Origin of the sequence: Streptococcus sp. 17.1 (genome assembly GCF_016648655.1) — a bacterium.
GTDB lineage: Bacteria > Bacillota > Bacilli > Lactobacillales > Streptococcaceae > Streptococcus > Streptococcus salivarius_E.
In genome coordinates, this window is the sequence record NZ_JACLQM010000006.1 from 1 (window position 1) to 57,671 (window position 57,671).

The following is a 57,671-nucleotide window of genomic DNA, read 5'->3' on the forward strand; positions in this document are numbered from 1 at the left end:
TCTCTCTTAAGACAACTCCTATATTCTAGCAAATCTAGAATAGCTTGTCAACACTTTTTTGAAGTTTTTTTACTTCTTGTGTTCGCCGCCCCTTCCGAAGCAGCTTATTTATAATATCATCTCTGACTTGTCTTGTCAATAACTTGCAGTGATTTTAATTTTCTTTTTTTATAATGCTTTTAAATGGTATTTTTTCTCTCGATTTTACTTTAAAAAAAAGAAGAGTAGAACTCCTTACTCTTCTTCATCTTTATTTTTATTTTCAATTCTTTCTTTGACTTCATCGTAAGATAGGGCATGGTTATCTTCTTCTGAGTCTTCAAGGGAATCCACCGGCATCTTACCAGTCTCATAAATTGACTTGATTTGTGCAGCATCGAGTGTTTCATACTTAAGCAAAGCTTCTGCAATGAGAGCATGTGTTTCTCGGTTTGCATTGATAATTTCAGCTGCTTTGTCATGTGCCTCAACTAAAAGTGATCGAATTTCTTCGTCAATAAGTTGAGCTGTATGAGCTGAGTAAGACTTATCTGTAGTAAATTGTCCTGGATTCATCGCATGATTACCTTCATATTGGACTGGTCCAAGTTTTTCGCTCATACCATATTCAGTAACCATTGCACGTGCCAACTGTGTCGCTTGCTCAAAGTCATTTGAAGCACCTGATGTTTGAACGTTGAAAATAATTTCTTCTGCAACACGTCCACCCATAAGACCTGCCAATTGTTCTTTTAGCTCATCTTTAGATGACAACATCTGATCCTCTTTTGGTAGAGAAATCATATAACCACCTGCGCGACCTCGTGGAACAATAGTAACCTTGTGAACATCACGAGCGCTAGAAAGTGTTAAACCAACAATTGTATGACCCGCTTCATGGTAAGCCACAACTTTACGTTCGTGTTCTGAAACTTGGCGGTCTTTCTTAGATGGTCCAGCAATAACACGATCCTCTGCTTCGTCGATATCACTAGCATCAATTCTAGTCTTACTACGTCGTGCAGCAACTAGAGCTGCTTCATTCAAGACATTCTCCAAGTCTGCTCCAACAAAACCTGGAGTTTGTTGAGCAACAACTTTAAGGTCAACATCTTCAGCCAATGGTTTATTCTTAGCATGGACTTTCAAGATAGCCTCTCGGCCTTTTACATCTGGGCGACCAACAAGAACTTTACGGTCAAAACGGCCTGGACGCAGGAGGGCTGGATCAAGAACATCACTACGGTTGGTTGCAGCAATGACAATGATATTCTCATTTCCATCAAAACCATCCATTTCAATCAACAGTTGGTTAAGGGTTTGTTCGCGTTCGTCGTTACCACCGCCCATTCCAGTACCACGACGACGCCCAACCGCATCGATTTCATCAATAAAGATAATAGCACGTTCAGCCTTTTTAGCGTCTTCAAAAAGACTACGAACACGACTTGCTCCGACACCGACAAACATCTCTACAAAGTCAGAACCTGAGATACTAAAGAAAGGAACATCTGCTTCACCAGCTACAGCTTTAGCAAGAAGAGTTTTACCTGTCCCTGGAGGACCTTCAAGGAGGACACCTTTAGGAATACGTGCACCCAGTGCCTTATATTTACGTGGATTTTTGAGGAAATCTACGACTTCTACAAGTTCTTCTTTTTCTTCTTCAGCACCAGCCACATCTGTGAAACGAACTTTAATATTCTCTTTTGATTGAGTCTTAGCACGGTTGCGGCCAAAATTCATTGCACCGCGGTTACCGCCTTGATTCATCATGAAAAGGAAGAAAATAGCAATCCCAATCAAAGGTAGGTAACTAAAAAGATATGAAATCCAAGCACCACTTGAACTTTCACGTATCATTTTAACATTAACATCAGCTGCTTCTGATGCTGATTGCAATTTCTGCATGGTTGTTTCATTCTGCAGCACAGTCGATGTAAAGCTACGTGTCTCTGATGATGCACTACCTAAAAATGGTAGACTAAGGTCAGTATCAACCTTTTCAGCCTTTTTGTAGCTACCTTTAACTTCAATGATACTACCGTCTGGCTGATAAGTGATAGATTTTACCTTACCATCTTCAATTTTCTTAAGCAACTGTGTGTAAGACAATTGTTGACTTGGGCTTTGGCTTCCTCCTGCAAAGTATTGTACTCCAGTTACAACCGCAATAATAACTATGATGTAGAGAAAAGCATTCCGTAAGAAGCCATTATTATTTTTATTATTCATAAATTAATTAGACCTTTACTTATTTTGTATAAATTTCTTCTTTTAGGACACCGACATAAGGGAGGTTACGGTATTTTTCATCATAGTCTAGTCCGAAACCAACGATAAATTCATTAGGCACATCGTAACATACGTAATCTGCCTCAATATCAACAACACGACCTTCTGGTTTATCAAAAAGAGTTGCGATTTTGACTGAATTGGCTTTACGGTACTTGAACATATCTCGAAGATAGAGGAGCGTACGACCTGTATCAATGATATCTTCAATAAAGATGATGTCTCGTCCTTCAACATTAGTGTCAACATCTTTAAGAATCTTTACTTCACCACTGCTGACAGTTCCGCCACCATAACTTGAAACGACCATAAAGTCCATCTCAATATGGGTGTCGATATGTTTGATAAGTTCTGCCATAAATGGAACAGCACCTTTCAAAACACAGACTAGAAGAGGATTTTTCCCCGCATAATCCTCTGTCAATTGTTGTCCTAGTTCTTTAGTTTTAGCTACGATATCCTCTTGGGAAAAGAGGACTTTTTTAATGTCTTTTTCTAACATTTGGGTTCCCTTTCTCGAAGTCAATATTCTGTTATTATACCACTTTTACTTCAATCATCGTTATTTGAACATGGTATTTGATTAGAAATTCTTATAAATGACTACAGTGCCATAAAGTATAGCATTTTCAGGTCTTTTTTTCAAATAGAGACGCCCAGCAACATAAAGAAAAATAATATGACCATCTTGTTCTCCTACAATGGCTTTTTGACGATCCTTCTCTAAAATCTTATTGTCTATAAACAGTCGTCTTAATTTTTTATGGTGACTACCAAGGTCAATCTTATCGCCTTCTTTTCTATGACGAATCACTATTGGGGCATCTGACCAAATACTAATAGCATCTGTGTTAGAAACGTCATTGAATTCTGAAAAAGTCAAGGTATAATCCTCAAACTCAACAGATTTTCCAAATTCTAAGAGACAAGGAGGCGATAAAGAAATAGACGCTTCTTTCCTTATCAAGAAATATGTCTGTGTTTTTACTAGTTCATAACCATTTTTTAGGGGCATCTTTCCTGAAGCGTTTTTCCTTAGATAACTTATCAATTGATTAAATTGGCCTTTAGAAAGCTGTAAATCAGGAAAGGAGTCTAAATAATTCTGAAGAAGAAAGAGCTGGACAGCATCTGACTGTTGCTGAAAAACAGATAAATCAGTGATACTAATATCCTTTGTTAACTCTCCTAGAGCTTGCTCCATAAGACCAATCTCCTCGGCTAAAAGACAAAGGTGCTCCTTAATTTTAGGATTTTCCTGAGATAAAGTAGGAAGATAGGACAGTCTGATGCGATTCCTAAGGTAGGCTAGTGAAGTATTACTCCTATCTTCAAAATGGAAAGTTACGGGAAGCTGAGCTTTCGTAAGATGCAAAAAGGGACGAATAATCTGACCAGTGCCAAATGGTCTGATAGCTGAAATTCCTGTCAGGTGTCTTAAACGACTTCCTCTCAACAGTCTCATAAAAATTGTCTCTGCCTGATCATCCGCATGATGGGCTGTTACAAGAGCAGAGTAATCATAATCTTTCATGACCTGCTTAAAAAACTCATAGCGAAAGGTACGGGCAGCATTTTCTGAAAACTTTCCTGAGAATGCACTATAGTGAAAAGGTACCTTGTGTTCCACTGCCCAATGACGTAAATACGCTTCTTCATGCTCCGACTCTTGTCGTTGTTTATGATTAACGTGAGCAATCCCCAACTGAATATCCAAATCTTTTTGATGGCTATACAAAAAGTGCAGCAAACTCATAGAGTCTGCTCCACCTGATACTGCTACTAAAATTTTCTTGTGCCGGTTAAAATAACCCTTGGCTTGCATCATTTGCAACAATTTTTGTGTCATTATTTCAAAATTCCATAAACATCATCTGCAATTGAGGTGATTTTGTCATAGCCTTCTTTATCCGTAAAAATCGATAAAATAAAGGGAGAATCTGCATAAACAATAGCGACGTCATGTTTAAAGTCGTAGGCATCCCCTATTTTATGTGCAACAGGGACATCAATGTTTTTGGAAATACGTTCGCCATCATAGTCCGTGCTTGAAAGATAATTGATAATATCTCCATTTTGTCTATAAACAGCCTCCATCAAAGTACCTGCGGCTCTAGCAGTCAACTCCTTTTTATCCATATTCCACGAGGTCGCTGCGGCTTTATCTACTGATTTTTGGAAGGCTTTATCATACTGATTGGCTACATAATAACCTAATATATTTGTCGCTACATTATCTGAGTTTTGGGCTACAGCCTTCAACAGATTTTCTAAGCTATAATTTTTATCATCAGGCATCTTACTAATCTTTCCAGAACCATCTGGATCATAAGCACCTGGAAAACCATTCACAGCAGAGGTATATTGATACTCATCTGATAATGCTAATTTCTCTTGAGACAGACGTTCCTGTGCATAGTAGAGTAGACCAAGCTTCGCTACGCTAGCTGCATACATGCTTTTTTCGTCATTGATAGCAGCTACTCGGTTCGTATCAAGCTGTTTAACATAAACTGAAATGCGCTCTTGATTGTTATACTTCTCATTAAGGACTTTTTGAACAGACTCGATGCGATTATCAGTCGTTGATAAATCAGAAGCGTTAATCCACCCCTCTCCGTCTACCAAATAGTAGGTCCCTGCATGCGTCTGAGCTACTTGGCTAACCTTAATAGGTTTGAAACTAGCGAGTTTAGAGTCAGCTTTTTCGGTTCCTAACACGTAAGGTTCTTTGTATACCGTTAAACCATCTTTAGTCCAGAAGGTCATATCTACTGGTTTTTGATTATAGATACTATCATCCACAATTGATTTCTGACTAGCGGCTACATAATCACCATCTTGAAGTTGGAAAACAGGTTCACCTTTAGCATTCCAAAAAATAGCAGAAATCGATAGTTTGGTATCCGCTTGGATACTGGTTTTAAATTCTGTTAAATCCTTGTTCTTATAAGTTAGGATATTTGTTATCGTTCTTGGATTTTTAGGAATCTGTTTAAATTGACTCAAGCTAGCTGTAGTATTTTGAGTCAATTTTTGAACCTGTTTTGGGGTCAGAGCTAGCTCCTTCTCCATAGGAAGTAGGACTAGAGGGCTAGAAGATACAAGCACAACAGTTGCAGCTATTAAGAGCTTTTTCATGCTTGTTTCTTCACCTCCTCTTTCCTCGGTAATTCCGTTTTAAGTTGCTGATTTTTTTCTGATAGTTCCTCTAACTTGGCTTCTGAATAGGTTAAAAAAGTTTCTACAGTTTTAAGTAAATCTTTCATTAGGGTAATAAGCTTGGTACAGGATAGATAGACTCTCCTTCACGTGAATAATAGTACTTAGCACGCGCATATTTCTCGGCGAAAGCATCATCCTTAAGTTTCTTAGCCAAATCCTTTCGTTCCTTTGTCTGATCTGACAATTTATCATAGTCTTTCTGAAGCGACAAGACTTCCTTCTCTTGCTGTTTGATGTTCATATAGGTCTCAACCAGATTGTAGGTTGGCAAGATAAAGAGTAAAACAACCACAAAGAGAATCCACCCCATAAAGCGATTCCTTTGTTCGTGTTCGGCACGCTCTAATCGTTGCTCTTGATTGGCACTATCAATGTAATCATTCGTAAGCTGTACAATATTAGGCTTCTTGCTCATCTGCTTCAATCCTTGTTTCACTTATAATCTCGTACATTTTTGCCGCATCTTCTTTTTTCGTACTATCTTTCATTTCTAGAACACGGACAGTCAAGAGTTTATTTCCAAAACGAACTTCCACTTGGTCACCAATTTTTAAATCTGTAGATGACTTAGCGAGTACACCATTTACTTTTATACGCCCTTTATCAGCCACTTCTTTAGCAACTGGACGGCGTTTGATAATTCGTGATACTTTTAAATATTTGTCTAATCTCAATGTTACTGTTTCCTTTTCGTTAGGATATCTCTTCTATGATAGCATTTTTTTTAGAAAATAGGGGACTAAAGCCTTTTCAATACAAAAATAAGAGGATCGACACTAGTCGACCCTCTCAGGAGATTTATGAAAAAGAAAAGTTTTAGGATATTTTATAGTATAGAGAGACTTACTTAAACTTTCCTTAAGCTTCTTTTTTTTCTTTACGTTCTTTGATTTCCATAAATGTCAGTCCAAAAATCTTTAATTCTTCAAGAATTTCATAGTCTTTCTTGTTATGAACATCAAAAGTAATCTCTACTTTCCCCTGGTTATCACTGATTTTTGCTTTTAAATGCGTTTTAGAGATGGCTTCGAAATAATCTTGAGTCAAGAAGAATTTGAGAGAGGCTTTTTCGAAACGAACAGTGATAGTATCGTTCTTACGCTCAACTAATTCTGCAAAGGCAGCATTCAAATAGGCCTTAACCAGACCAATCTCAATGAGATAGGCAACTTGGTCTGGATATTCTCCAAAGCGGTCAATAAGCTCATCTTGAAGGTCTTGATAATCTTTCTGATTCTCAATTTCTCGAATACGCTTATAAATTTCAATTTTTTGGCGCTCGTCAGAAATATAGTCAGAAGGGAGGTAAGCATCAATCTGAAGATTGAACTCTGCATTTCCTTTACGTCGAACTTGAGTTTTACCTTGACGTTTATTGATAGCCTCTTCCAAGAGTTGCGAGTACATTTCGAATCCGACTGAGTCGATGAAACCACTTTGAGAAGCGCCAAGAATATTCCCTGCACCACGAATTGATAAATCACGCATGGCAATTTTGAAACCTGATCCCAGTTCTGTAAAGCCCTTAATAGCATCCAATCGCTTCTCAGAGACTTCCGTCAACACTTTGTCAGGACGATACATGAGATAGGCGTAAGCAATTCGATTACTACGTCCCACACGACCTCTCAACTGATAAAGGGTAGATAAGCCCATATGATCTGCATTCTCAATGAAGAGAGTATTAACGTTGGAGATATCAATCCCTGTCTCGATAATGGTTGTTGCTACCAATACATCGTAATCACCATTCAAGAAATCCAAGAGGGTATTCTCCAACATAACCTCACTCATCTGACCATGAACAAATCCGATACGTGCTTCAGGGACTAGCTCATGTAATTCAGAAACTTTTTGATCAATGGTTTCAACACGATTATAAACATAAAAAATCTGACCACCTCGGTCCATCTCTCTTAATATCGCTTCTCGAATAAGACCAGGATTGGTTTCCATAACATAAGTTTGAACTGGATAACGGTTGGTAGGTGCTGTCTCAATAATCGACAAATCACGAATACCTAACATAGACATATGAAGCGTACGAGGAATAGGTGTCGCAGTTAGAGTAAGGACATCAACCTTAGCTTTCAACTCCTTAAGTTTCTCTTTATGCTTCACGCCAAAACGTTGTTCTTCATCAATTACTAGCAAGCCTAAGTCAGAAAACTTAACATCTTTAGACAGTAGGCGGTGAGTACCAATAATAATATCAATACGCCCTTTAGCTAGATTTTCAATAGTCTCATTCTGCTCTTTTTTACTTCTAAAACGACTGAGTTCATCTACTTCAACGGCATGATTTTCAAAACGCTCTTTAAAATTCAAATAGTGCTGATGGGCAAGAACCGTTGTAGGAACTAAGATAGCAACTTGCTTTCCATCATTGACTGCCTTGAAGGCGGCACGCATAGCTACCTCTGTCTTACCAAAACCAACATCACCAACCAAGAGACGATCCATGGGTTTGTCTGACTCCATGTCTGCCTTAATTTCCTTGATAGAACGCAATTGATCCTCTGTCTCAGCATAGGCGAAATCATCTTCGAAATCTCTTTGATTATCATCATCTGGTGAAAAAGCAAAACCTTTAAGTTGACTACGCTCAGCGTAAAGTTTTAAGAGATCATCAGCAATATCCTCTACTTGCTTACTTACTTTTTGTTTAGTCTTTTGGAAACGCCCATCATTGAGTTTATTAATTTTAGGCTCTTTTCCGTCCGCTGACACATACTTAGAGAGACTCTCAATCTGCTCAACAGGTAGAGAAATTGTTGCAGCATCCTGATATTGGATGGTCAAGTAGTCACGATGCACCCCTTTAATCTCAATAGTCTCAATACCTTTAAATTGTCCGATACCATGAGTCTGGTGTACAACATAATCACCTTTTTCAAGCTCATTGTAATCTTTTAGACGCTCAGCATTGGAAACGTGACTGGCACGCGCACGACGTTTTACTTTTTTATGGAAAATCTCACGTTCAGTGACCAGAACAAGCTTTTCATCAGCAAAGTAAAAACCATTGGATAAGTTTCCTAGAACTAATTGAGGCTTATAAGGAATCAAATCTCCAAAACTACTAAGTGGTAAATCTAAATCATATTCTTCCAAGGTTTCCTTCAAAGATTTGAGTTGCTTTTCAGACCCCACTTGTAAAATAACTGTAGCCTTATTCTTGGTATAGCGATGTATTTCATCAACTAGAAGTGGAAACTGGTTAAAGAACTCCTGCATAGGGTATTGCGTGAATTGATACAACTTATCAAATTTAAGATTTCCCAAGCCCTTATGAAAATTCGAAAAGAAACTAGCTGGCTGATAGTTACGTAAAGTCTTAAATGAATCCACTAAGTAGTTTAGATGACTCAGAGACTTGCCTTGGTGAAGATCCTCAGTTAAAAGATTAGCCACCTCCAATTCAAGACGTCCATGGCGGTCCACTATCTTTTGAAAATCATCAATGAATACAGGAGTTCCTTTGGGAAGGTAGTCAAATAAGGTATAAGCCTTATCATAAAAGAGAGACAAAAACTTACGTAAATCTTTATGACGGTAACCATCAATCGTAACCGACAGAACTTCCTCAAGGTAAGCCTTATGAGGACCTTCTGCCTTCGAGACCGCACTTTCTAGGGCCTTCTCAGCACGTTGGTAATCCTCTCTTGTTAAGATAATATCATCTGCTGGTGATACGATAACATGCTCTAAATTGTCTAAAGATTTCTGACTATCGCTATCAAACTGACGAATGCCATCAATCTCGTCTCCAAAAAATTCTAAACGGTAGGGGAGCTCTGAAGTCATTTCATAAATATCTAAAATGTCGCCCCTACGACTATACTCACCAGGTGAGAGAACTTGCTCCACTCTTTGGTATCCAATATGAGTCAGATGCTTACTTAGAGCCTCTAAATCATGTTCCTCCCCTAGTGTTAAGTCAATGCGAGAGTCTTTATAAACCTTAGGGTTAGGCAAATGTAACTTAGTACCAACTAAACTCGTGACCAAAACCCCACTGGCCTCTTTATCCATTAAAAAATTAAGACTTTCAAGACGAGAATGGGTCTTTTCTGGTGAAGCGAAGATAAACTCTGCAGCTACTACATCATCTGCAAAAAAAGAATAAACCTTATCCTCTCCTAAGATAGCTGACAAATCTCCTGTCAGTTGCTCAGCTTCATTTTGTGTTGAAGTAACTATTAAAATCTTAGGAACTTGCTCAGAAAGAGCGGATGCCATGACAACTGCCTTGCTGGAACCAGAAAATCCCATGACCAACTGCCTACTCAATAGGGTTACTTTATCACGCCACTCAAGCAATTGATGATTCTTCTCAAAAAGATCTAATAGAGTATTAGCCATTATAACGCCTCATAGTATCTTCGAAATCATTGGTTTTCAGGTAATGATTGAGGGCTGTCTCTACCTTGTCTAAAGTCAGTAAAATTGTGGCATAGTCGTCTTCACTAAATTTTCCAAGGACATGATTAACGACCGACATTCCTTTCTGTGGGCGTCCAATACCAATTTTTATACGGTCAAATTCTTGAGTGCCAGTTTCAGCAATGATAGATTTAATACCATTATGACCACCCGCTGAACCTTTTTGACGAAAGCGCAATTTCCCAACTTCCATATCTAAGTCATCGTAAATGACGATAAAATCCTCCATGGGAATATTGTAATAAGCTAGTAATGCTCTAACAGCTAGACCTGATAGATTCATAAAGGTTGTTGGTTTCACAAAATAAACCTTCTCACCATTTAAAAAGGTCGAAGCCACTTCAGCCTTAAAGGTCCTTTCTTCAGAAAAGGTTAATCCCAGTTCCTTAGCCATTAGGTCAATAGCCATAAAACCAACATTGTGACGTGTCTCACGGTATTTTGAACCAGGATTTCCCAAGCCAACTACTAATTTTGTCATTATTTCTCCTCTTTGATAAACAGCAAAAGGACTGAAAAATACTTTTTCAGCCTTGTGCACTATTTTTTATTTTCTAAACGTTGAAACGGAATTCCATGATGTCGCCATCTTGGACAACGTATTCTTTTCCTTCTTCACGAAGGCGACCAGCTTCCTTAACAGCTTTCTCAGAACCATATTTAATGAGATCATCGTAAGACATGGTTACAGCACGGATAAAGCCTTTCTCGAAGTCAGAGTGGATAATTCCAGCTGCTTGTGGAGCCTTGATACCTCGTTTAAAGGTCCAAGCACGCACCTCTTTTTCACCAGCAGTGAAGTAAGTTCCAAGACCAAGCAAGTGATAGGCTGCGCGTGTCAGTTTATCAACTCCTGATTCTGTCAAACCAAGGTCTTCTAGGAACATCTCCTTATCTTCATCATCCAACTCAGAAATTTCTTCCTCAACACGTGCCGAGATAACAACTACTTCTGCATTTTCAGTCGCTGCAAACTCACGAATTTGCTTCACATAATCAATATCATCAGGATTTGCGACCTGATCTTCATCAACGTTAGCCACGTAAAGCACTGGTTTTGTTGTCAAGAGGAAGAGTCCCTTAACAATTTTTTGCTCTTCCTCAGTAAAATCAATCGTACGTGCAGACTTACCATCTTCTAGAACGGGTTTAATCTTTTGAAGAATGTTAAACTCTGCTACAGAATCTTTATCTTTTTGTGTACGCGCAATTTTTTCGACACGCGCATAACGTTTGTTAATTGATTCAAGGTCAGCCAAAATCAATTCTAGATTGATTGTATCAATATCAGCCATCGGATCTACAAAGGCATCCTCACGCCCTTGTTCACGCATAACGTTTTCATCATCGAAAGCACGAACCACATGGACAATCGCATCTACTTCACGAATGTTCGCCAAGAACTTATTTCCAAGACCTTCACCCTTTGATGCTCCTTTTACGATACCCGCAATATCTGTGAACTCAAATGTAGTTGGAACTGTCTTTTTAGGGGTAATAAGTTCAGTCAGTTTCGTCAAACGCTCATCTGGTACCTCAACCATACCGACGTTTGGATCAATTGTCGCGAAAGGATAGTTAGCAGCTTCCGCACCCGCTTTTGTAATTGCATTGAAAAGAGTTGATTTACCAACGTTTGGCAAACCGACGATACCTGCTGTTAAAGCCATTAATTTATTTCTCCATAAAAAAGTAATTCAGTTAATTATAACACAAAAATTGTTAAAAATAGGCAACTTCCCTTTGAGAATCATAAAAAGGAAAGCAAGGCAAAGAATGCTATAAAGAAGATGATTAGGGACTTTAAAAAGTCTTTATATTGCTAGTGAAGTAATTTTCTTAACATAAAACTCTCGTTATATAGTCTCTCCAACACCTGTTATAAAACCTTCTTAAGTTTCTTCTCGAAATCATGACGACTCATCATGACCACATGATCACAATTCGTACAACGAATCTTAATGTCAGCTCCAAGACGGATTACTTCCCATTCATTAGCTTTTTTTCCTGTTGCTTTGATAGTACAAGCATGTGGTTTTTTCATTTCAACTAAACTTCCAATTTGGTACATAAATTCCCTTTCTAGTAAAAAAGTTATCCACAGTGGATAACTTTTTCGATTTTAGTTTGTTCTTACAGGTGTAATCAATTGAATAAAATTCTCACTGTCATCTGCTGGCGTCAATGTAAATGGACGTACTGGTGAAATGAAACGTACACGGACAGTCTCACTCTTAAGAGCTTTCAAAGCATCTATTAGGTAGGTTGGATTGAAACTAATGACCAAATCACTACCTGAAACATCTTGCACGTCAATATCCTCATTCACCTTTCCGACTTCTGGCGAATTAACATGGGCACTGACACTACCATTAATGATTTCGAGTTTAACGGTACCACTTTGACTAGCATTAGAAATCAAATATGAACGTTCCATAGCAGAACGAAGGCTAGCAGTCTCAAAAACAACTTCTGTTTCAAATGAATCGGACAAGAGACGATTAGTGTCTGGATAATTTCCTTCAAGTAAACGTGTATAGAAAGAAATTGTTTCACTACGGAATAGAATTTGATTTGCTGAGAAGAAGACCTCTAAGTTTTCAATATCATCGCTAAAAACTGCCGACAATTCTTTAAGTGAGCGACTTGGGATTACGACATCAAAGTTATCTGCAGAATGCTCCAAAACAAGTTGACGTTGGCTCATTCGGTGAGAGTCAGTTGCTACAGCTTTGAGATCTTTATGATTTGAAAGAACAAAGTGAACTCCGGTTAAAATTGGACGACTTTCTTGAGTGCTTGCTGCAAATGAAGTTTCAGCAATGATAGATTTTAACACTTTTGTGTCCATGAGCAATGGTGTCAAGCTATCAACTTCCTGAATACGGGGATATTGTTCAACATCTTTCCCTTTTAAAGTAATCTCTGATTTACCACTCTTCAGTAAAACTTGGTATTGTTCGATTTCTTCAAAAGTAAGGGTAACATCAGGCAAGCTTGAGACAACATTAATGAAAAAGTTTGCTTCCAAAAGGATACTACCTGGCTGTGTAATTAATAGACCTGCATTTTCTTCCGAAACTGAGATACTATTTTCAATTGAGATTTGCCCATTTGATCCTGTCAAATAGATACCATCACTGGTAACTTCGATTTTAATCGTCGATAGAATTGGGATAGCATTTTTAGAAGAAATAGCACGGCGAGTCGTATGAAGTGCTTGTAAGAAATAAGCTTTATTAATCGCAAATTGAATCATGATGCTCCTTTATTTTTATTAGTATTATTTTAGTAGTAGTAGTAGGTCTTGTGGACACTGTGCATAAGTCTACAAAACATAGTTTTATCAAGACTTTGAACTTGTGCACAGCCTGTGGAAAAGTTTGAATGATTTTTAATAGTTATCCACAAGTGTCATTTTATCTTGTTTTTGATGGTATCAATTTCAATGCGTAAACTGTCATCTTGGGCAATCATATTTTTGATTTTATTGTATGCATGTAAGACAGTTGAGTGGTCTCTTCCGCCAAATTCTTTTCCAATTTTTGGAAGGGAGTTATCAGTCATTTCACGGGCAAGATACATGGCTACCTGACGTGCCAAGACAATATTTTGTGTTCGTTTAGTTGCCTTAATTTCTTTTACAGTGACATTATAAAATTTCCCTACCTCAGTTTGGATATCCTCAATCGGAATAAGAGTTAACTTAGGACCATCCATTTTACGTGCGCGAATAGCTTCGGCAGCTACCTCAACTGTGATAGTATCTAACTGGCGAACATTGGCAACTAAGCTAATATCTTTTAAGGCCCCCTCCAAGTCACGGACATTTGAATCAAATTGGCCAGCTAAATACTCAATTGTTTCAGGAGGAAAATGATAATCATAGTCCATAATCTTATTAGTAAGAATGGCCACTCGCGTTTCAAAGTCAGGTGGTGTGATATTGACGGTTAACCCCCATTTAAAGCGCGTGACAAGACGCTCTTCCATCTCGTTCAATTGATCTGGATTACGGTCGCTGGTCAGGACAATTTGTTTATTATTATTGTGAAGGACATTGAAGGTATTGAAGAATTCCTCTTGAGTGGCTTGCGTTGATTTTTTAGCCAATGATTGAATATCGTCAATTAAGAGAACGTCCAGATGACGATATTTAAGTTTTAGTTCGTCCATTTTATCTAAACGGATATGTACAACAAATTCATTAATGAAATTCTCTGCAGTAATGTATTTAATGCGTGCTTGAGGATTATCATGTAAGACCTTGTTTCCAATAGCATTGAGCAAGTGAGTTTTCCCGAGACCAGGTCCTCCGTAAATAAATAGAGGGTTATAAGTAGCTCCTGGTGAATCAGCTACAGCTAAAGATGCAGCAACTGACCAACGATTTTCATCCCCTTGGATAAAATTATCAAAGGTATACTTACTATTTAAGTCTGAGTCCAATGTAGGAAGAGCAGGGGTCTGCTGTTCCTTTTTATTACCAAAGTCATTATTTGCTACAGTTGAATTTGCCTCGTTTATGAGCGCTTCGTCAAAGACGTACTCAACTTTTATTTCACTATTATAGGCTTCAAAACCAGCCATCAAAATGAAAGATTGCATATTCTTTTCCCAGAATAGCTTTTTGACTTCTTCAAGCAGAATTGTAGCAACGTTATTTTGAACTTTGATGAGCTTGGTATCTAGGACATAATAATCAAAAGTGGCTTGTGTTAGTTCCTCTTTGGCCAGCTCTAAGAGCTTATTCCAAAAAAAATGCTCTTTTTCGGTCATTCCATCAATTCTCCTTCTTTATTCTTGTTCTCTGATTCTATCATAAAACAAAAAAGTTTTCCACAGGTCAGAAGATAAAAGTTTCTCGAGTTATCCACAGATAAAAAAAGACAATTCACATTGTGCACAAGAGTTATCCACAAGTTGTGAATAAAAAAAGAAACCCTCTAAAATAAAGGGAGGGCAACATTTTTATGATGTGGATAAGTTTGTTTCTTTTTTCTCATCAATTCACAGGTCAAATTAGCTTGTTGATAATTCTGTTAAAATCTTCCTCCGTCGAAAAGTGGATCTGAATAGTTCCAGAGTGATTTTTGTGATAACGAAGAGTAACGGGGAGACCAAGTGATTTTTCTAGTTCTTTTTCTTTATCTTTTATGTGAATATCTTTTTTTGATTTTTGTTTTTTAGGAAGTTCTTGAAGTCTTTTTTCCAGAGTACGAACGGACCATTTTTCAGTAAGCACCTGATGATGGATAGTTAACTGCTTTTTGGTATCCTCAACAGATAAAAGCGCTCTAGCATGTCCTTGACTCAGTTTGCCATTTTCGATACTAGTCTGTATCTCTTTGGGAAGTTGGAGGAGTCTGAGAGCGTTACTGATATAGGGTCTGGATTTCCCCATAGCTTTTGCCAGTTCCTCGTGACTGTAAGCTAGCTCATTAATTAAACTACGATAAGCCTTTGCTTCTTCAATAGGATTGAGATTCGAGCGTTGTAAATTTTCAATAATAGCTTGTTTACGACTCTCTTGATCTGAGACTTCCTTTACGACTGCAGGGATTTCTGTCATTCCCAGACGTTTACAGGCACGTAAACGTCTTTCCCCAGCAATTAGTTCATAACCAATAATGTCCGATTTTCGGACAATGACTGGCTGTATCAGTCCATTTTCAGCGATTGATTGGCTCAGTTCTGCTAATTCTTCATCAGAGAATTCTATACGAGGTTGAAAAGGATTTGGGTAGATTTCACTAATAGGTAAAGCTTTGAGTTGTTCTTGCATGTTATTCCTTTCCAAAAAAGACCTTTACATTATTGTAAAGGTCTTTTGACAGATTTGTCAATGACTTAGTCAGATAAGTCTTCTGTAGATTTTGTTAATTTAAGTTCTTCAGTTTTCTTCTCTTTACCACGATAGAAGGTTACCTTGATTGTATCTCCGATACTATGGCTGTAAAGATTGGTTTGAATATCAGTTTTTGAGCTGATTTCCTTACCGTCAATTTCAGTAATAACATCATTTTCTTGAAGTTTACCGTCAGCTGGCATACCTTTTTGAACGCTACCGACAACAACTCCAGATTTAACTTCATCTGGTAAATCTAATTTAGAAGTTGCACTGCTAGAAAGGCTATTAAGATCGGCCATTGAGATTCCTAGGGCTGGGCGTGTAACTTTACCGTCTTTTTCCAATTGATTAATGATTTCGACAACATCGTTTGATGGAATGGCGAATCCCATACCTTCAACGGCACTACCAGCGACTGCTGACGTTGATGAAATCTTACTTGAGTTAATACCGATAACTTGTCCTTCAATATTGACTAAGGCACCACCAGAGTTACCAGGGTTAATGGCAGCATCTGTTTGGATAGCATTTGTTGAGACAGTTTCACCATTGTCGTTTTGCATAGTTACGGTACGGCTAAGGCTAGATACGATTCCCTCTGTTACTGAGTTGGCGTATTCGGTACCAAGTGGGCTACCGATAGCAATTGCCTTTTCACCAACTGTGAGGGAGTTTGAATCTGCAAATTCTGCGACGGTTTTTATTTTATCTGAAGAAACTTTGACAACTGCTAGGTCAGAGTAAGTATCTTTACCAACGAGTTCACCAGTAATTTTTGATCCATCTGAAAGCATGATTTCAAGTTTTTTAGCACCATCAACAACGTGGTTGTTGGTTACGATGTAGGCCTCTTTCCCATCTTTTTTATAGATAACACCGGAACCTTCACCAGCGACTTGCAATCCATCAGAATCTTTTGATTTGTCTTGGCTAGAATCAGAACTATCATCTCCACCAAAAATACGACCATAAAGTTCATTTAGGGAATCTGAAGATGAGCCTTCTTGGTAATTGATGACAGAAACAACGGCATTTTGTACTTTCTTAACGGCCTTAGTTGTATCTGTTGTATTGTTGTATACGGTCTTAGCTGTTTTAACACCTGTATCTGTTGTATTGGTAAAAGATACCCCTGCTGCTGTTAATAGGATAAAGGCACCTAGTAGACCACCTAGTAAGCCAATAACAAGCATTGCAATTGGCGCTACTATTTTTTTCCAGTTAAATTTTTTCACGTTTAGTCCTCCTTTTTGATAAACATATCAAAGTAAGCTTAATTATATCATAAAGTGATTTTAAAAAACAGTTATCAACAGTCTGTGGATAAGTTTCAAAAAGTGTAGATAAAAAGCGATTTTATAAGGATAACTATAGATGCTTGACATGAAAAAGGTGTGGATAAGGTGTTAAAAGATTGTGGATATGTGCTATAATAAGCCTATGAAAGTTAAATTGATTACCGTTGGAAAACTGAAAGAAAAATATTTGAAAGATGGCATTGCGGAGTATGTCAAACGACTAGGACGCTTCACAAAATTTGAATCTATAGAATTAACGGATGAAAAGACGCCAGATAATGCAAGTGAAGCTGAAAATAAAGCTATCCTAGACAAAGAAGGACAGCGTATCTTGGCTAAAGTAGGTGATCGTGATTATGTCATTGCCTTAGCTATTGAAGGAAAACAATTTCCCTCGGAACAATTTGCTAAAGAGTTAGAGCAAGTGACCCTTAGAGGCTATTCAGATATTACTTTTATTATAGGGGGCAGTTTGGGACTCTCTCCAACAGTAAAAAAGAGAGCTAATCGATTGATGAGTTTTGGTCTCTTAACATTCCCTCATCAGCTTATGCGCCTTGTATTAGTAGAACAAATTTATCGTGCATTCATGATTCAGCAGGGAAGTCCTTATCATAAGTAGAAAAAAGGAAACAGACATGTTCAGAATGAAAAAACGCTCCTATCGTGTTTTTGAAGGATTACGAGTAGCAACTCTAGTTAGTTATATAGGAGGCTTCATTGATGCCTATACTTACAATACTCAAGACGGTCGATTTGCAAGTATCCAGACAGGCAATCTCCTCTATTTGGTCATTCACCTTGTTGAGGGGCATATTGCAAGAGCTTTTAGCTATGTAATACCTATTTTTTTCTTTGTTTTAGGTCAGTTTTTTGTTTTTTTTGTTAAGAAGTGGCTCATTAACCATAAGTGGGGATGGCATTTGCAAGCGATTAGACTTGCCCTTCTCTTGATGACTATTCTTGCAATTATTACACCATACGTTGATTCTACTATTACGATTGCAGGCTTGGCATTCTTCGCCTCTCTTCAAGTAGGTATTTTTAAGCGAGTCAGAGGTGTAAATTATGCTTCCTTTATGATGACTGGTAATATTACTAATACTTCTTTAACCATTGCTAGGGCTATTGACGAGGGTGATGCCAAAGCGCTTAAACAAGCTTCTTATACAACTATTATCATCTTTACATTCATGGTAGGAGTCGCAGCCTCAACTTGGTTTGCTCAATATTTACATGAATACAGCCTATATACGACTTTGCTTCCCTTGTTTGTTTTAAATTATTTCTTATTTATCGAGGCAAAAGAAAAACGCAACTAGAGATTCTAGAATGCGTTTTTTTATCTGATCCCAGCAGGATTCGAACCTGCGACCGTTCGCTTAGAAGGCGAATGCTCTATCCAGCTGAGCTATGGGACCAATAACTCTATTAGTTTACAAAATATATAGCAACATGTCAATACTTTGTAAAAGCAAGATAAAAACTAACGTAAAATTCGAATAAATTTAGCAAAATTTAATATTTTTTTTGAAAAAAAGTATAGACAAAATCGAATACTCTGATATAATAATAAGAGTATTAACGAGATAAAAATCTCAGAACTTGGTCCGTTGGTCAAGGGGTTAAGACACCGCCTTTTCACGGCGGTAACACGGGTTCGAATCCCGTACGGACTATTTTTGCTACTTAGCAGTTTTATCCGCCATAGCTCAGTTGGTAGTAGCGCATGACTGTTAATCATGATGTCGTAGGTTCGAGTCCTACTGGCGGAGTGATAAGACACCTCAAGTTGTATAGCTTGAGTTTTTTTGTACCCAAAGTTAAATAGGTCTGGAACACTTGTTCCAGACCTATTTAATTTAAGATAATCAGCTTTTTTGAATAATAGTTGTTTTTCTGATGAAGTAAGCGTAGCAACAAAATATGATACTTGCCAATAGACTAATCAATGAACCTGTCTTAAGTCCATAGGGAATAAAGGTTAGAACAACTTTTCCTTTTCCACTAGGGACATCGACTTTCATGAACCCCTTTTGGGCTCGTTGAATCTTAACTTTTTTATGATTTATGGTCGCTGTCCATCCCTTATCATATGGAATGGTAAAGAATAGTGAGGCATTCGTTTTACTGCTATAATCAACGAACACTTTATTTTTTGACGTAGTAACCTTGCTATCACGTTCATTAATAGTATCCATAGCTATCTGATAGTTTTGAGTATCAAGGGCATAAAAACTAGGATTATCAAAGGATATTGCTTTATTGCCAGGGAAACTAAGTTTGATGGTAACCATTGATTCTGTTTCAAAGTAGCCAAGGTCAAAGAAATCAAAGGTATTATCAGTAACTTGATTCTTTGTCATACCGTTTACAGTAATTGACAGAGAGTGGTTATTGTCATCAGACCAAGAAATATTAGGAATACTAACATAGAGTTGACTATGTGGTGGAGCAATAACTTGATAGGTGATTGTTACAAAATCTTTATTCGAGTTGCTAACGTTTTTAGTCACGCGCTGATTCAAAGATCTAGCATCCTTATCAAACAGTTGAGATGGAGCTCGTTTAAAATAGGTTAAGTTAAGTCCAGAGAGAGTATTCAGCAAGCTAGTTTGATTGTCAAGCGTATTGACAGTGAAGTCAATATTATTGTAAATGCCATCAGTTAAGATAGCAAGCTGACTTGCATTATTATTTTGATAAAGTCCTATTGTTTTCTCAGAAGTTACGTGATTAAAACCATACTTATTAAGGTCAAAGTTCGATAAATTATATTTTATTCCGAAGAGACTATCAGCGATAATGGTGTTATTTTGGTAACGTAGGTTTAAATTAGTCCCTTCAGATTTGAAGCCTAACCTATCGAGTGTTGAGCTTGAAGCAGTATTTCGAATGGATGAAAACTGAGAAATACCATTATAATTGAATTTCATACTGTCGTTACCAGTTTGAGCTTCTAACCTTTCAGTACGGTAAAAAGTCTTATTTGCTTGCTTAGTTTTTGAAACTAGTTTTGTAATGGCAGACATATTTCGCAGATAGCCTTCACGAGTTGGGAATACCCACTCATTTCCAAGAGCTCCAACAACATAGTAAGTACTTAATGTAAGCTCAAAAATGCAGAATAAGAAGGTGAAACAGCGAAAAACACTCCCAGGAATTTGCTGTCTAAAATAGCTAGTAAATAGAATAGCATAGGCTAGGAGAAATGCTAGACTTAATAGCCAGGAGACTGGTTCAATGAAGCTATAGTGAGATTGAAAGATCCAAGTTAGTAAGTAAGCGGTACTCAATCCTAAGAAAGATAGGAGGAGCCTTTTAAAAGAAAACTTTCTAATTCGATTGAGTGTTTCTCCTGCTAAAAGAACAGTTAGGAGAGATAGGAGCCAAGAATAGCGATGGAGAAACATGTTAGGCGCGTGCATACCTTGCCAAAACAAATCAAGAGGCTGTAAGTAGAAGCTAGCGATAAAGAAAGCTACTAATAAGAGGTAACCTAGACGTAATGATAGCTTGATTTCCCTACTAATAAAGAAAAGTAGAAAAAGAATCAAAGGTAAGATTCCCACATAAATCATAGGGATTGATCCGAATTTAGTAGTATCGTAAACTCCAACGAGGTTTTTCGCAAAGAAGTCAAAATAATAGGTAGACTCTGTCAACAAACTTGACGCACCTGTAAATTTTTCACCATGTGTTGTCAAGTCAAGTAGCGTTGGCAGCAGCATGACAGCACTACTTAAACCAGCTAGTATAGAGACAATTCCAAAGTCTATGAAATGAAGAATCTTACTCTTCCACCCCTTGATAGTTATCAATTGTACTATGGTGTAAAGGGTTAGGAAAATAGCCATCATATATCCAAAATAGTAGTTTTGGATAAAAAGGCAGGTTAGACTAAAAAAATATAAGCCCCGTCTATTGAATCTTAGTAAGAGGTGTAAACCTAATATGATTAGAGGTGCTAGAATAAAGGCATCTAGCCAGGTGTTAATTTCTAACTGACTGGTAGCAAAGCTCATCAAAGCAAATCCTGTAGAAAGACATAGGATGAAACTTCTTGACACTTTTGTAAAGAGACGCTTAAAGCTAAAAGCTCCTGAGAGCCCAATAAGACCAAACTTAAGCAGTGTTATATAATAAAAAGCATCGGCCATTTGGTTGACAGTAAAGAAATAGTAAAGTGGAGACAAGAAGGAACCTAAGTAATAGCTTGTTAGAGCATAGAAATTAAGACCTAGCCCACTTGTAAAGGTGTAAAAGAGGCTTCCATCTCCATGAAGTATATTCCTAAGTCCAGTTGCAAAAATCACATACTGATGAAAACCATCACTTGTTAAAATAGTCCGCTCACTACCAGGATAGATTTTTTGGCTATACAGCACACCTATCATGATTAGTACTGGCAAGAAAAAGGCAGCCAGATAAAATAATAAAGTCGTATGGTATTTTTTATTTGTCATAATGATACTAAGACAGGTTGGGATATCCCAACCTGCATCTTTTTATAGTTTAATCAGCCCATAGTGCTTTGACTTTAGCTTGCACTTCTTCATTTTCAAGGAATTCATCATAAGTTTCATCAATACGGTCAATAACCCCATTTTTAGAAACGACTACGATGTGGTTCGCTATTGTTTGGATAAATTCATGGTCATGACTGGCAAAGATAACAGACTCTTTGAAGTCACGGACGCCATCATTCAGACTTGAGATTGATTCCAAATCCAAGTGATTAGTAGGATCATCTAGAAGAAGGACGTTAGATTTCAAAAGCATGAGCTTAGAAAGCATGACACGTACCTTTTCTCCCCCTGAGAGAACACTAACAGATTTATTAACCTCATCTCCTGAGAAGAGCATACGTCCAAGGAATCCACGCAAGAAGGTATCATCATCTTCCCCTTTTTCGGCAAATTGACGGAGCCATTCGAGAATTGATTCACCGGATGCAAAGTCTTTAGAATTATCTTTTGGAAGGTAAGAGCGGCTAGTAGTAACACCCCATTTGATTGTACCTTCGTAGTCAATATCATCGGCAAGAGCACGAATCAATGCAGTTGTTTGAATATCGTTTTGACCGATGATGGCAGTCTTATCTCCTGGTCGTAAGATGAAACTAATGTTATCAAGAATAGTCTCACCATCCATCTTAACAGTGAGATTTTCAACTGTTAGAAGGTCATTACCGATTTCACGCTCTGCTTTAAAATTGATGAATGGGTATTTACGACTTGATGGGACGATTTCTTCTAGTTCAATTTTATCAAGCATTTTCTTACGAGAAGTAGCTTGTTTAGATTTTGAAGCGTTGGCAGAGAAACGTGCAACGAATTCTTGAAGTTCTTTGATTTTTTCTTCTGCTTTTGCATTACGGTCAGCCTGCAAGCGTGCAGCCAATTCTGAAGATTGTTTCCAGAAGTCATAGTTACCGACATAGAGTTTGATTTTACCAAAGTCAAGGTCGGCCATATGCGTACATACCTTATTCAAGAAATGACGGTCATGGGATACGACAATGACCGTATTTTCAAAATCAATCAAGAAATCTTCAAGCCAAGAGATTGACTGGATATCAAGACCGTTGGTAGGTTCGTCAAGAAGAAGTACATCAGGTTTACCAAAAAGCGCTTTTGCAAGGAGGACTTTCACCTTGTCACCATTAGCTAATTCGCTCATATTTTGATAGTGAAGGTCTTCTGAGATATTTAGGTTCTGAAGCAATTGTGAGGCTTCGCTTTCAGCTTCCCAACCACCCAATTCAGCAAAGAGTCCTTCTAATTCAGCAGCACGGACACCATCTTCATCTGAAAAATCTTCCTTCATGTAGATGGCATCTTTTTCTTTCATAATATCGTAGAGGCGTTCATTCCCCATGATAACAACATCAATGACGCGTTCATCTTCATAGTCAAAGTGGTTCTGACGAAGAACAGAAAGACGCTCATCAGGACCAAGAGAGATATGTCCTGTTGTTGGTTCGATATCACCAGCTAAAATTTTCAAAAAAGTAGATTTACCAGCACCATTGGCACCGATAAGACCGTAAGTATTACCTGGCGTGAAGGCAATATTAACATCATCAAAAAGTTTACGATCGCTAAAACGAAGCGATACATCCGATACAGTAAGCATATAATATCCTTTATTTTTATTCTTAACTACTATTTTACGAGAAATTAGACTTTATTTCAATCGATTTTATAAGGGATTAATAAAGTCATTTGGAACTTTTTGGTAATCTTTTTGGAGGCTAAATCCACGTCCCATAACTGTAGAAGCAGGAACAATGACGATAAAGGCAGTTTCATCTATTTTTTGGATTTCTTCTTGAACTTTTGGAACCTCATGAGTTGACAAGGTAGTCATAATCATATTTTGTGCATGTCCGGTATGTCCCCCCAGAACTGGGATTTTTGTTGCTCCTCGATCAGCCACTCTAGTGATGTATTTTAGGATTTGTTCACTATTTTGCGAAATGATTAGAAGATTTCGTGATGAATTGAGTCCGACCATCATTTTATCAATTGTAAGAGAAACAACTCCAAGTGAGAGGATGGAGTACATAACAGTATCAGGTGGAAAGGCAATAGCACTGATTGCGACAATGATTCCATCAACAATAAGTAGTACCATTCCTAGTGGGAGTGGCGTATACTTGTGGAGAATTTGTGTGATAATTCCAGTTCCCCCAGTTGAGGAATTTCCATAAAAGACTATTCCTAGTCCTAACCCTAATACAATCCCACCAAAAATAGCAGCCAACAAAGGTTGTTTGGTGAGTGTAGGTAAGCCCTCGGTTAATTTAATAAAAGTTGGGAAGATAAGAGACCCATAGAAGGTTTTTAGGAGAACTTCGCGACCAAGAAAGCACCAACATAAAATTAACAAAGGGATGGTGGTTGCTAAGACGAAGTTAGCATTGTTCCAACCAAAAAGGGCGTTTAAACTAATGGCTAGCCCTCCGACACCACCCGAGGCAATATTATTCTTAACTAAAAGTGAGTTATAGCCAACTGAAGCTATAAAAGAACCGATTGTAACTAAAAGTATATCTATTATTCGACGTTTCATATATTATCTCCTAGAAATGATATTCTTATTATCAAGTCTTTTTTAGTTTCCGTCAAGTAATGACTATTTTGGTTGTATCTAAGGTTGTGTTTCACGTGAAACTAGAAACATAATCTTGACAAGAATAGACAAAACAATGTAGAATAATAGTCATCAGAAGAGTAATTCTTTCCTTTTTTATAGAGAGCTGGTGGTTGCTGAAAACCAGTATGAAGGTGGAATGAATGGGCTGAAGAGAATTGACGGTTAACGTGAACACATAAACGTTAGGTTTGGCACCCCTTATCGTGCAACTTCTTTGTTGAGAAGGTTTGAGATGATAGCTTCAGAAAGAGTTATCAACTGAGGTGGTACCGCGTATCAAAAGTGATTAACGCCCTCACGCATGTTTTTGCGTGGGGATTTTTTTGTATTAGAGAGGTAATTATATGACGAAACCTATTATTTTGACGGGAGACCGTCCAACAGGGAAACTCCATCTAGGACACTATGTTGGTAGTTTAAAAAATCGTGTCCTTTTACAAAACGAAGATAAATATAACATGTTTGTCTTTTTGGCTGATCAGCAAGCCCTTACGGATCACGCCAAAGAGTCAGAGATTATCAAAGAATCAATTGGGAATGTTGCTTTAGATTATCTCTCTGTAGGTTTGGATCCAACGAAGTCGACTATTTTCATTCAAAGTCAGATTCCTGAGTTGGCTGAGTTGACTATGTATTACATGAACCTAGTTTCATTGGCACGTTTAGAGCGTAACCCAACGGTTAAGACGGAAATTGCTCAAAAAGGCTTCGGAGAATCTATTCCAACAGGCTTTCTAGTTTATCCAATTTCTCAGGCAGCTGATATCACGGCCTTTAAAGCAAATTATGTTCCTGTAGGTAATGACCAAAAGCCAATGATTGAGCAGACACGTGAAATTGCACGTAGCTTCAATCATACTTATCATTGTGATATTTTGGTTGAGCCAGAGGGAATATACCCTAAAAATGAAGCTGCAGGACGCCTTCCAGGTCTAGACGGAAATGCTAAGATGTCAAAATCCTTGGGTAATGGTATCTTCCTTTCAGATGATGAGGACACTGTTCGTAAAAAAGTCATGAGCATGTATACGGATCCAAATCATATTCGTGTGGAAGATCCAGGCCAAATTGAAGGTAATATGGTTTTCCATTATCTTGATATCTTTGGTCGCGAAGAGGATGCTACTACAATTGCTGAAATGAAAGAACATTATCAACGAGGTGGTTTAGGAGATGTGAAGACAAAACGTTATCTTCTAGAAATCTTAGAACGTGAGTTGGCTCCAATTCGTGAACGTCGTTTAGAATATGCCAAGGATATGGGAGAAGTTTTCCGTATGCTTGAAAAAGGTAGTCAAGCAGCACGTGAAGTTGCTGGACAAACATTGGCGGAAGTAAAAGAAGCGATGGGAATTAAGTATTTCTAAGAAATAAAAAGTAGGGACTCAAGATAATCTGGAGCCCTATTTTTATTTGGAAAAAGGTTTTCTTAGAATCTTATGCGAAATCTGTTGACAAATCATTTTAGCATGATATGATATTAACAATTAAAAAATAGGCTGGGGTTTTTGTACCTCAAAACTTTGAGAAAAGAGGACGATTATAATGTCAAATTGGGACACTAAATTCTTGAAAAAAGGTTACACTTTTGATGACGTATTGCTTATTCCTGCGGAAAGTCATGTTCTACCAAACAACGTCAACTTGAAGACGAAATTGGCTAAAAATTTGACATTAAATATCCCAATTATCACTGCAGCCATGGATACGGTCACAGATAGTAAGATGGCTATCTCAATTGCTCGTGCAGGTGGTTTGGGTGTCATTCACAAAAACATGTCTATTGCGGAACAAGCTGAAGAAGTTCGAAAAGTAAAGCGCTCTGAAAATGGTGTCATCATTGATCCATTCTTCCTAACGCCTGAAAATAAAGTTGCTGAAGCTGAAGAGTTGATGCAACGTTATCGTATCTCAGGGGTTCCGATTGTTGAGACACTTGAAAATCGTAAATTGGTTGGTATTATCACAAACCGTGATATGCGTTTTATCTCTAATTACGATACTCCAATTTCAGAACACATGACTTCTGAGAAATTGGTCACTGCTCCAGTTGAAACAGATCTTGAAACGGCTGAAAGTATTCTTCATGAGCATCGTATTGAAAAGCTACCTCTAGTTGATGAAGAAGGTCGTTTGTCAGGACTTATTACTATTAAGGATATCGAAAAAGTTATCGAGTTTCCTAATGCAGCTAAGGATGAGTTCGGTCGTCTTTTGGTAGCAGGTGCTGTAGGTGTTACTTCTGATACCTTTGAACGTGCAGAAGCTCTCTTTGAAGCAGGCGCAGATGCTATTGTCATTGATACTGCACATGGTCATTCAGCAGGTGTTCTTCGTAAAATTGCTGAAATTCGTGCCCACTTCCCAGACCGTACTTTGATTGCAGGAAATATCGCAACAGCTGAAGGTGCGCGTGCACTTTATGAAGCAGGTGTCGATGTTGTTAAAGTAGGTATCGGACCAGGTTCTATTTGTACAACACGTGTGGTTGCGGGTGTAGGTGTTCCTCAAGTCACTGCTATTTACGATGCAGCTAGTGTTGCGCGTGAATACGGAAAAACAATCATTGCTGATGGCGGTATCAAATACTCAGGTGATATTGTAAAAGCTCTTGCAGCAGGTGGTAATGCTGTAATGCTTGGTTCTATGTTTGCTGGTACTGATGAAGCACCAGGTGAAACTGAGATTTTCCAAGGTCGTAAATACAAATCTTACCGTGGTATGGGATCAATTGCAGCGATGAAGAAAGGATCAAGCGATCGTTACTTCCAAGGTGCAGTTAATGAAGCGAATAAACTTGTTCCAGAAGGAATTGAAGGCCGTGTAGCTTATAAAGGTTCTGCTGCTGATATCGTATTCCAATTGATTGGCGGTATCCGTGCAGGTATGGGTTATACAGGTGCAGAAGATATCCAGGCTTTACATGATAAAGCTCAGTTTGTTGAAATGTCAGGTGCAGGACTTATTGAAAGTCACCCTCACGATGTTCAAATTACAAACGAGGCACCTAACTACTCAGCTCATTAAAAAACATAAAAGTACTTACTTCAGGTAAGTACTTTTTCTTTACATTGATTTTTACAGTAGGTTTACAATGTGTTTACACAAACAAAATTGTTAACAAAGGGTTTGGGTGAGTTTTTGTTTACACTTTTTAACATCACTTGTCATATATGTAAAGCACAGAAAACAGAAAAACAAGTCGCTTAATCGACTTGTTTTTCACAAATAATACCATTCTTGACTAAGAAGGTCTTTAAATCGGGTGGTAGGTTACTCAGATGATCAAGTGAAGTTGTCGTCATGAAGGTTTGAACCTCTTCGTCAATACTTTCTAACAGTTTGAGTTGACGGTGATTGTCAAGCTCACTCATGACATCATCGAGGAGAAGAATTGGAAATTCACCTGTTACTTTTTTTATCAGAGCAATCTCAGCCATTTTTAAAGAAAGAATGAGACTACGTTGTTGCCCCTGACTGCCGAAAGATGCGTTCATGTCATTAATGTAAAATGTCAAATCATCCCTATGTGGACCAACACCAGTGTTCTTTTTGAAGATATCCCTTTTGTGATTTTGCTTTAACGTGGTTAAAAATGATTCACGAATAACTTTGTTATTCCCGAATGGGATATTAGATTCGTAGGAGATTTTAAGGCGCTCTATCTGATTTGAGAGATTACTATGATGTCTATCTGCCTCTTCCTCTAATTGCTTGATAAATTCTAGTCTATGTTCGATAACGCGTGCTCCAAAATCGGAAAGCTGTTCATCTAACACTGAGAGAAAATTAATGTCTACATTGTCAGTAGATTTGAGATAGGCATTACGTTGCTTGAGTACATGATTATAACTTGATAGGTCTGAAAGGTAAACAGGCTTAATCTGTCCTAAATCAATATCTATAAATTTACGTCTTAGGCTTGGAGATCCCTTTACAAGTTGTAAATCCTCAGGAGCAAAGAGTACCACTGTCATGTGACCGATATAATCGGATAATTTAGCTTGTTTGAGGTGGTTGACCTTTGTTATGCGGCCTTTATTAGATAAACTGATTTCCAGAGGTAGCTTTCCACTATGACGATGCACGATGCCATTCAGTTTGAGAGTATTTTGCTGAAATTGAATCAGTTCCTTATCTGAACGGGTCCGATGACTACGTGTCAATGCTAGAAAATAGATGGCCTCAAGAATATTTGTTTTTCCTTGAGCATTGCGACCAAGAAAAATATTGAGATGAGTTGAGAAGCTCACAGAGGCTTCAGTATAATTTCTAAAGTGTTGAATATCAATATTTTCGAGCCACATAGTTAGGTTCCTGGGAAACGAACGGGTTTTCGTTTAGTTTTATTGCCTTCTTTTGACGGATGTGCCTTTTGTTTCTTTTTATTATCCTGATTCATTTTTTTTACAATGGCAGCAACACGTGCTTTTTCAGCGACTTCTTTTTGATGCTCTTCAATTTCATTTGTTGTAGGAGCTATAATCGTTATTTCAAGTTCCTCAGACGGAATAGTAATAACATCCCCATAACGAAGTTTTTTTCCACGACGTTTTTCATCCTCACCATTGAATAAAACGGTATTGTTAGCTAAAAAACCTTTAATAGCTCCGCCACTATGAATGATACTTAATTCTTTTAAAAGTGCCTGCAGTGTGATGTATTCATCAAATAATTTATATTCCATAGTACCTCAACTTTCTCTTGAGATAAGATAGCATAAAAATGGTATAATTGGAAGCATAAACTTTTTAGAGGTTATCAATGAAAATTGCTGATGGTGTCTATGTACACTTCATTCCAACACAAAAATATAAAACTAATCGTATTGTTTTTCGAATGACAGGTTCTTTGAATAAACAAACAATTGCTAAACGAGCTCTGGTTTCACAAATGTTGGCTACAGCCAATCAGACGTATCCAACAGTACAGTCTTTTAAAGAGAGATTAGCTTCTCTTTATGGAACACAGTTGTCAACTAGAGTGTTAACTAAAGGGTTGACACATAGTGTTGACATAGAGTTGACGTACCTGAAAGATGCCTTTATCCCTACGAATAATGGATTATTTTGGGAAGTTCTAGGATTTTTGAAAGAGTGTCTTTACAAGCCACTGTCAAGAGTAGCTCAATACCAAAATAAAGTATTTGATATAGAGAAACAAAATTTAAAGACCTACCTTGATGTTGACACAGAGAATAATTACTATTACAGTGAAGTTAAGGGAAGAGAGCTTTATTTTGTAAATGAGGGCTTGAAAGTTCCCAAATATGGTCAAGCAGAACTTGTTGAAGCCGAGACTTCGTTTACAACTTATCAAGAATTTCAAAGTATGTTGACAAGAGATCGTATTGATATCTTTATGGTTGGAGAATTTGATGATTATCAAGTACTCCAAGGTTTACATCGTTTTCCTTTGGAGGGACGTCAAGTTGATTTACAGTTTAGCTATAGTCAACCTTATGTCAATGTGGTGAAAGAAAAGATAGAACCTAGGCAGAGTAGTCAATCTATTCTACAATTAGGGTACCAATTTTCATGTCAATATGGAGATAAAGATTACTTTGCTTTAATTGTATTCAATGCCATGTTTGGTGAATTTGCCCACTCTGCTTTATTTACAACGCTTCGAGAAAAGGAAGGATTGGCTTATTCAATTAGTAGTCAATTTGATGTCTTTACAGGTTTACTAGAAGTTTACGCTGGAATTGAAAAATCTAATAGAAATCAGGCTATGCGAGGAATTAGTAGAGAATTGAATTACATTAAATTAGGACGTTTTTCAAGTTCTCTCCTGAATCAAACCAAAAAAATCATACGAATGAATGCCCTACTCTCTGAAGATCATACCTTAACATTGGTGGAACAACGTTTTAATAAGGTGATTTTTGGCGATAAAAGTCTTTCATTAGAGAATTGGTTAGATGAGATTGAGAAGGTTACTAAAAAAGATGTTTGTCGTGTAGCGCGTCAAGTTAAGCTACAGAGTTTGTTCTTTTTAGAAGGAGTGTCTTAGATGGCTGCTTTGAAGAAACGTTATTATCAAAAAATTGATGAAGAAGTTTATTCAGCAATTTTAGATAATGGTATGTCTTTATCAATTATTAAGAAAAAAGGATTTTTAGAAAAAGCCGCCTTTCTGTCAACGAATTTTGGGGCGCTAGATAATCACTTTTATATTGATGGTGAGTTACAATCTTATCCTGCAGGTATTGCTCATTTTCTGGAACACAAGCTATTTGAGGATGAGCAGGGAAGGGATGTGACATTGGATTTTGTCAAGCTTGGAGCTGATGTCAATGCTTTTACAACCTTAGAGAAGACAACATATTATTTCTCTACCCTTGACCACTTTGAGGAGTCTTTAGAAGTTTTATTAAAGTTTACTTCAAAGTTTACAAGTTCCGAAGATGCTGTCAACCATGAAAAAAGAATTATTGAACAAGAAATAAATATGTATCAGGATGATCCTGATTATAGAGTATATCTGGGTTGTTTGCAAAGTTTGTATCCTAATACTATATTAGGGCAAGACATTGCTGGAAGTGTTGATAGCATTGAAAAAATTACTGTAAAGGATTTGAAAGATAACTTTGACTGCTTTTACAGACCAGCAAACTGTCATCTCGTCTTGGTAGGTGATTTTGATGTTGAAGATATTTACACTTTTGTCAAGGAAAAACAAAGCGAGTTTACACTACCTGAGAGAATAGTTGAAAAAGAAAAGAACCCTATTGAGTCAGATATCCAAAAATTAGATAGTCTTCAAATGGAGATTTTCATCTCAAAGCTAGCCATTGGTTTTAAGAGTGTTCCTTTTACTGATAATCGTATGAGAGAAAACATACTGGTACAGTTATTGTTTAATTTACTGTTTGGCTGGACGTCTCCTTATTATCAAAATTGGTATGCTGAAGGAAAAATAGATGAGTCTGTGTCAATTGAATACGAGGTATCTAATCGATATTCATTTGTCATTATGACTATGGACACTGCAGAACCTATCCGTATGTCAAGCTTAATTCGTCAAGTGATGACGTCGGCAGATAAAAAAAGACTGTTGACGGATGAGGCATTGGATTTGCAAAAGAAAGCTTTGTATGGTGAATTTTTACGTAGTCTAGACAATATCCAGAATTTAGGAAGTCAGTATTTAGCTTATTTTGAGAATGATAAAACATACTTTGATTTTGGTCAGGAACTGATGAGCATTACTTCCAAGGATTTGAAGGATTTTTTGAATCATTATCTCTCAAATATAGAGATTACCGATTTTGTTGTCTTCCCTAAATAAGTGATTATTTGCTATAATAGAGACACGAAAACAAAGAAGAATATTAGAAAGGGGAAAAATGAAGTTACACTCTCTAGGTGAGCAATTACGTGCAGCACGTATAAAGAAAGAATTAAGTTTATATGATGTAGAAAAAATTTCTGGAGTAGAAGCTCAGTTTCTTCTGGCTATGGAAATGGATCAACTTAAAGCTTTGCCAGAGGACATTCAGCAAGAAGCGCTTGAAAAGTATGCCACTTCGGTTGGTTTAGATGGAAAGCGTCTGTTTGAGGAGCAGAGACAGAACGAGCAAAAACTAAAAAAAGAAAAGAAAACAGTTGAACGTAAGGAAGAAAGCTTAGCTACCAAAGCTCCTATGTCACGCTTTTTAAAGCATAAACGTGAAGAAAAAAGAAAGTCTAACTATCTACCTTTACTAATTCTTAGTGCGGTTTCGTTACTTATCATTTGTTCAGTAGGTTATATTATTATTAGACATATTTCTAATCAACCTCAGGTGATAAAACCGAATACTATCTCTACAGTTAATCATCTATCAACGGCTAGTAAGGCTAAATCGTCACGAAGCATTTCTGAGGTTACCGTTTCAGGGGCAAATGTAACAACGACAACTCAAGGAAATCAACTAATGGTTGATTTCTCCAATGTAAATTCTTCAGTAGTTTTAGATGTGGAGTTATCAAAAAATAGTGATGACACATGGTTTTCAGTAGATAACTCAGATACTTCAGAGAGTTACCTCCTTTCAAAAACGAAAAATTCAAAATACTCTTTAGATTTTTCTGATAAAACGAAACCAACTCAAATTATTATTGCTCAATCTTCAAAAGTAACTCTAAAGGTAAATGGGGAGTCACTTGATTTATCTCAATTAGATAAAAATACACCTAGCTACCTCACATTAAGAATCCAATAGAATCGAGAAGAAATGTTTAAAAAAGAAAATTTACCTAATTTATTGACACTTGCTAGAATTGTTTTGATTCCTATCTTTTTACTGATGACATCACTTGCGTCAAGTAATGTCATGCATATTGCTGCGGCGGTTGTCTTTGCTATTGCCAGTATTACAGATTATTTGGATGGCTATTTGGCACGAAAATGGCATGTTGTTACTAATTTCGGGAAATTTGCAGATCCATTAGCGGATAAAATGTTGGTAATGTCAGCTTTTATTATGCTAGTAGGTATTAATCAAGCGCCATCCTGGGTAGTTTCAGTTATTATCTGTCGTGAGCTTGCAGTCACAGGTCTTCGTCTTTTATTAGTGGAAAACGGTGGTACAGTTCTCGCTGCAGCTATGCCTGGTAAGATTAAGACAGTGACTCAGATGTTATCTATCATTCTATTATTGTGTCATTTGCATTTTATTGGAACAATTATGCTTTATATCGCTTTGTTCTTTACAATTTACTCAGGCTATGATTATTTCAAAGGTGCAGGTTTCTTATTTAAGGATACTTTCAAGTAGTACGATAAACAAATGATTGAAATAAAAAATTTAAAATTTAAATATCATCAAGATCAACCATCCTATATTCTTGATGATGTATCGTTTCACGTGAAACGTGGGGAGTGGCTATCCATTGTAGGGCATAATGGTTCTGGAAAATCCACGACAGCGCGTCTTATTGACGGACTATTAGTGGCAGAGTCTGGGCAGATTATCGTTGATGGTCAAGAATTAACAGAAGAGAATGTCTGGGATATTCGTGATAAGATTGGCATGGTCTTTCAAAATCCAGATAATCAATTTGTTGGGGCAACTGTTGAAGACGATGTTGCTTTTGGTCTTGAAAATAAAGGTGTTCCCTATGAAGAAATGGCTTCAAGAGTTCAAGAGGCTCTGGAATTTGTAGGAATGTCAGAATTTAAGGATAGAGAGCCAGCTAGATTATCTGGAGGTCAAAAACAACGTGTGGCTATCGCAGGTATTGTAGCTATGAGACCATCAATTTTGATTTTGGATGAGGCAACTAGCATGCTGGACCCAGAAGGTCGCCAGGAATTGATTCAATCTATTAAAGCTATTCGTAAAGAATACGGAATGACTGTTTTATCAATTACTCATGATCTCGATGAGGTCGCTTTGAGTGACCGTGTTTTGGTTTTGAAAAAAGGTAAAGTGGAGTCTGTTTCAAGTCCTCGTGAACTATTTAGTAGAGGCACAGAGTTGGTTGACTTAGGTTTGGATATCCCTTTTAGTGCATTATTAACTCAAAAGCTAAGAAATAAAGGTCTGATAGAGTGTGAAGACTATCTGACAGAAAAGGAATTGGTAGAACAATTATGGGAATCTCTCTCGAAAATGTAAGTTATATCTATCAAGCGGGTACTCCTTTTGAGGGGCGTGCCCTTTTTGAATTGACAACGACGATAAAAGATGGTTCATATACAGCCTTTATTGGACATACAGGAAGTGGTAAATCTACTATTATGCAGCTCTTAAATGGTCTCTATATACCAACTAGTGGTCAGGTTCAAGTTGATGATACGATTATAACCAGTCAATCAAAGAACAAGGACATAAAACCAATTCGTAAGAAAGTAGGTTTAGTTTTTCAATTTCCAGAAAGTCAGTTATTTGCAGAGACTGTTTTAGAAGATGTTGCCTTTGGACCTCAAAATTTCGGAGTTTCTAAGGAAGAAGCAGAACAACGTGCTATTGAAAGTCTAAAATTAGTTGGACTCCCGGAAGAATTTCATGGACAGAATCCTTTTGATTTATCAGGAGGGCAAATGCGACGTGTTGCCATTGCAGGGATTCTAGCTATGCAACCAGATATTCTAGTGCTGGATGAACCGACTGCCGGTCTAGACCCACAGGGACGGAAGGAATTGATGTCTCTCTTTAAGGAGTTACATCTTTCTGGAATGACGATTGTTTTAGTCACTCACTTGATGGATGATGTTGCCGATTATGCGACAGCTGTGAATGTTATGGAAAAAGGGCAACTGGTATTTTCGGGAGCTCCTAAAGATGTTTTTCAAAAGGTTACTTTTCTTAAAGAAAAGCAATTAGGTGTTCCTAAAATTACAGAGTTTGCACTACAGCTACAAGAAAAAGGTTATCGATTTGAAACTCTCCCTATTACAATCGAGGAATTCGTAGAGGTGGTGTCGCATGGATAAGTTAATTATTGGACGTTATATTGTTGGGGACTCTTTTATACACCGATTAGATCCTAGAAGTAAATTATTAGCCATGCTGATTTATATTGTTATTATCTTTTGGGCTAATAATCCCTTAACTTATGCTGTAATAACTTTATTTACACTTTTCTTGGTTTTCTTGTCTAAAATAAAACTTGGTTTCTTTTTAGGTGGAATTAAACCGATGATTTGGATTATTTTATTTTCTACCCTATTTCAAGTTTTCTTCAATACAAAAGGGAGTGTGCTTTGGTCTATCGGCTTTTTTAAGATTACAGAAGTCGGTTTAAATCAAGGTTGGATGATATTCCTTAGATTTATCCTCATTATTAGTTTTTCCACCCTACTTACTCTAACGACAACACCTTTAAGTTTATCTGATGCAGTTGAATCACTTTTGAAACCTCTTACTGTTTTCAAAGTACCAGCACATGAAATTGGTTTAATGCTATCTTTGAGTCTACGTTTTGTACCAACTTTGATGGATGATACGACTCGTATTATGAATGCTCAAAAGGCGCGTGGTGTTGACTTTGGTGAAGGAAATATTATTCAGAAGGTACGGTCAATAATACCTATTTTAATTCCTTTGTTTGCATCAAGCTTTAAACGAGCAGATGCTCTGGCGATTGCTATGGAAGCACGAGGCTATCAAGGTGGTGAAGGACGAACAAAATATCGTCGACTTTCATGGAATGGTCGAGATACCTTATCAATTATTGCTATTTTAGCTTTAGGATTAATGCTTTTTTATCTTAAGAGTTAATTCGTTGAGATAAATAAAAACTAGGTCTTAAGACCTAGAAGTTTTAGATGGACGCCCACGTAGGTGTTCTTTTTTCGTCTAATCCCAACCTACTTGTAATATTTTTAATATCCCTAACAAGGGGATGTTATATTTCCAAGGTATCATAGATACATGGTTATAGTTCTTCAGCTTAATCTGGATTGAAAAATCCCTATATAGAATAAGCCCGTTGATTTACCTATTAGTCATAAACAAAAAAATAACTTAATATCTTTGACTAATATGAATTGGACTATAAATAGATAAAGGAGCATCATCATGCAAAAAAAGAATACATCTAACACTAAAAAATTAGGTCTTTTTGGACTTGTTACAGTAGCAACACTTGGAGCAACAGCCTTAGCTAATGCAGAAACTTACACAGTTCAAAAAGGTGATACCCTTTCAGCTATTGCTAAGAAGAATGGTACGACTGTAGATGAAATCGTTTCAAAAAACGGTATTCAAGATGCCAATAAGATTTCTATTGGTCAAAACTTAACAATTAATGAAACTACTGAAGAAACTACAGAACCTTCAGTTACAACAGAAGCAACTGCTGAATCAACGCAATCAGCACAATCAACAGAGTCTACACAAAGTGAAGATACTCAAGCAACCAGTACAAATCTTTCTTCTTCAGAGGCAGCTGCCAAAGAAGAAATTGCACAACGTGAGTCAAGCGGTAGCTATACAGCTCAAAATGGGCAATATTATGGACGTTACCAATTAGCATCATCATATTTGAATGGAGACTTGTCTCCTGAAAATCAAGAGAAAGTAGCAGATAATTATGTAGCAAGCCGTTATGGTTCATGGACTGCAGCTCTTGCTTTCTGGAATGCTAATGGTTGGTACTAAATCATTATTACTGACTTATGAGGAAAACTAGTAAAACCTCATACAAATAAGGGAAAAATGCCAGATTTTTGGCATTTTTTTATTAAAATGATAAATCATTGTAACATTAGACATAATACAAATAATCGGCAGTAATATTACTAAGTTATGATGAATGTAACTAGAATTAACTAGGAGGGATTTATGTTTAAAAAAAGTTATAAGGGACGCCGTATTAAATTTGCAGCGAAGAAATCATTGGCGGTACCAGTAGCAATTGTAACAAGTTTTATTGTTATTTTGGCAGTATCACTGTCTACACTAATTAATAAAGGGTTGGTTAATGCATTTTCAGATTCTGTTACTCCAGCGCCTTCAACAGCATCAACAACGTCAGAATCGACAGCAGATTTAGTGAAATCAACAGAAATTAGCTCAAGTAAAGATAATAAGGCTAATAAAGAAAAGGTTGAAGAAAGTAAGCCTCAGTCAGAAACAACAGGAGAAGCGGTAGAAGCAGCTGAAAAGTCTCAGTCAGATACTGCTACTACAAGCACTACTACAACGAGTACTGATACTACGTCGACTCAAAATACTGTAACAGCTCCTTCGGTTGCTGCAAGTGGTAGTGGGTCAGTTGCTCTCTCAAATGGTAACACTGCAGGAGAAGTTGGTTCTTATGCAGCGGCACAGATGGCAGCTGCTACTGGTGTTCCTCAGTCAACTTGGGAGTCAATTATTGCGCGTGAGTCAAATGGTGACCATACTGCAGCAAATGGTTCAGGTGCATCAGGTCTTTTTCAGACAATGCCTGGATGGGGCTCTACTGCAACGGTTGAGGATCAAATTCAATCAGCCTTGAATGCCTATAACGCACAAGGTTTGTCAGCTTGGAATTACTAATATTAATAGAAGTTGGGAGCATACTCTCAGCTTTTTAATTTGGATGTGGGTAATATGTTTTATAGAGCTTTTTGTTATTATTAGGTAGGGTATGGCCTTTTTGTTATAATAGGAATGAAAGGTATAGCAATGAAACAAATTTTTAAATCAAGAGAAAAGTTGTGGGTTTCTCTTATTATTATAGCTTTTGCTGTGTTATTGGTTACACCACAACTATTTACAAGAAAAGTCATTTTAGGTTCAGATTCCATCTTTCACTATAACAGATTCTATGAAGCTGCTATGCAACTAAAAAATGGTAACCTTTCTTACTTTTTATCTTTATATGGATTCCAACAGTCAGGCCGCATTGTCAATGCTCTTTACGGTCCTTTTTTTGCCTATTTACAAGGAGGGCTTGTTTTAATAAGTGGCACTTGGTTTCGTTATCAGATTGTGTCAAGGGTATTACTACATATACTGTCTGAGTCCTCAATGTATGCTTTGCTCAAGCAGTGTAAAGTTAAGACAACAATTGCCATGTCACTAGGTTTACTCTATGCGACAACATTCTCTATTCAATACTGGACGATGCGTCAGGGGTTCTCTAGTTGGGGAGCAGCTTTACTACCTTTTTGTTTTATTCCAGCAATTCACTATGTCTTTTATCAAAAAGTAGAACCAATTAGACTTGCCTTATCTATGGCGTTGATTTTTCAGGTTCACGTACTTAGTGCTTTGATGCTAGTGATGATGTATCTTCCTTTTTATCTTTACACTTTTGTAAAGTCTCCTATCGCAAAGAAAAAGGAAACCTTCGTGCAAGTCGTTATAGCAGTCATTCTGTTCCTCTTACTGACTGTCAATGTCTGGTTAGTACTTCTATATTTGAGAGGGACTAATCACCTTTTAGATCCATTTATAAATAGAGAAATAGGTAAGAATGGGATAGATGGAACGGCAAGATACTGGCTATATACCCCAATTTCCTTAATGGTGTTACTCATTTTACAGTTTATTTACGCTGTTTTGAATTGGAAGAAATTTGCTAAATGGAAAAAAATACTGCATTTTATTTATTTTATCTTTTTCTTCTTATCGACAGGTCTTTTTCCATGGCAGTATCTAGTAGAAAATGGAAATACATTTGCTGAATTGATTCAATTTCCATTTAGATTTTTTGTTCCTGCGACTATTTTACTTTTAGCAATTACAGGGTTAACGGTCACGCGATTTGTAAACTGGCGAAAAAGTATTGCTGTTTTACTCTTTGCCTTTGCGGGCGTTGGTCTTATTCAGAATATGATGGATACTACCGATCTTGTAAAAACTGCGGCACAAGATGGTGAACTTATTTCCATTGTTAAACATACTTACGTTGAAGGAGATTACCAGACGATAAGTCTTACCATGAATGACAGTGACTTGTCACAGTTTTTAAATTTAGTTGTCAAACCCACACCAGATTACGTACCGATTTATGGGAAAATAGGTGAGCAGAATACTTATGATCTTTATTATAAAAATATCGTTACGAATCGGAAGGCAGAGAAGATACTCGAAGATGGTTATCTTGTATTAACTTGGCAAGCTGCTGAAGGTGAGAAACTGAATCTACCAATAGTTGTCTATAAAGATTCTATCTTGACGCTAAATGGTAAAGAACTAGACAAGGATGACTATAGCTTGTCAACGATTGGGACACCGACCGTTTCATCGCAAAAAGGGCAGAATAAACTTGTGTTAAGTTATCAGGAGCCAGAATGGTTATTTGTAGCGTTAGTGATTCCAATAATAGTTCTGGGAGTAATAGGTTTACAGTGGCTTTACACAAAAATAAGTATAAAAAAGGTTGCCTAGTGGTAACCTTTTTGCATTATTCTTTAATCATGATATAATTAAGCTTGCGTGCTTTTACGCTTCAAAATCGACCTTCAAATCGATATTTGAATAACTAGACCCTTCAAGTCTATGTTAATTTTTATTTGATGGGAGGAGTTATCTATGACTGATAATTCAAAAACACGTGTTGTTGTCGGTATGAGTGGTGGCGTTGATTCATCAGTGACAGCCTTACTTTTAAAAGAGCAAGGTTATGATGTAATCGGTGTTTTCATGAAAAACTGGGATGACACAGATGAGTTTGGTGTGTGTACAGCAACCGAAGATTATAAAGATGTAGCAGCAGTAGCTGATCAGATTGGTATCCCCTATTACTCTGTCAACTTTGAAAAAGAGTACTGGGATCGTGTATTTGAGTATTTCTTAGCAGAGTACCGTGCAGGCCGTACCCCTAATCCAGACGTTATGTGTAATAAGGAAATCAAGTTTAAGGCATTCTTAGATTATGCGATGACATTGGGAGCAGATTATGTGGCTACAGGACATTACGCTCAAGTTGTTCGCGATGAAGACGGCATTGTCCATATGTTGCGTGGTGCAGATAATAATAAAGATCAAACCTACTTCCTTAGTCAACTTTCACAAGAGCAGTTGCAGAAAACGATGTTTCCCTTAGGACATCTACAAAAGCCAGAAGTTCGTGAGATTGCTGAACGTGCAGGTCTTGCAACAGCCAAGAAAAAAGATTCGACAGGAATTTGTTTTATTGGTGAGAAAAACTTTAAAGAGTTTCTTAGCCAATACTTGCCAGCTCAAAAAGGTCGTATGATGACTGTCGATGGTCGTGATATGGGGGAACATAACGGACTCATGTATTACACCATTGGTCAACGTGGGGGTATGGGTATTGGTGGTCAAAAAGGTGGCGATAATGCTCCTTGGTTTGTAGTAGGGAAAGATCTTTCTAAAAATATTCTTTACGTGGGTCAAGGTTTCCACCATGAGTCGTTGATGTCAACTTCACTTGACGCTTCAATGATTCACTTTACTCGAGATATGCCAGAAGAATTTGAAATGGAATGCACAGCAAAATTCCGTTATCGTCAACCTGATAGTAAAGTTACTGTAAAGGTTAAGGGGGATAAAGCAGAGGTTGTTTTTGCTGAACCTCAGCGTGCTATTACACCTGGTCAAGCTGTTGTTTTCTATGATGGTCAGGAATGTTTGGGCGGCGGTATTATTGACCAAGCGTATAAAGACGGAAAAGTTTGTCAGTATATCTAACTGGAGTTAAGTAATAACGATGAGTTCACAATTGTTTTTTGCATTTATGGCATTTTTCGCTATAATGAATCCAATTTCAAATCTTCCTGCTTACATGGCTTTAGTAGCAGATGATAGCCAAAAAATTTCACGAAAAATTGCTTTTAGGAGTCTTTTGATTGCCTTTGTTATTGTAACTGTTTTTATCTTTTCAGGAGATTTCATTTTTAAAGTATTTGGAATTACAATTGTTTCTTTCAGAATTGCTGGTGGAATATTAGTGGCCGTTATCGGTTATCATATGATTAATGGTAATCATTCACCTAGCTATAAAGGAATGGAGCAGCAAGCAGTAAATTCAGATCCAATGTCTATTGCTATTTCTCCTCTTGCAATGCCGCTTTTTGCAGGACCAGGAACAATTACAACTGCCTTAAGCTTGGCTAATGGAGGTTTGCGGAATCAACTAATAACCGTAGTTGCTTTTGCTATACTATGTGTAATCACTTATCTCCTACTAAGAAGTGCAAAACAAATTGCAGGCTTCTTGGGAAAAAATTTGATGAAAATTATAACGAAAATGATGGGACTTTTACTATTCTCGATAGGAATACAGATGATTATCGTCAGTGTGCAGACCTTGATCAAACAGTGATTTGCATTGACAAAACGATTTGATTTGATAAAATAACTTTAACAATAGTCATGATGGTCAAAGCTCATGGATGTTGCAGGTTTTTTGCCCTGTACTTCTTGCGAGTTTTGACTATTTTTGTGTCGTTTTAAGGGAGGAAAAAATGCAACATCAGGATTTTCGGACGAAAATTGATTCCACTGTTTTTGGTGTGAGAGCGACTGCTTTGATTGTAAAAGACAATCGCTTGTTAGTCGTAGAAGATGAGGACAGTTTTTATACAATTGGAGGTGCTATTCAAGTGGATGAAGCTACTGAAGATGCTGTGGTTCGAGAAGTAAGAGAAGAACTTGGTGTCGCATCTAGAGCTGTTCAGTTAGCTTTCATTGTTGAAAATCGCTTTGAACAAACTGGGGTCCATTATCATAATATCGAGTTCCATTATTTAGTGGACTTGCTAGAAGATGCCCCTTTAACCATGCAAGAAGAGGCGAAGCCATTACCTTGCCGGTGGCTTGCTTTAGATGACCTACATACTGTTAATCTGAAACCGGCATTTCTAAAAGCCGCCTTACCAGAATGGGACGGACAATTGCGACACATTCATCTTAAAGAGTAGGAGAAAAAATGACTTATAATTTTATAGAAGAGTACGATATTATTGTAATCGGAGCTGGTCACGCTGGTGTAGAAGCCTCCCTAGCTGCAGCCCGCATGGGATGTAAGGTTTTATTAGCGACTATTAACCTAGAGATGCTGGCATTTATGCCATGTAATCCTTCTATTGGAGGATCGGCCAAGGGTATTGTTGTCCGTGAGATTGATGCCCTCGGCGGAGAGATGGGTAAAAATATTGATAAAACTTATATTCAAATGAAAATGTTGAATACTGGTAAGGGACCTGCTGTCAGAGCTTTACGTGCACAAGCAGATAAAGCCTTGTATGCTATGACGATGAAGCATACAGTTGAGCGTCAGGAAAACTTAACTCTCCGTCAGTCAATGGTTGATGAAATTCTTGTTGAAGATGGTAAGGTAGTTGGTGTCAGAACAGCCACAAATCAAAAATACGGAGCAAAAGCGGTTATTGTAACAACAGGAACGGCTTTGCGTGGTGAAATTATCCTAGGTGAGCTCAAATATTCTTCAGGTCCTAATAATAGCCTTGCATCTGTTACATTGGCAGATAACTTGAGGGATCTTGGCCTTGAAATAGGAAGATTTAAAACGGGTACCCCTCCTCGTGTTAAGGCATCATCAATTAATTACGAAGAAACTGAAATTCAACCAGGTGATGAAAAACCAAATCATTTTTCATTCTTGTCGAAAGGTGAAGATTATCTTCAGGATCAAATACCTTGTTGGCTAACTTATACGAATCAAGAGAGCCACGATATTATCAATAATAATTTACACCGTGCACCAATGTTTTCAGGTATTGTCAAGGGTGTAGGACCTCGTTATTGTCCATCAATCGAAGATAAAATTGTCCGATTTGCCGATAAGAATCGCCATCAACTTTTCCTTGAACCTGAAGGAAGAGAGACTGAAGAAGTCTATGTGCAAGGCCTGTCAACTAGTCTTCCAGAAGATGTTCAAAAAGAGTTGATTCACTCAATTAAAGGTCTCGAGAAGGCAGAGATGATGCGAACTGGTTATGCGATTGAATATGATATCGTGCTCCCTCATCAATTACGTGCAACACTTGAAACGAAGTTAATTTCAGGTCTCTTTACAGCAGGACAGACCAACGGAACTTCTGGATACGAGGAAGCAGCAGGTCAAGGTCTAGTTGCTGGTATCAATGCAGCTCTGAAAGTCCAAGGTAAACCTGAGCTTATTCTCAAACGTAGTGATGCCTATATTGGTGTAATGATTGACGATCTTGTCACGAAAGGAACCTTGGAGCCATATCGTTTATTGACATCACGCGCAGAGTATCGTCTCATATTACGTCATGATAATGCTGACATGCGCTTGACACCTATTGGTCGAGAAGTTGGTTTGGTTGACGATGAACGTTGGAATATCTTTGAAATTAAGAAAAATCAGTTTGACAGCGAGTTGACACGTTTGTCAAAAGAAAAATTAAAACCAATTAAAGAAACGAATGAGAAAATTCAAGCTCTAGGCTTTAAGCCATTGACAGATGCCATGACAGCTAAAGAGTTTATGCGTAGACCAGAGATTGATTACGCCACAGCTACTCAGTTTGTGGGTCCAGCTGCAGAAAATTTGGACGCTAAGATTATAGAGTTGCTTGAGACTGAAATCAAGTACGAAGGTTATATCAATAAAGCTTTGGATCAAGTAGCTAAGATGAAGCGTATGGAAGAAAAGAGGATTCCCAAAAATATTGATTGGGATGCTATTGATTCTATTGCTACTGAAGCTCGTCAAAAATTTGAGAAAATCAATCCTGAGACCATTGGTCAAGCGAGTCGTATTTCAGGGGTCAATCCAGCAGATATCTCAATTCTGATGGTTTATCTTGAAGGCAATAATAAGGCCCGCAGAAAAGTAGATTAACGGTGGTAACACGTTTAAAAGCCTTTTAATTAAGGCTTTTTTATGTTATAATTGTTAGATTAAGAGGTTTTATATGAAAAGATTTCACTTTGCAACGATTCATCTTATAATGATTGGGTTAATTCTTTTTGGAATTGCTACTATTTTTGTTCGCGTACTAAAATCGGAGTCTGCCCTCATTTTTGCGCTTTTTATTATTATGGTAGTAGTTGTTGCCTTATTGCATTACCAAAAGACAACATATGAGTCCTTAGAAATAGAGCAATTAGATGAACTGAATCAGGATGTTGAAGATTCTTTGAAGACCCTTCTCGGAAAGATGCCTGTTGGGGTTATTACTTTTGATGAGAACGATCATATTGAATGGTTCAACCCCTATGCGAAGCTAGTACTTTCGGATGAAAATGGAAATTTCAATAAACAGTTGATTGCGGATTTTATTTCCCAGAAACGAAAAGGTTCGCCTTCGAATGTGATAACCGTTGGTGACAATAAATATGCCGCTTTTGTGGATTTTGACAATAAGTTGACATATTTTATTGACAATGTTTATGATCAAGATGAAAATGCTGATCCAAATATGACTCGTCCTGTTATCGGGATTATTTCAGTTGATAACTACGACGATGTGACAGGAAGTTTACCCGATGCCGATGTTTCAAAAATCAACACATTCGTGGCAGGGTTTATTTCTGAGTTTGCTAAGGCTAAGCATATTCATTATCGACGTATTGAAGGCGATCGTTTTTACTTCTTCACCAATTACAGTGTCTTGACAGAATTCATGTATCAAAAGTTTTCTGTCTTGGATGACTTTCGTCAGCAGGCTCAAGAGCGTGGTTTACCACTGACTTTGAGCATGGGAATTTCGTTCGGCACGCTTAAGCATGATCAAATCGGTCAGGTTGCCTTGCAGAATCTGAACATCGCACTAGTTCGCGGTGGAGATCAAGCTGTTGTCAAGGAAAACGATGATCACAAGGAACTTCTTTATTTTGGAGGAGGTTCTGTCTCAACAGTAAAACGTTCTCGTACAAGAACAAGGGCTATGATGACTGCAATCTCAGATAAGTTGAAAACAGTCGAAAAAGTGTTTGTTGTCGGACATAAGAATCTCGATATGGATGCCCTAGGGGCCACTGTCGGTATGGCTCATTTTGCTAGTCAAATTGTTCGAAAAAGCTATGCTGTTTACGATGATACGGCTATGAATGCAGATATTGAGCGTGCGGTCGAACGCTTAAAAGAAGATGGTCAATCACCTCTTGTTACACTTTCAGAGGCTGAAGAGTTAGTCAACCAACAGTCATTACTAATTATGGTTGACCATTCTAAAATCAATTTAACTTTGTCTAAGGATTTTTATGATCGATTTAATGAAGTTATTGTGGTAGATCATCACCGTCGAGATGACGATTTTCCTGAAAATGCTGTTTTGACCTTTATTGAAAGTGGGGCAAGCTCAGCCTGTGAATTGGTTACGGAGTTGTTGCAATTCCAAGGTGCCCCAGAACGTTTGAGTAAAATCCAAGCCTCTATCCTTATGGCAGGTATCATGCTAGATACTAAAAATTTCTCAACTCGTGTGACTAGTAGAACCTTTGATGTCGCCTCTTATCTACGTAGTTTAGGAAGTGACAGTGGAGAAATCCAAACAATCTCTGCTACTGATTTTGAAGAGTATCGACGTATCAATGAGCTAATTCTCTCAGGTGAACGTATTACAGATGATATCATTGTTGCCTCAGGTGATAATCCTAAATGTTATAATAATGTTGTGATTTCTAAGGCAGCAGATACGATGCTTGCCATGGCAGGTATTGAAGCAACTTTTGTTGTCGCTAGGACAAGCGATTCTACTGTGAATATCTCTGCTCGAAGTCATAAAACGATTAATGTACAACGTATTATGGAGAAAATGGGTGGTGGTGGCCATTTTAACTTAGCTGCCTGCCAATTGCGAGACTGTAGTGTTGCTCAAGCAAAAAATAAATTGATTGAAACTATTATGGGAGAGTTGGCTCCCAAGGAGGACTAAAATGAAAGTTATTTTCTTACAAGACGTTAAAGGTAAAGGTAAAAAAGGCGAAATTAAAGAAGTACCATCAGGTTATGCTCAAAACTTCTTGATTAAAAAGAATCTTGCTAAGGAAGCGACAAACCAAGCTATCGGTGAGTTGAAAGGCAAGCAAAAATCTGAAGAAAAACATGCAGCAGAGTTGTTGGCTGAAGCGAAGCAAGTTAAAGAGCAACTTGAAAAAGAAGAAAATCGTCTTCAATTTACTGAGAAGGTCGGACCAGACGGACGTACTTTTGGTTCAATTACAGCCAAAAAGATTGCAGAAGGACTTCAAAAACAATTTGGTATAAAAGTTGATAAACGTCATATTGAACTTGAACATCCTATTCGTGCGATTGGTCTGATTGAGGTTCCTGTAAAGCTTCATAAAGAAGTTAGCGCACAAATTAAACTTAACATCAAAAATAGTGCTGAGTAATTCGTTGACACTATAAGTAAATCTTGTAAAGGAGGGAATAATTGTGGCAGAGGCTCAAGAATTACGAGTACAACCTCATGATTTAGTAGCGGAACAGTCTGTTCTAGGGGCTATTCTCATTAACCCAGAAAAGTTGATTACAGTTCGAGAATTTATCGAAGCAGACGACTTTTACAAGTATTCCCATCGTGTCATTTTTAAAGCAATGGTAACGCTGTCGGATCGAAATGATGCCATTGATGCCACGACAGTACGTACCATTTTAGATGACCAAGATGACCTCCAAAATATAGGGGGTATTTCTTATCTTGTAGATTTGGTCAATAGTGTCCCAACATCCGCAAATGCTGAGTACTATGCTAAGATTGTGGCTGAGAAAGCCATGCTTCGACGTATTATAAATAGGCTGACAGAGACTGTCAACCAAGCATATGAGGGCGCAACGGAATCTGATGAAATTATTGCGAATGCTGAGAAAGCCTTGGTTGATGTTTCAGAGCATAGTAATCGTAGTGGTTTCCGCAAAATATCTGAAGTTCTTGACGTTAATTTTAATACCTTGGAGATGCGTTCCCAGCAAACATCAGATGTTACAGGATTACCAACAGGTTTCCGTGACCTTGACAAGATTACAACAGGTTTACACCCTGATCAATTAATTATTTTAGCAGCTCGCCCCGCAGTTGGTAAAACAGCCTTTGTGTTGAACATTGCTCAGAATGTTGGCACCAAGCAAAATAAAGCTGTTGCAGTCTTTTCATTAGAGATGGGTGCAGAAAGCTTGGTTGATCGTATGTTGGCAGCTGAAGGGATGATTGATTCTCATGCTTTACGTACAGGTCAATTGACAGAGCAAGATTGGAATAATGTTATGATTGCTCAAGGAGCACTGGCTGAGGCACCGATTTACATAGATGATACCCCTGGTATAAAGATTACTGAGATTCGTGCACGGTCCCGTAAATTGTCACAAGAAGTAGAGGGTGGTCTTGGTCTTATTGTGATTGACTACTTGCAGTTGATTACAGGTACGCGACCAGAAAATCGTCAACAAGAGGTTTCAGATATTTCAAGACAGTTAAAAATCCTGGCCAAGGAGCTCAAAGTTCCTGTAATTGCCTTGAGTCAGTTATCTCGTGGGGTTGAACAACGTCAGGACAAACGTCCAGTCTTATCTGATATCCGTGAGTCAGGATCTATCGAGCAGGATGCCGATATTGTCGCCTTCTTGTATCGTGATGATTACTACCGAAAAGAGGGTGAAGAACCAGAAAATGCGATTGAAGATAATACCATCGAAGTTATCCTAGAAAAAAATCGTGCTGGTGCGCGTGGAACAGTCAAGTTACTATTCCAAAAAGAATACAATAAATTTTCATCGATTGCTCAGTTTGAGGAATCATAATTTTCAGATTTAAGGAGATATATATATGAGTGATGCATTTGCAGATGTTGCTAAGATGAAAAACATCAAGGAAGCTATTAAGTCACATGAAGGTCAGCTAGTAGAATTGACCCTAGAGAATGGGCGTAAACGTGAAAAGAATAAAATTGGTCGATTGACAGAAGTTTATCCATCATTGTTTATTGTTGAATATCAAGACTTCAGTTCCCAAGCAGGAGCTATTAATAATAGTTATGTTGAATCTTACACTTATTCAGATATTTTGACTGAGAAGACTCTCATTCGTTATTTGAGTCCTGAGGAACAAGCTGAAATCGAAAATAAATAAGAAAAAGCCTTTACTTGGGCTTTTTTTCGTGGTAAAATATTTAGGTATGTGAAATAATAGCAGGATAAAATGAAGCTCGTCAACAGGAAGTCGGCTAGAAAAGTAACCTTTGCTGTTTGGGCGAAGTCTTTCTGAACGAATCAGGTTTATCTAAAACGTTATTTCCTAAAAATATTTTTTATAGGAGGACATTATTAATGTCACGTTATACAGGTCCATCATGGAAACAATCACGTCGCCTTGGTTTCTCACTTACAGGCACAGGTAAAGAATTGGCACGTCGTAACTACGTACCAGGTCAACACGGTCCAAACAACCGTTCAAAACTTTCAGAATACGGTTTGCAATTGGCTGAGAAACAAAAACTTCGTTTCTCATACGGTTTGGGTGAAAAACAATTCCGTAACTTGTTCGTACAAGCTACTAAAGTTAAAGGTGGAACACTTGGTTTCAACTTTATGGTTCTTTTGGAACGTCGTCTTGACAACGTTGTTTACCGTCTTGGTCTTGCAACTACTCGTCGTCAAGCACGCCAATTCGTAAACCACGGTCACATCCTTGTTGACGGTAAACGTGTTGATATCCCTTCATACCGCGTTGAAGTTGGTCAAGTAATCTCAGTTCGTGAAAAATCAGCTAAAGTTCCTGCTATCCTTGAAGCAGTAGAAGCTACTATCGGACGTCCAGCATTTGTATCATTCGATGCTGAAAAACTTGAAGGTTCATTGACACGTCTTCCAGAACGTGATGAAATCAACCCAGAAATCAACGAAGCACTTGTCGTTGAATTCTACAACAAAATGCTTTAATTTTAAAATTCATTTTGCAAAAAGCCCGTTATTATGGGCTTTTTTGTTTGTCTTAAATCATTGATTTCTAGGTTTGTTCAGTTACAAGTTCCCTAAAGCTATTTCATAGAATGAGACGGCTTTTTGTTTTCGAATATTAAAAAGCCCCCTAGTCTGATAAAAGTGACTAAGGGATTCGTAACATGATGATAGATGATTTTGAGGTATAAATTATTTATTATCCAATCCGCCTTCAAAATCTGCTGAAACGTTTGAAACGTAGTTGGTGAAGTAGCTTTCAAAATCTTTTTTTAGTTGGTCGTACTCCTCTTCGGAGTAATCTTTATCCTCTATATAAGCCTGAAATCTAGGAATTCCCAAATCTTTTTGGAGACGTTGGATTACTTCTGTCTTTGTCATAAGAACCTCTCTTTCATTCTTTATTTTACCATATTTCAAATTGTATGAAGTAAATATATTGTTTTAAAAGTTTACTTTTGATATACTCTCAAAGTTATTTAAGAAGGAGGCTACTATGTCTATTATTACACTAATCTTAGCTGGGATTGTTGCTTTGGAGCATCTCTATATTATGTATTTGGAAACTTTTGCGACACATTCAGACACGACTAGTCGTGTTTTCAATATGAGTAAAGAAGAACTTCAACGTGATTCTGTTACACACTTATTTAAAAATCAAGGGATTTACAATGGTTTGATTGCGGTATTCCTCTTGTATGGGATTTTCACAAGTAGTCAGCTACTTGTAACTGTTTTTGTACTCAATGTTTTCTTTGCTGCTATTTATGGTGCTATAACTGCAAATAAGAAAATTATTTTAACGCAAGGTGGACCCGCAATCTTGACCTTACTTTCACTTATCATTTCCTTATTTTAAGGATTTTATTGTAAAAGAAAAAGCTGCTTTAACTGTTGAAATGGTTTGCAGCTTTTTATGCTTTTGAAGTTGTTTTATTGTGGAATAAATCGTAGAAGAAAATCTGTCATTTCTCGGGGTGATTCTTTTTTTCCTTTATTTATCCAGGCTTGACAAGCACCAAAAATAGCGTGCGCAAAATAAATACTGGCATAGTCTTTCTCAAATCCTTTTAGAGATCTTTCTTCAGCACTAGGGACAATGAAGTCCTCAGCTATCATACGCTGAAGTTTATGTATTAGAAAATCTTGAATTTCTTTTGATCCATTGGTAGACAATAGAGCTGACAGGAGTTTTTCACGAGTAAGAAATTCAAAGATTTCGAGGAAGGCTCCCTCCTTCTTTCCTTCGTATTTATCGAAGATATACTCTAGTTTATGGAAAAGCTCTTTCTGATAACTATCAATCATTTCATACTTATCTTTGTAGTGGGTATAAAAACTCGAACGGCTAATCCCAGCTGTTTGAACCAGACGAATGGTAGTAATATCATTGAAATCTTGGTTTTTTAAGCATATTACTAAAGCATCTAAAAGAGCTTTTTTAGTTTGAGCTCGCCTTTGATCTTTTGACATACAAATCTCCTTTTATACACTTTTAGACTATGTGTCCAAAAACTAATTGTTTAACATTGATTTTCATGTAAATGAGTTTATAATTGATTATATCATAAAAATAAACACAATGTCTAAAAAGGAGAAATATGTTAGCAGAATTAAAGGCGCTTCTTAAAAGTCCAAAGCTCTGGATAACTATTATTGGTGTCTCATTGATACCCGCTTTATATAATCTAATCTTTTTGTCTTCTATGTGGAATCCTTATGGTAATGTCAAACACTTACCAGTGGCAGTAGTGAACAAAGATAAGAGTGCTAGTTTCCAGAATAAGACTCTGAATATTGGTCATGATATGGTAGACAATATGTCTAAAAACAAAAATCTAGACTATCACTTTGTGACTGAAAATGAAGCCCAAAAAGGAATTGAGGATGGTGATTACTATATGGTAATCACTTTTCCAGAAAACCTCTCAAGTAATGCAGCAAGTCTTTTGACAAATGATCCTAAGAAAATGGAAATTTCTTATCAAACAACAGCAGGACATAGCTTCGTTTCTTCAAAAATGAGCGATTCTGCCATGTCTAAGTTGAAGGATACTGTTTCTAAAAATATTACATCAACTTATGTTGGAGCTGTCTTTAGGAGTATGTCTCAACTTCAGGGTGGTATGGGAACTGCAGCGAATGGGGCTAGTCAATTATATGCAGGTGCAGGCGCACTTCAGTCAGGGAGTCAGACCTTATCAAATGGCTTAGGAACTCTTGCTGGATCTACACAAACATTGGCTACAGGTGTTGATACCTTGAGTTCAGGCGCGTCTGCCTATACTTCAGGTGTGTCAACTTTGTCAGGCGCTTTGTCACAGTTAAATGCGAACTCTGAGGCTGTTAATTCTGCTGCAGGTCAATTTGTATCAGGAGCAGAGGCCATGAATACCTTAGTTACAGGTGCAGATTCGTTGTCAACAGCGCTCAGTCAAATGGCTACAGCAACAAGTTTATCTGAAGAACAGCAAGCACAGTTGTCAACCCTATCAACTAATTTAACTGATTTAAATACAGCAATTCAAAATCTTAATACAGCGGTAAGTAACACATCATTACCAAGTGGAACATCAACAACATCAGTAGATACAAGTTCAATAGCGACTTATCTTTCAAATATTTCTTCTGCAGCTAGCTCTATAGCTACAGCTAGTGCAACTGATAAAGCAAATGATTTGGCTGCGGTACAAGGAACAGCTGCTTATCAAAGCTTGACGGCAGATCAACAAGCGGAGATTACATCGGCAATTAGTAATGCAGGCTCTACAGCTAGTAGTTATGCTTCAACTATTGCATCTGATGTGTCAAGTATGTCAACTGCTTTATCTAGCTTGACAGGTACGACAACAACTAGTAGCGGAGATTCAGGTAGTTTGGCTTCTCTACAAACGTCTATTTCAGGCATTGCAAGTTCGGCGAATGCTCTTCTCCCTGTAGCTTCATCAACGGTATCATCAATGCAAGCTAATATTGCTAATGTCAATTCAGTACTTGTCAATCAATTATCACCAGGAGCAACTCAAGTGGCTTCAGGTGTATCAACCGCTCAAAATACTCTAGCAACAGGTGCAAGTGCACTTTCAACTGGTTTGTCAACTTATACTGGTGCAGTGTCAACGATTGCCAGTGGTGCTCAAACTCTAGATGCTAACAGTAGTGGTTTAATGACTGGTTTTGCTACTCTTCAGAGTGGTACAAGTGCTCTCAATACAGGTGCTCAACAATTAGCAACGGGCGGAAATACCTTAACAAATGGATTGACAAGTTTGTCAACTAACCTTTCTACATTGTCTGATTCATTAAATAAGGCTAATCAGCAATTATCTCTTGTTTCTGTAAACTCAGACAATGCAAAAATGGTTAGTGCTCCGCTTAAAGAGAAGAAAACTGATAAGGATAAGGTTGACACTAATGGTGTGGGGATGGCTCCATATATGATTTCTGTTTCTCTTATGGTTGTCGCTCTTTCAACTAATGTTATCTTTGCTAAGAGCTTGACGGGAAGAAACTTTACGAGCCGTTTTGATTGGGCTAAGAATAAGTTCTTTATCAATGGTATCATTACGACTATGTCTGCAATTGCCCTTTATATTGCCATTCGATTTGTGGGAGTTGAACCAAATCATCCATTAGCTACATTTGGTATGATTCTCCTTGCAGCATGGACTTTAATGGCGCTCGTTACAGCCCTTGTGGGTTGGGATGATAGATATGGTGCATTTGCTTCTATGATTATGCTCCTTTTGCAGCTAGGTTCTAGTGCAGGGACTTATCCAATTGAACTTAGTCCTAAGTTCTTTAAGGTCGTCCAACCATTCTTACCAATGTCCTACTCCGTATCAGGTCTTCGTCAAACTATTTCAATGACAGGACAGATCTCAGATCAAGTACGTATGTTATTCATTTTCTTACTTATTTTTGTAGTTGTAGGTATTATTATTTATAGACCAAAGTCTGAAAATGAATAAACTAAAGGCCAGCTCTAATGTGAGCTGGCTTTTTATGTTATTCAACAGTTATATCACCAAGGTCTGAGGTAATAGTTAGTGTGTTATCCTTTGAAATCTTAAGGTTATTTGTGATGTACACCTCTCCTGAATGACTATCGGCTTGAACATTGAGCGTGTAATCTTTAAGAGCTATTTCAATATCACCGGATGTAACATCAAGTTTATTGTGACCATTGAAAATCAGGTTATCTCCAGAGTAATCTCCCATTGCAATAGATAAATCTGAGTTAGTAAAAAGTGTATGATCACTATCAACACTACCAACATCAAGATTAGCTTTTAGGTTGCTGACAATCATTTTAGTAAAAGTTAGGTCCCCTACATTTAGATTGATGTCTGCTTGTTTGATGGTGCTATTACTTAAATCTAGATTTCCAGTTGCTAAATCAACCTTTAAAAAATCAATCGTTTGTTTTTTAGGGAGTGTAATGACAATGGTTTTATTTCTGACTTCCTTGTTGAGAGTAGAAAGCCTTACTAAATCTTTTAATCCGAAAAAGTTAATATGTTTGTTAGAAGTCGAATCTAATTCAGAGTTGTTATCATTGATAGTCAATTGACCATCCTTTACAGATGTGTCAATTGGATTTTTTGTTTTTTGGTAGTAAGAAAGCGTTGCTTTGTCAACGTCACCATTTTTTATAAGCACATTGTAGCTACTACTTTTAATATCAATTTTATTGAAGTCCTTAACTTCTTTCTTGACATAATCTTGCTCACTTTTAGTTTGATTTTGTAAATCTGTCAAGCCACCTTGACTATAACCCCAAGCTACTAATCCTCCTCCTAAAAATAGAGAGATAAGAGACACTCCGAGGACAATCTTTTTCCAAGTTTTCATGATTTTCTTCCTTTCTTGATGAGCCATTTAATCAATAGGGTAATTAGCTTTACAATAAGTTTACAGATTTCAAATGAAATCAAAAGTAGTAGGACTGCTCCTCCAAACATCAATAGACCTAGACCCACTCCAAACAGTGTTGAAGCTAGTGAAACATTTAAGAGAGAGAAGCTTGTAAAGAAAGTGTAAACACCACTAATGAGCAAGGCAAAAGTAAGAGCTAAGGCAGTCACTATAACTGCAAAAATAATCAAAATAAGTGTTAATAGAATAGCTAGGAAGAATAGTAGAATTGGTAAGGCGACTGGACTGGCTAAAACAGCTAGAATCGCAATCCAGAGGATAGTTGTTTTATTACGTAAGCTACTCTTTTCCTCAATAATCTTTTCGTCTAGAAGACGACTAATGACTTCATGTGCTGCTTCCTTAGGTGTACCCAATTCTGCAATAACCTGAGCTTCATTTTCAGGTCCAGCCTCTTCAAAATATTCCATGAAATATTCGAGGGCCTCTTCGTAGTCCTTTTGTGGTAATTTTCGTAGATATTTTGTTAATTTGGCTATATATTCAGTCCTTGTCATGTCTTAATCTCCCTTCTACAATACCATCCAGGGTTTCTTTATAGGTTAACCATTCTTCATTAAGAAATTGAAGTTGATTTTTTCCCTCTTGGGTAATACTGTAATATTTTCGTTTACGTCCTTGATACGCTTCGCTATAGGTGGTCATATAGCCTGCTTTTTCAAGCTTTTTTAGAATAGGATAAAGTGTTGACTCCTTGATATTAGCTGCAAGCTTTATGGTTTGACTAATCTCATAGCCATAAGAGTCTTCTCTATCGATAATAGCTAGTATTAGGAACTCTATCAGGATTGACGATGTTGGAAAATACATAGTGTGCTCCTTTGTTTTTAAATATGTATAAAAATTATATATAATTATTTTACATATTGAGTGTATCTCTTTTAGAAAGATATGTCAATATTTTATATATAAAAATTTTACATAATAGGGTTATCTTCTTTTTTATGATAATATGAAGTCAAGGAGTTCTTATGACTATTAAAGATAAACTAGCTCATTACGAGCCAAAGCCACTAGGAGAGAAAGGACGCTATGCAGTGCTTTTACCCTTGATATATGATGTAAAAACTGATAAGTATCAAATCCTTTACCAAGTACGAAGTGAGCATATTTCTCAACCGGGTGAGGTCTCTTTTCCAGGTGGGCGTGTCGAAGACGGTGAGACTTTTCAAGAAGCTGCTATACGAGAAACTTGTGAGGAACTAAACTTATTTCCTGATCAAATTGACATTTGGGGAGAGATTGATTATCTGATTCATCAGGGGAGAACCATCCATTGCTTTGTTGGAAAGATAAATATAGAAAATTGGGAGGATATTCATCCAAATGAAGAGGTGAAACGGTTGTTTACAGTCTATGTTGACACGTTGTTGACAGAGAATCCGATTTATTATAAAGTGATTTCTACCTTGAGTGATGCAAAAGATTTCCCATTTTTCTTGGTAAAAAACAGAGAAAAATACAATTTTGGGTATAGTGAACGTCATATTCCTTTTTACAGAAACTTGACAGAAAATATATGGGGAATGACAGCTATGTTTACACATAGATTTACAGATATTCTGAAAGATTTGGAGTAAAAAAGATCAACAATAATATGTTGATCTTTTTTACTATGAATTACATTATTTATTTGCTACCAAAGGAGTGAGATTTATTTCTGGGACATGAGTCTAGAGTATTCCTAAAATGATTTTTAAAATTAATATCGAAGCTTTTAGCTAGGTGGTCAACTTTAGAGTAGACAAGATTTATTTGTTTCGTTTGTGTCATTCCTATGCTCAAAGGGGAGTATTATGTGGATAGAGGCTGTTATGCTTTGGTGTTATTCTGCCTAAGATTGATGATTCTATTGATTTTTCTGAGGGAGTTACCTATGTTGAAGAGAAGGTAAAGCATATAACTATAAATAGTAAAGCTCCAAAAATCTGGGACAATACTGAGACTATAGACAAATAGGACTGTTGCACTAACAAAAATTAGACAGCTACATATTATTGAAAGTAGAGGATACCCTTTTGAAAATAATAGGCTTTCTATGATTAAGGCAAAAGCAGGTAGCAAAAGAGTTAGAATGATAATAATAAAGATGAAGCGTTGTGTATCATCTAGCATCAAGTTACCCAATGATTTACCTAGGTAAAACCGAGAATCACTTCCCCCAGGATAAATCAATTCTCTTGTCAAGGGACTAACTAGGATTAGGGTGTCAAATAATGAGAAAGCCGCCCATCTCCAAATAGGGAAAGCCCATTCTTCCTCAGATAATTCTCTCTGAGTTCTTTTTTAGTTAATTCTAATTTGATTGTCATCAATATGTACCTCTTTTGGAAAGTCGTTATTTTGATTTAAGATATACCATCCATCTGGTAGTTCAGAGTTTTTAAGTACCTGTTCTAATTGAGAATGTAAGTCAATTTCTTTAGTCGTGGAAGCAGAAGGAAAACTCAATTGGACAGTAAGTTGTTTGTTTCGTAGAGCATCTTTAAGTGAAAAATCATAATAGCCACCTAGCGCTTTAGAATGTCCCCTCTCATAAGTATAGAGCGTCGTGTATGGTACAGGTTCTATCTGAACAATAATATTTTTTAAATCTTTCTCGGTACTTAAAGCTTTAGAGATATCATTGATAAATTTTTGATTTCTAGGGTTGATTTTAATAGACTTTTTAATAAAGTCGTCCCCATATTCTCTTTCATCAGGTAAAATCTTATATTCACTATTTTGGCGATTAAAATCTGAGTCGCTTTCTGTTGGGCTGGCAATGTAAAGATAGAGTAAATCTTGAATATGGAGAGGAAGTTGAGTATTTACATGTTCTTTTTTGTTATTAATGGTCTCTTGATAATCAATATGGAAAATCAGGTAATGTTTAACCTCATCTTCTTTATTCATACGATAAGTAATTTTATCTGCCCATCCGATACCAGTTATTTGCACCTTTCCTTGAAATCCACGAGTTTTATAAAACCCTTTAATATTTTCTTGAGCATTGTAATAGAAAAAGATAGCAATCATGGTCAATAATAAAATCAAGGGCATAGTAATTTTAAGGTATTTGAAGTTATTTTTTACCATATTAGTTATGACTCTCCTTAACTAGTAGGTTGTAATCTTTTTGACTTTTAACTTCCTCGAGGTGTCCAGTCGTTGTATCAGTACTTGTAAAATACCAATAGATATCCTCCTTATCTGGTGTTAACTTTTTTTGGAGTTTAATGGCATCATCCAAATTAAGTGAATCAGTTGTTACGATAATTAGGCTGACTCTTTTTTTGAGCGATTGGTCACTGTATTCGTTATCGTCTTGATCTTTGTAATCAGCAAAATTTCTTTCTTTGGTCCAGATAAGGGGCATGGAGTTGATAGTGAGGGGATCATCTTTATGACCTACAGAAAAATTATCCTTTGAAAGGAGATAGCGATAAGGTTTAGCAAATCCGTAGTATTTACTGACTTTTGCTGGTTTGGTTTTAGTTGCCTTATGGGTGCGTAAATTGACATAGAATACTTTTTCGTTGTCATAGGATGAAAATTTCACAAACTCATCCCTACCATCGGAGTACATGGTATTATCCATGGAACCAGGATCATCATATCCTAGTTTCTTAGCAAGGTCTAGTACATTAATAGTGTGTCCTTTTCCAGTATCTTTACCAAGCTGATAATAGTGGATAATATCATAATTTTTAGAGTCCTTCTTGTGTTTAGATACTTTATACCTAGATTCTTGGAAGGCTAGATAGGTGCGACCGACGGCTAATTGACTTCTCTCAAGTGCATTTTCATTTCCAAACTTAACACCTAAAACGTTAAAGTTTCCAATTTTGACGTTTTGAAAGGATGTTACAGTAACTTTTTTGTTAGTATAGTCGTAAAGTCTATCGTCTAAGGAATAAGCGGCCTGAATTCTATAACCATAGCGAACGAATGTACCTGTAAGTAGAATGGTTATAAAAATAAGGAGATAAACATGCCACATACGCCATCTAAATGTTTCTATTTTTGTCATAGGAGATCCTCTTTGAGTAATAGAAAAACCATGAAAATCTTATTTTCATGGTTTTTAATTCAATTATTTTACTTCAGTAAGAATCAGAGAAGTTAGTACCGTCTGAAATTAAATATTATCTTGGTCAAAATTATGAGATTTTAGTTGAAATAGAAGAGGTTGATTACTTCGATACGGACTTTAGC

Annotated in this window: 53 protein-coding genes, 3 tRNA genes and 1 other annotated feature; of the genes, 28 read left to right on the plus strand and 28 right to left on the minus strand. The window is 37.2% G+C overall.

Annotated elements, in window-relative coordinates; translation table 11 throughout:
- Nucleotides 1-234: 234 nt before the first annotated feature.
- The 15 genes from ftsH to H7T99_RS04935 all read right to left on the minus strand — a co-directional run bounded on the left by ftsH (nucleotide 235) and on the right by H7T99_RS04935 (nucleotide 17,031).
- Nucleotides 235-2,214 carry an ATP-dependent zinc metalloprotease FtsH gene (ftsH, locus tag H7T99_RS04865; RefSeq protein ID WP_037602427.1) on the minus strand — a complete coding sequence of 660 codons (1,980 nt, stop codon included), beginning with the start codon at nucleotides 2,212-2,214 and terminating at the stop codon, nucleotides 235-237.
- 19 nt (nucleotides 2,215-2,233) lie between these two features.
- On the minus strand, nucleotides 2,234-2,776 hold the full coding sequence (gene hpt / locus H7T99_RS04870; RefSeq protein WP_002883962.1) for a hypoxanthine phosphoribosyltransferase: 543 nt from the start codon (nucleotides 2,774-2,776) through the stop codon (nucleotides 2,234-2,236).
- An 81-nt stretch (nucleotides 2,777-2,857) separates the two neighbouring features.
- Entirely contained in the window at nucleotides 2,858-4,123 is a 1,266-nt protein-coding gene (gene tilS, locus H7T99_RS04875; RefSeq protein ID WP_037602425.1) for a tRNA lysidine(34) synthetase TilS, read from the minus strand.
- Nucleotides 4,123-5,415, minus strand: a complete 1,293-nt coding sequence (locus tag H7T99_RS04880) for a serine hydrolase (RefSeq protein WP_002889553.1) — start codon at nucleotides 5,413-5,415, stop codon at nucleotides 4,123-4,125. The genes tilS and H7T99_RS04880 overlap by 1 nt, the downstream gene beginning before the upstream one ends.
- On the minus strand, nucleotides 5,412-5,543 hold the full coding sequence (locus H7T99_RS04885; RefSeq protein WP_002883955.1) for an SP_0009 family protein: 132 nt from the start codon (nucleotides 5,541-5,543) through the stop codon (nucleotides 5,412-5,414). Before H7T99_RS04885 ends, H7T99_RS04880 begins: the two co-directional genes overlap by 4 nt.
- Entirely contained in the window at nucleotides 5,543-5,914 is a 372-nt protein-coding gene (locus H7T99_RS04890) for an FtsB family cell division protein (protein ID WP_037597264.1), read from the minus strand. The genes H7T99_RS04885 and H7T99_RS04890 overlap by 1 nt, the downstream gene beginning before the upstream one ends.
- Nucleotides 5,898-6,173 carry an RNA-binding S4 domain-containing protein gene (locus H7T99_RS04895; protein ID WP_002883975.1) on the minus strand — a complete coding sequence of 92 codons (276 nt, stop codon included), beginning with the start codon at nucleotides 6,171-6,173 and terminating at the stop codon, nucleotides 5,898-5,900. The genes H7T99_RS04890 and H7T99_RS04895 overlap by 17 nt, the downstream gene beginning before the upstream one ends.
- 184 nt (nucleotides 6,174-6,357) lie before the next feature.
- Nucleotides 6,358-9,864, minus strand: a complete 3,507-nt coding sequence (mfd, locus tag H7T99_RS04900) for a transcription-repair coupling factor (RefSeq protein WP_037602423.1) — start codon at nucleotides 9,862-9,864, stop codon at nucleotides 6,358-6,360.
- Nucleotides 9,857-10,426: an aminoacyl-tRNA hydrolase gene (gene pth / locus H7T99_RS04905; protein WP_037602421.1), complete on the minus strand. Its 570-nt coding sequence runs from the start codon at nucleotides 10,424-10,426 to the stop codon at nucleotides 9,857-9,859. Before pth ends, mfd begins: the two co-directional genes overlap by 8 nt.
- 73 nt (nucleotides 10,427-10,499) lie before the next feature.
- A complete protein-coding gene (gene ychF, locus H7T99_RS04910) occupies nucleotides 10,500-11,615 on the minus strand; it encodes a redox-regulated ATPase YchF (protein WP_002883967.1) in 1,116 nt (371 codons plus the stop codon).
- A 209-nt stretch (nucleotides 11,616-11,824) separates the two neighbouring features.
- The gene (locus H7T99_RS04915; protein ID WP_037599384.1) at nucleotides 11,825-12,016 is read right to left on the minus strand and encodes a DUF951 domain-containing protein; all 192 of its coding nucleotides are present in this window, start codon (nucleotides 12,014-12,016) and stop codon (nucleotides 11,825-11,827) included.
- A 51-nt stretch (nucleotides 12,017-12,067) separates the two neighbouring features.
- Nucleotides 12,068-13,204 carry a DNA polymerase III subunit beta gene (dnaN, locus tag H7T99_RS04920; RefSeq protein WP_002883965.1) on the minus strand — a complete coding sequence of 379 codons (1,137 nt, stop codon included), beginning with the start codon at nucleotides 13,202-13,204 and terminating at the stop codon, nucleotides 12,068-12,070.
- Nucleotides 13,205-13,359: 155 nt separating this feature from the next.
- On the minus strand, nucleotides 13,360-14,724 hold the full coding sequence (gene dnaA, locus H7T99_RS04925; protein ID WP_037599382.1) for a chromosomal replication initiator protein DnaA: 1,365 nt from the start codon (nucleotides 14,722-14,724) through the stop codon (nucleotides 13,360-13,362).
- A 238-nt stretch (nucleotides 14,725-14,962) separates the two neighbouring features.
- Nucleotides 14,963-15,730 carry a ParB/RepB/Spo0J family partition protein gene (locus H7T99_RS04930; RefSeq protein WP_037602418.1) on the minus strand — a complete coding sequence of 256 codons (768 nt, stop codon included), beginning with the start codon at nucleotides 15,728-15,730 and terminating at the stop codon, nucleotides 14,963-14,965.
- 65 nt (nucleotides 15,731-15,795) lie between these two features.
- Nucleotides 15,796-17,031 carry a S1C family serine protease gene (locus H7T99_RS04935; RefSeq protein WP_002892211.1) on the minus strand — a complete coding sequence of 412 codons (1,236 nt, stop codon included), beginning with the start codon at nucleotides 17,029-17,031 and terminating at the stop codon, nucleotides 15,796-15,798.
- A gap of 205 nt (nucleotides 17,032-17,236) precedes the next feature.
- Between H7T99_RS04935 and rlmH the strand changes: the two genes are divergently transcribed.
- Together rlmH and H7T99_RS04945 are read left to right on the plus strand one after the other, a co-directional pair.
- On the plus strand, nucleotides 17,237-17,716 hold the full coding sequence (rlmH, locus tag H7T99_RS04940) for a 23S rRNA (pseudouridine(1915)-N(3))-methyltransferase RlmH (protein ID WP_037598563.1): 480 nt from the start codon (nucleotides 17,237-17,239) through the stop codon (nucleotides 17,714-17,716).
- A gap of 16 nt (nucleotides 17,717-17,732) precedes the next feature.
- Nucleotides 17,733-18,416 (plus strand): YoaK family protein, encoded by a 684-nt coding sequence (locus H7T99_RS04945; RefSeq protein ID WP_002892206.1) that lies wholly within the window; start codon nucleotides 17,733-17,735, stop codon nucleotides 18,414-18,416.
- A gap of 25 nt (nucleotides 18,417-18,441) precedes the next feature.
- On the opposite strand, the gene H7T99_RS04950 is transcribed toward H7T99_RS04945, so the two are convergent.
- Nucleotides 18,442-18,515 (minus strand) — tRNA-Arg (locus H7T99_RS04950).
- A gap of 186 nt (nucleotides 18,516-18,701) precedes the next feature.
- On the opposite strand from H7T99_RS04950, the gene H7T99_RS04955 reads away from it, so the two are divergent.
- Together H7T99_RS04955 and H7T99_RS04960 are read left to right on the plus strand one after the other, a co-directional pair.
- Nucleotides 18,702-18,773 (plus strand) — tRNA-Glu (locus tag H7T99_RS04955).
- 22 nt (nucleotides 18,774-18,795) lie between these two features.
- Nucleotides 18,796-18,869, plus strand: a tRNA-Asn gene (locus tag H7T99_RS04960).
- Nucleotides 18,870-18,965: 96 nt separating this feature from the next.
- Here the strand turns inward: H7T99_RS04960 and H7T99_RS04965 are convergent.
- From H7T99_RS04965 to H7T99_RS04975, 3 genes are all read right to left on the minus strand, one after another.
- Nucleotides 18,966-21,560: a YfhO family protein gene (locus H7T99_RS04965; protein WP_037602415.1), complete on the minus strand. Its 2,595-nt coding sequence runs from the start codon at nucleotides 21,558-21,560 to the stop codon at nucleotides 18,966-18,968.
- Between the two features lie 49 nt (nucleotides 21,561-21,609).
- A complete protein-coding gene (locus tag H7T99_RS04970; RefSeq protein WP_037602413.1) occupies nucleotides 21,610-23,232 on the minus strand; it encodes an ABC-F family ATP-binding cassette domain-containing protein in 1,623 nt (540 codons plus the stop codon).
- A 66-nt stretch (nucleotides 23,233-23,298) separates the two neighbouring features.
- Nucleotides 23,299-24,171: a YitT family protein gene (locus H7T99_RS04975; protein WP_037602410.1), complete on the minus strand. Its 873-nt coding sequence runs from the start codon at nucleotides 24,169-24,171 to the stop codon at nucleotides 23,299-23,301.
- Nucleotides 24,172-24,315: 144 nt separating this feature from the next.
- Nucleotides 24,316-24,555: a binding site (T-box leader), on the plus strand.
- A gap of 44 nt (nucleotides 24,556-24,599) precedes the next feature.
- Between H7T99_RS04975 and trpS the strand changes: the two genes are divergently transcribed.
- Nucleotides 24,600-25,622: a tryptophan--tRNA ligase gene (gene trpS / locus H7T99_RS04980; protein WP_037599375.1), complete on the plus strand. Its 1,023-nt coding sequence runs from the start codon at nucleotides 24,600-24,602 to the stop codon at nucleotides 25,620-25,622.
- A gap of 178 nt (nucleotides 25,623-25,800) precedes the next feature.
- Complete coding sequence (gene guaB, locus H7T99_RS04985) at nucleotides 25,801-27,282, plus strand: IMP dehydrogenase (RefSeq protein ID WP_021144763.1); 1,482 nt, start codon at nucleotides 25,801-25,803, stop codon at nucleotides 27,280-27,282.
- A 179-nt stretch (nucleotides 27,283-27,461) separates the two neighbouring features.
- Here guaB and recF read toward each other — a convergent pair whose 3' ends face one another.
- Complete coding sequence (gene recF, locus H7T99_RS04990) at nucleotides 27,462-28,562, minus strand: DNA replication/repair protein RecF (protein WP_037602407.1); 1,101 nt, start codon at nucleotides 28,560-28,562, stop codon at nucleotides 27,462-27,464.
- Between the two features lie 2 nt (nucleotides 28,563-28,564).
- Nucleotides 28,565-28,942 carry a S4 domain-containing protein YaaA gene (yaaA, locus tag H7T99_RS04995; protein WP_002892188.1) on the minus strand — a complete coding sequence of 126 codons (378 nt, stop codon included), beginning with the start codon at nucleotides 28,940-28,942 and terminating at the stop codon, nucleotides 28,565-28,567.
- Between the two features lie 77 nt (nucleotides 28,943-29,019).
- Between yaaA and yfmF the strand changes: the two genes are divergently transcribed.
- The 19 genes from yfmF to rpsD all read left to right on the plus strand — a co-directional run bounded on the left by yfmF (nucleotide 29,020) and on the right by rpsD (nucleotide 48,518).
- Nucleotides 29,020-30,270: an EF-P 5-aminopentanol modification-associated protein YfmF gene (yfmF, locus tag H7T99_RS05000; protein WP_037602406.1), complete on the plus strand. Its 1,251-nt coding sequence runs from the start codon at nucleotides 29,020-29,022 to the stop codon at nucleotides 30,268-30,270.
- Nucleotides 30,271-31,548 carry an EF-P 5-aminopentanol modification-associated protein YfmH gene (gene yfmH / locus H7T99_RS05005; protein WP_037602403.1) on the plus strand — a complete coding sequence of 426 codons (1,278 nt, stop codon included), beginning with the start codon at nucleotides 30,271-30,273 and terminating at the stop codon, nucleotides 31,546-31,548.
- A gap of 58 nt (nucleotides 31,549-31,606) precedes the next feature.
- Nucleotides 31,607-32,464 carry a helix-turn-helix domain-containing protein gene (locus H7T99_RS05010; protein WP_037602401.1) on the plus strand — a complete coding sequence of 286 codons (858 nt, stop codon included), beginning with the start codon at nucleotides 31,607-31,609 and terminating at the stop codon, nucleotides 32,462-32,464.
- Nucleotides 32,465-32,476: 12 nt separating this feature from the next.
- Nucleotides 32,477-33,019: a CDP-diacylglycerol--glycerol-3-phosphate 3-phosphatidyltransferase gene (gene pgsA, locus H7T99_RS05015; protein WP_037602398.1), complete on the plus strand. Its 543-nt coding sequence runs from the start codon at nucleotides 32,477-32,479 to the stop codon at nucleotides 33,017-33,019.
- 12 nt (nucleotides 33,020-33,031) lie between these two features.
- Nucleotides 33,032-33,862: an energy-coupling factor ABC transporter ATP-binding protein gene (locus H7T99_RS05020; protein ID WP_002892176.1), complete on the plus strand. Its 831-nt coding sequence runs from the start codon at nucleotides 33,032-33,034 to the stop codon at nucleotides 33,860-33,862.
- Nucleotides 33,838-34,680 (plus strand): energy-coupling factor transporter ATPase, encoded by an 843-nt coding sequence (locus tag H7T99_RS05025; protein ID WP_037602396.1) that lies wholly within the window; start codon nucleotides 33,838-33,840, stop codon nucleotides 34,678-34,680. The genes H7T99_RS05020 and H7T99_RS05025 overlap by 25 nt, the downstream gene beginning before the upstream one ends.
- Complete coding sequence (locus H7T99_RS05030; RefSeq protein WP_037602393.1) at nucleotides 34,673-35,467, plus strand: energy-coupling factor transporter transmembrane component T family protein; 795 nt, start codon at nucleotides 34,673-34,675, stop codon at nucleotides 35,465-35,467. Before H7T99_RS05025 ends, H7T99_RS05030 begins: the two co-directional genes overlap by 8 nt.
- 300 nt (nucleotides 35,468-35,767) lie before the next feature.
- Nucleotides 35,768-36,349, plus strand: coding sequence for a LysM peptidoglycan-binding domain-containing protein (locus H7T99_RS05035; protein ID WP_037602391.1), 582 nt, complete (start codon nucleotides 35,768-35,770; stop codon nucleotides 36,347-36,349).
- 183 nt (nucleotides 36,350-36,532) lie between these two features.
- On the plus strand, nucleotides 36,533-37,231 hold the full coding sequence (locus tag H7T99_RS05040) for a transglycosylase SLT domain-containing protein (RefSeq protein ID WP_037602389.1): 699 nt from the start codon (nucleotides 36,533-36,535) through the stop codon (nucleotides 37,229-37,231).
- A 129-nt stretch (nucleotides 37,232-37,360) separates the two neighbouring features.
- Nucleotides 37,361-39,070 carry a membrane protein gene (locus H7T99_RS05045; RefSeq protein WP_037602387.1) on the plus strand — a complete coding sequence of 570 codons (1,710 nt, stop codon included), beginning with the start codon at nucleotides 37,361-37,363 and terminating at the stop codon, nucleotides 39,068-39,070.
- 144 nt (nucleotides 39,071-39,214) lie between these two features.
- Nucleotides 39,215-40,336 carry a tRNA 2-thiouridine(34) synthase MnmA gene (gene mnmA, locus H7T99_RS05050; RefSeq protein WP_037602384.1) on the plus strand — a complete coding sequence of 374 codons (1,122 nt, stop codon included), beginning with the start codon at nucleotides 39,215-39,217 and terminating at the stop codon, nucleotides 40,334-40,336.
- Between the two features lie 19 nt (nucleotides 40,337-40,355).
- Nucleotides 40,356-40,970: a MarC family protein gene (locus H7T99_RS05055; protein WP_037602382.1), complete on the plus strand. Its 615-nt coding sequence runs from the start codon at nucleotides 40,356-40,358 to the stop codon at nucleotides 40,968-40,970.
- Between the two features lie 142 nt (nucleotides 40,971-41,112).
- Nucleotides 41,113-41,568 (plus strand): NUDIX hydrolase, encoded by a 456-nt coding sequence (locus tag H7T99_RS05060; RefSeq protein ID WP_037602380.1) that lies wholly within the window; start codon nucleotides 41,113-41,115, stop codon nucleotides 41,566-41,568.
- An 8-nt stretch (nucleotides 41,569-41,576) separates the two neighbouring features.
- Nucleotides 41,577-43,478: a tRNA uridine-5-carboxymethylaminomethyl(34) synthesis enzyme MnmG gene (gene mnmG, locus H7T99_RS05065; RefSeq protein ID WP_037602378.1), complete on the plus strand. Its 1,902-nt coding sequence runs from the start codon at nucleotides 41,577-41,579 to the stop codon at nucleotides 43,476-43,478.
- Nucleotides 43,479-43,551: 73 nt separating this feature from the next.
- Entirely contained in the window at nucleotides 43,552-45,516 is a 1,965-nt protein-coding gene (locus tag H7T99_RS05070; RefSeq protein WP_037602376.1) for a DHH family phosphoesterase, read from the plus strand.
- A 1-nt stretch (nucleotide 45,517) separates the two neighbouring features.
- The gene (gene rplI / locus H7T99_RS05075) at nucleotides 45,518-45,976 is read left to right on the plus strand and encodes a 50S ribosomal protein L9 (RefSeq protein ID WP_002885729.1); all 459 of its coding nucleotides are present in this window, start codon (nucleotides 45,518-45,520) and stop codon (nucleotides 45,974-45,976) included.
- A 43-nt stretch (nucleotides 45,977-46,019) separates the two neighbouring features.
- Nucleotides 46,020-47,381: a replicative DNA helicase gene (dnaB, locus tag H7T99_RS05080; RefSeq protein WP_002892156.1), complete on the plus strand. Its 1,362-nt coding sequence runs from the start codon at nucleotides 46,020-46,022 to the stop codon at nucleotides 47,379-47,381.
- Between the two features lie 25 nt (nucleotides 47,382-47,406).
- A complete protein-coding gene (locus H7T99_RS05085) occupies nucleotides 47,407-47,709 on the plus strand; it encodes a Veg family protein (protein WP_002885699.1) in 303 nt (100 codons plus the stop codon).
- 197 nt (nucleotides 47,710-47,906) lie between these two features.
- A complete protein-coding gene (rpsD, locus tag H7T99_RS05090) occupies nucleotides 47,907-48,518 on the plus strand; it encodes a 30S ribosomal protein S4 (RefSeq protein ID WP_002885833.1) in 612 nt (203 codons plus the stop codon).
- A 210-nt stretch (nucleotides 48,519-48,728) separates the two neighbouring features.
- Here the strand turns inward: rpsD and H7T99_RS05095 are convergent, their stop codons facing one another.
- Nucleotides 48,729-48,917 (minus strand): hypothetical protein, encoded by a 189-nt coding sequence (locus tag H7T99_RS05095; RefSeq protein WP_003095232.1) that lies wholly within the window; start codon nucleotides 48,915-48,917, stop codon nucleotides 48,729-48,731.
- A 115-nt stretch (nucleotides 48,918-49,032) separates the two neighbouring features.
- Between H7T99_RS05095 and H7T99_RS05100 the strand changes: the two genes are divergently transcribed.
- Nucleotides 49,033-49,395 carry a DUF1304 domain-containing protein gene (locus H7T99_RS05100; RefSeq protein WP_037601225.1) on the plus strand — a complete coding sequence of 121 codons (363 nt, stop codon included), beginning with the start codon at nucleotides 49,033-49,035 and terminating at the stop codon, nucleotides 49,393-49,395.
- 74 nt (nucleotides 49,396-49,469) lie between these two features.
- Here the strand turns inward: H7T99_RS05100 and H7T99_RS05105 are convergent, their stop codons facing one another.
- Nucleotides 49,470-50,009 carry a TetR/AcrR family transcriptional regulator gene (locus H7T99_RS05105; protein WP_037601229.1) on the minus strand — a complete coding sequence of 180 codons (540 nt, stop codon included), beginning with the start codon at nucleotides 50,007-50,009 and terminating at the stop codon, nucleotides 49,470-49,472.
- A 128-nt stretch (nucleotides 50,010-50,137) separates the two neighbouring features.
- Between H7T99_RS05105 and H7T99_RS05110 the strand changes: the two genes are divergently transcribed.
- On the plus strand, nucleotides 50,138-52,507 hold the full coding sequence (locus H7T99_RS05110) for a YhgE/Pip domain-containing protein (RefSeq protein ID WP_037601232.1): 2,370 nt from the start codon (nucleotides 50,138-50,140) through the stop codon (nucleotides 52,505-52,507).
- 37 nt (nucleotides 52,508-52,544) lie between these two features.
- Here the strand turns inward: H7T99_RS05110 and H7T99_RS05115 are convergent, their stop codons facing one another.
- From H7T99_RS05115 to H7T99_RS05125, 3 genes are read right to left on the minus strand one after another with little or no spacing between them, the layout of a single operon-like run.
- The gene (locus H7T99_RS05115; RefSeq protein WP_080702561.1) at nucleotides 52,545-53,390 is read right to left on the minus strand and encodes a DUF4097 family beta strand repeat-containing protein; all 846 of its coding nucleotides are present in this window, start codon (nucleotides 53,388-53,390) and stop codon (nucleotides 52,545-52,547) included.
- Nucleotides 53,387-53,971, minus strand: coding sequence for a DUF1700 domain-containing protein (locus H7T99_RS05120; protein WP_037601238.1), 585 nt, complete (start codon nucleotides 53,969-53,971; stop codon nucleotides 53,387-53,389). Before H7T99_RS05120 ends, H7T99_RS05115 begins: the two co-directional genes overlap by 4 nt.
- Nucleotides 53,958-54,284, minus strand: coding sequence for a PadR family transcriptional regulator (locus H7T99_RS05125; RefSeq protein ID WP_037601240.1), 327 nt, complete (start codon nucleotides 54,282-54,284; stop codon nucleotides 53,958-53,960). Before H7T99_RS05125 ends, H7T99_RS05120 begins: the two co-directional genes overlap by 14 nt.
- Nucleotides 54,285-54,445: 161 nt before the next feature.
- On the opposite strand from H7T99_RS05125, the gene H7T99_RS05130 reads away from it, so the two are divergent.
- A complete protein-coding gene (locus H7T99_RS05130) occupies nucleotides 54,446-55,054 on the plus strand; it encodes an NUDIX hydrolase (protein WP_037601243.1) in 609 nt (202 codons plus the stop codon).
- Between the two features lie 706 nt (nucleotides 55,055-55,760).
- Here the strand turns inward: H7T99_RS05130 and H7T99_RS05135 are convergent.
- Both H7T99_RS05135 and H7T99_RS05140 read right to left on the minus strand, forming a co-directional pair.
- Complete coding sequence (locus tag H7T99_RS05135; RefSeq protein ID WP_037601246.1) at nucleotides 55,761-56,552, minus strand: hypothetical protein; 792 nt, start codon at nucleotides 56,550-56,552, stop codon at nucleotides 55,761-55,763.
- Between the two features lies 1 nt (nucleotide 56,553).
- The gene (locus H7T99_RS05140; protein WP_037601249.1) at nucleotides 56,554-57,486 is read right to left on the minus strand and encodes a hypothetical protein; all 933 of its coding nucleotides are present in this window, start codon (nucleotides 57,484-57,486) and stop codon (nucleotides 56,554-56,556) included.
- Nucleotides 57,487-57,671: the final 185 nt, after the last annotated feature.

What these genes read in the sequence shown, in the direction of transcription:
- H7T99_RS05010 (WP_037602401.1), top strand. Translation starts at nt 31,607, where the DNA reads ATGAAGTTACACTCTCTAGGTGAGCAATTACGTGCAGCACGTATAAAG.
- tilS (WP_037602425.1), bottom strand. Translation starts at nt 4,123, where the DNA reads ATGACACAAAAATTGTTGCAAATGATGCAAGCCAAGGGTTATTTTAAC.
- trpS (WP_037599375.1), top strand. Translation starts at nt 24,600, where the DNA reads ATGACGAAACCTATTATTTTGACGGGAGACCGTCCAACAGGGAAACTC.
- dnaA (WP_037599382.1), bottom strand. Translation starts at nt 14,724, where the DNA reads ATGACCGAAAAAGAGCATTTTTTTTGGAATAAGCTCTTAGAGCTGGCC.
- H7T99_RS05055 (WP_037602382.1), top strand. Translation starts at nt 40,356, where the DNA reads ATGAGTTCACAATTGTTTTTTGCATTTATGGCATTTTTCGCTATAATG.
- yaaA (WP_002892188.1), bottom strand. Translation starts at nt 28,942, where the DNA reads ATGGAATATAAATTATTTGATGAATACATCACACTGCAGGCACTTTTA.
- H7T99_RS04965 (WP_037602415.1), bottom strand. Translation starts at nt 21,560, where the DNA reads ATGACAAATAAAAAATACCATACGACTTTATTATTTTATCTGGCTGCC.
- H7T99_RS04930 (WP_037602418.1), bottom strand. Translation starts at nt 15,730, where the DNA reads ATGCAAGAACAACTCAAAGCTTTACCTATTAGTGAAATCTACCCAAAT.
- H7T99_RS05060 (WP_037602380.1), top strand. Translation starts at nt 41,113, where the DNA reads ATGCAACATCAGGATTTTCGGACGAAAATTGATTCCACTGTTTTTGGT.
- H7T99_RS05095 (WP_003095232.1), bottom strand. Translation starts at nt 48,917, where the DNA reads ATGACAAAGACAGAAGTAATCCAACGTCTCCAAAAAGATTTGGGAATT.
- H7T99_RS04970 (WP_037602413.1), bottom strand. Translation starts at nt 23,232, where the DNA reads ATGCTTACTGTATCGGATGTATCGCTTCGTTTTAGCGATCGTAAACTT.
- pth (WP_037602421.1), bottom strand. Translation starts at nt 10,426, where the DNA reads ATGACAAAATTAGTAGTTGGCTTGGGAAATCCTGGTTCAAAATACCGT.
- yfmH (WP_037602403.1), top strand. Translation starts at nt 30,271, where the DNA reads ATGGCTGCTTTGAAGAAACGTTATTATCAAAAAATTGATGAAGAAGTT.
- H7T99_RS05105 (WP_037601229.1), bottom strand. Translation starts at nt 50,009, where the DNA reads ATGTCAAAAGATCAAAGGCGAGCTCAAACTAAAAAAGCTCTTTTAGAT.
- H7T99_RS05040 (WP_037602389.1), top strand. Translation starts at nt 36,533, where the DNA reads ATGTTTAAAAAAAGTTATAAGGGACGCCGTATTAAATTTGCAGCGAAG.
- H7T99_RS05115 (WP_080702561.1), bottom strand. Translation starts at nt 53,390, where the DNA reads ATGAAAACTTGGAAAAAGATTGTCCTCGGAGTGTCTCTTATCTCTCTA.
- recF (WP_037602407.1), bottom strand. Translation starts at nt 28,562, where the DNA reads ATGTGGCTCGAAAATATTGATATTCAACACTTTAGAAATTATACTGAA.
- H7T99_RS05045 (WP_037602387.1), top strand. Translation starts at nt 37,361, where the DNA reads ATGAAACAAATTTTTAAATCAAGAGAAAAGTTGTGGGTTTCTCTTATT.
- rplI (WP_002885729.1), top strand. Translation starts at nt 45,518, where the DNA reads ATGAAAGTTATTTTCTTACAAGACGTTAAAGGTAAAGGTAAAAAAGGC.
- H7T99_RS05085 (WP_002885699.1), top strand. Translation starts at nt 47,407, where the DNA reads ATGAGTGATGCATTTGCAGATGTTGCTAAGATGAAAAACATCAAGGAA.
- H7T99_RS05020 (WP_002892176.1), top strand. Translation starts at nt 33,032, where the DNA reads ATGATTGAAATAAAAAATTTAAAATTTAAATATCATCAAGATCAACCA.
- rlmH (WP_037598563.1), top strand. Translation starts at nt 17,237, where the DNA reads ATGAAAGTTAAATTGATTACCGTTGGAAAACTGAAAGAAAAATATTTG.
- rpsD (WP_002885833.1), top strand. Translation starts at nt 47,907, where the DNA reads ATGTCACGTTATACAGGTCCATCATGGAAACAATCACGTCGCCTTGGT.
- H7T99_RS04945 (WP_002892206.1), top strand. Translation starts at nt 17,733, where the DNA reads ATGTTCAGAATGAAAAAACGCTCCTATCGTGTTTTTGAAGGATTACGA.
- guaB (WP_021144763.1), top strand. Translation starts at nt 25,801, where the DNA reads ATGTCAAATTGGGACACTAAATTCTTGAAAAAAGGTTACACTTTTGAT.
- H7T99_RS04915 (WP_037599384.1), bottom strand. Translation starts at nt 12,016, where the DNA reads ATGTACCAAATTGGAAGTTTAGTTGAAATGAAAAAACCACATGCTTGT.
- H7T99_RS05030 (WP_037602393.1), top strand. Translation starts at nt 34,673, where the DNA reads ATGGATAAGTTAATTATTGGACGTTATATTGTTGGGGACTCTTTTATA.
- H7T99_RS05035 (WP_037602391.1), top strand. Translation starts at nt 35,768, where the DNA reads ATGCAAAAAAAGAATACATCTAACACTAAAAAATTAGGTCTTTTTGGA.
- H7T99_RS05025 (WP_037602396.1), top strand. Translation starts at nt 33,838, where the DNA reads ATGGGAATCTCTCTCGAAAATGTAAGTTATATCTATCAAGCGGGTACT.
- H7T99_RS04890 (WP_037597264.1), bottom strand. Translation starts at nt 5,914, where the DNA reads ATGAGCAAGAAGCCTAATATTGTACAGCTTACGAATGATTACATTGAT.
- H7T99_RS05135 (WP_037601246.1), bottom strand. Translation starts at nt 56,552, where the DNA reads ATGGTAAAAAATAACTTCAAATACCTTAAAATTACTATGCCCTTGATT.
- H7T99_RS05125 (WP_037601240.1), bottom strand. Translation starts at nt 54,284, where the DNA reads ATGTATTTTCCAACATCGTCAATCCTGATAGAGTTCCTAATACTAGCT.
- H7T99_RS04885 (WP_002883955.1), bottom strand. Translation starts at nt 5,543, where the DNA reads ATGAAAGATTTACTTAAAACTGTAGAAACTTTTTTAACCTATTCAGAA.
- ychF (WP_002883967.1), bottom strand. Translation starts at nt 11,615, where the DNA reads ATGGCTTTAACAGCAGGTATCGTCGGTTTGCCAAACGTTGGTAAATCA.
- mnmG (WP_037602378.1), top strand. Translation starts at nt 41,577, where the DNA reads ATGACTTATAATTTTATAGAAGAGTACGATATTATTGTAATCGGAGCT.
- H7T99_RS05110 (WP_037601232.1), top strand. Translation starts at nt 50,138, where the DNA reads ATGTTAGCAGAATTAAAGGCGCTTCTTAAAAGTCCAAAGCTCTGGATA.
- H7T99_RS05120 (WP_037601238.1), bottom strand. Translation starts at nt 53,971, where the DNA reads ATGACAAGGACTGAATATATAGCCAAATTAACAAAATATCTACGAAAA.
- H7T99_RS04975 (WP_037602410.1), bottom strand. Translation starts at nt 24,171, where the DNA reads ATGAAACGTCGAATAATAGATATACTTTTAGTTACAATCGGTTCTTTT.
- dnaN (WP_002883965.1), bottom strand. Translation starts at nt 13,204, where the DNA reads ATGATTCAATTTGCGATTAATAAAGCTTATTTCTTACAAGCACTTCAT.
- hpt (WP_002883962.1), bottom strand. Translation starts at nt 2,776, where the DNA reads ATGTTAGAAAAAGACATTAAAAAAGTCCTCTTTTCCCAAGAGGATATC.
- H7T99_RS04880 (WP_002889553.1), bottom strand. Translation starts at nt 5,415, where the DNA reads ATGAAAAAGCTCTTAATAGCTGCAACTGTTGTGCTTGTATCTTCTAGC.
- mnmA (WP_037602384.1), top strand. Translation starts at nt 39,215, where the DNA reads ATGACTGATAATTCAAAAACACGTGTTGTTGTCGGTATGAGTGGTGGC.
- yfmF (WP_037602406.1), top strand. Translation starts at nt 29,020, where the DNA reads ATGAAAATTGCTGATGGTGTCTATGTACACTTCATTCCAACACAAAAA.
- H7T99_RS05100 (WP_037601225.1), top strand. Translation starts at nt 49,033, where the DNA reads ATGTCTATTATTACACTAATCTTAGCTGGGATTGTTGCTTTGGAGCAT.
- H7T99_RS05140 (WP_037601249.1), bottom strand. Translation starts at nt 57,486, where the DNA reads ATGACAAAAATAGAAACATTTAGATGGCGTATGTGGCATGTTTATCTC.
- mfd (WP_037602423.1), bottom strand. Translation starts at nt 9,864, where the DNA reads ATGGCTAATACTCTATTAGATCTTTTTGAGAAGAATCATCAATTGCTT.
- H7T99_RS05070 (WP_037602376.1), top strand. Translation starts at nt 43,552, where the DNA reads ATGAAAAGATTTCACTTTGCAACGATTCATCTTATAATGATTGGGTTA.
- H7T99_RS05130 (WP_037601243.1), top strand. Translation starts at nt 54,446, where the DNA reads ATGACTATTAAAGATAAACTAGCTCATTACGAGCCAAAGCCACTAGGA.
- pgsA (WP_037602398.1), top strand. Translation starts at nt 32,477, where the DNA reads ATGTTTAAAAAAGAAAATTTACCTAATTTATTGACACTTGCTAGAATT.
- ftsH (WP_037602427.1), bottom strand. Translation starts at nt 2,214, where the DNA reads ATGAATAATAAAAATAATAATGGCTTCTTACGGAATGCTTTTCTCTAC.